General features: G+C 40.2%; 54 protein-coding genes (2 of these 54 cut by a window edge). 51 read left to right on the top strand and 3 right to left on the bottom strand.

Annotated features, from left to right (window positions below):
* The 3 genes from NFR44_RS08285 to NFR44_RS08275 all read right to left on the bottom strand — a co-directional run.
* Nucleotides 1–101, bottom strand: the 5' end (the start) of a protein-coding gene (locus tag NFR44_RS08285; RefSeq protein WP_251443598.1) for a DUF805 domain-containing protein. Its footprint begins 421 nt before the window's first position; only the first 101 of its 522 coding nucleotides appear in the window; it begins with the start codon at nucleotides 99–101; its stop codon lies beyond the left edge, outside the window.
* A 237-nt stretch (nucleotides 102–338) separates the two neighbouring features.
* Nucleotides 339–851 carry an ECF transporter S component gene (locus tag NFR44_RS08280; protein WP_251443595.1) on the bottom strand — a complete coding sequence of 171 codons (513 nt, stop codon included), beginning with the start codon at nucleotides 849–851 and terminating at the stop codon, nucleotides 339–341.
* 23 nt (nucleotides 852–874) lie between these two features.
* Nucleotides 875–1,714, bottom strand: coding sequence for a pyridoxamine kinase (locus NFR44_RS08275; RefSeq protein ID WP_251443592.1), 840 nt, complete (start codon nucleotides 1,712–1,714; stop codon nucleotides 875–877).
* A 259-nt stretch (nucleotides 1,715–1,973) separates the two neighbouring features.
* On the opposite strand from NFR44_RS08275, the gene NFR44_RS08270 reads away from it, so the two are divergent.
* The 51 genes from NFR44_RS08270 to lpxB form a co-directional block, all read left to right on the top strand.
* Entirely contained in the window at nucleotides 1,974–2,906 is a 933-nt protein-coding gene (locus NFR44_RS08270; RefSeq protein WP_251443993.1) for an ABC transporter permease, read from the top strand.
* A complete protein-coding gene (locus tag NFR44_RS08265; RefSeq protein WP_251443589.1) occupies nucleotides 2,903–3,808 on the top strand; it encodes an ABC transporter permease in 906 nt (301 codons plus the stop codon). Before NFR44_RS08270 ends, NFR44_RS08265 begins: the two co-directional genes overlap by 4 nt.
* Nucleotides 3,805–4,830: an ABC transporter ATP-binding protein gene (locus tag NFR44_RS08260; protein WP_251443586.1), complete on the top strand. Its 1,026-nt coding sequence runs from the start codon at nucleotides 3,805–3,807 to the stop codon at nucleotides 4,828–4,830. Before NFR44_RS08265 ends, NFR44_RS08260 begins: the two co-directional genes overlap by 4 nt.
* The gene (locus NFR44_RS08255; RefSeq protein WP_251443583.1) at nucleotides 4,827–5,786 is read left to right on the top strand and encodes an ABC transporter ATP-binding protein; all 960 of its coding nucleotides are present in this window, start codon (nucleotides 4,827–4,829) and stop codon (nucleotides 5,784–5,786) included. The genes NFR44_RS08260 and NFR44_RS08255 overlap by 4 nt, the downstream gene beginning before the upstream one ends.
* A 148-nt stretch (nucleotides 5,787–5,934) precedes the next feature.
* Entirely contained in the window at nucleotides 5,935–6,753 is an 819-nt protein-coding gene (locus tag NFR44_RS08250) for a serine hydrolase (protein ID WP_251443579.1), read from the top strand.
* A gap of 20 nt (nucleotides 6,754–6,773) precedes the next feature.
* Nucleotides 6,774–8,372: a peptide ABC transporter substrate-binding protein gene (locus NFR44_RS08245; protein ID WP_251443576.1), complete on the top strand. Its 1,599-nt coding sequence runs from the start codon at nucleotides 6,774–6,776 to the stop codon at nucleotides 8,370–8,372.
* A gap of 57 nt (nucleotides 8,373–8,429) precedes the next feature.
* Nucleotides 8,430–9,374: a S66 peptidase family protein gene (locus NFR44_RS08240; RefSeq protein WP_251443573.1), complete on the top strand. Its 945-nt coding sequence runs from the start codon at nucleotides 8,430–8,432 to the stop codon at nucleotides 9,372–9,374.
* A 148-nt stretch (nucleotides 9,375–9,522) separates the two neighbouring features.
* Nucleotides 9,523–10,800, top strand: coding sequence for an amidohydrolase (locus tag NFR44_RS08235; protein WP_251443569.1), 1,278 nt, complete (start codon nucleotides 9,523–9,525; stop codon nucleotides 10,798–10,800).
* A gap of 148 nt (nucleotides 10,801–10,948) precedes the next feature.
* Entirely contained in the window at nucleotides 10,949–12,505 is a 1,557-nt protein-coding gene (locus NFR44_RS08230) for an ABC-F family ATP-binding cassette domain-containing protein (RefSeq protein WP_251443566.1), read from the top strand.
* An 11-nt stretch (nucleotides 12,506–12,516) separates the two neighbouring features.
* Nucleotides 12,517–13,098 carry a GTP cyclohydrolase I gene (gene folE, locus NFR44_RS08225; protein ID WP_251443563.1) on the top strand — a complete coding sequence of 194 codons (582 nt, stop codon included), beginning with the start codon at nucleotides 12,517–12,519 and terminating at the stop codon, nucleotides 13,096–13,098.
* Nucleotides 13,076–13,912, top strand: a complete 837-nt coding sequence (gene folP / locus NFR44_RS08220; protein WP_251443560.1) for a dihydropteroate synthase — start codon at nucleotides 13,076–13,078, stop codon at nucleotides 13,910–13,912. Before folE ends, folP begins: the two co-directional genes overlap by 23 nt.
* Nucleotides 13,912–14,274: a dihydroneopterin aldolase gene (gene folB / locus NFR44_RS08215; protein ID WP_251443557.1), complete on the top strand. Its 363-nt coding sequence runs from the start codon at nucleotides 13,912–13,914 to the stop codon at nucleotides 14,272–14,274. Before folP ends, folB begins: the two co-directional genes overlap by 1 nt.
* Nucleotides 14,275–14,363: 89 nt before the next feature.
* Nucleotides 14,364–14,837: a 2-amino-4-hydroxy-6-hydroxymethyldihydropteridine diphosphokinase gene (folK, locus tag NFR44_RS08210; protein ID WP_251443554.1), complete on the top strand. Its 474-nt coding sequence runs from the start codon at nucleotides 14,364–14,366 to the stop codon at nucleotides 14,835–14,837.
* Between the two features lie 97 nt (nucleotides 14,838–14,934).
* A complete protein-coding gene (ftsL, locus tag NFR44_RS08205) occupies nucleotides 14,935–15,243 on the top strand; it encodes a cell division protein FtsL (protein ID WP_251443551.1) in 309 nt (102 codons plus the stop codon).
* A gap of 131 nt (nucleotides 15,244–15,374) precedes the next feature.
* Nucleotides 15,375–15,860 (top strand): S1 domain-containing RNA-binding protein, encoded by a 486-nt coding sequence (locus tag NFR44_RS08200; RefSeq protein WP_251443548.1) that lies wholly within the window; start codon nucleotides 15,375–15,377, stop codon nucleotides 15,858–15,860.
* Nucleotides 15,861–15,921: 61 nt separating this feature from the next.
* Nucleotides 15,922–16,818 (top strand): Ppx/GppA phosphatase family protein, encoded by an 897-nt coding sequence (locus NFR44_RS08195; protein WP_251443545.1) that lies wholly within the window; start codon nucleotides 15,922–15,924, stop codon nucleotides 16,816–16,818.
* An 18-nt stretch (nucleotides 16,819–16,836) separates the two neighbouring features.
* Nucleotides 16,837–18,219: a tRNA lysidine(34) synthetase TilS gene (tilS, locus tag NFR44_RS08190; protein WP_251443542.1), complete on the top strand. Its 1,383-nt coding sequence runs from the start codon at nucleotides 16,837–16,839 to the stop codon at nucleotides 18,217–18,219.
* Nucleotides 18,220–18,762 (top strand): hypoxanthine phosphoribosyltransferase, encoded by a 543-nt coding sequence (hpt, locus tag NFR44_RS08185; RefSeq protein ID WP_251443539.1) that lies wholly within the window; start codon nucleotides 18,220–18,222, stop codon nucleotides 18,760–18,762.
* A 125-nt stretch (nucleotides 18,763–18,887) separates the two neighbouring features.
* The gene (gene ftsH / locus NFR44_RS08180; protein ID WP_251443537.1) at nucleotides 18,888–20,810 is read left to right on the top strand and encodes an ATP-dependent zinc metalloprotease FtsH; all 1,923 of its coding nucleotides are present in this window, start codon (nucleotides 18,888–18,890) and stop codon (nucleotides 20,808–20,810) included.
* 89 nt (nucleotides 20,811–20,899) lie between these two features.
* Entirely contained in the window at nucleotides 20,900–21,886 is a 987-nt protein-coding gene (locus NFR44_RS08175) for a biotin--[acetyl-CoA-carboxylase] ligase (RefSeq protein ID WP_251443534.1), read from the top strand.
* Between the two features lie 5 nt (nucleotides 21,887–21,891).
* Nucleotides 21,892–22,659: a type III pantothenate kinase gene (locus NFR44_RS08170; RefSeq protein WP_251443530.1), complete on the top strand. Its 768-nt coding sequence runs from the start codon at nucleotides 21,892–21,894 to the stop codon at nucleotides 22,657–22,659.
* Nucleotides 22,643–23,641, top strand: a complete 999-nt coding sequence (gene dusB / locus NFR44_RS08165; RefSeq protein WP_251443527.1) for a tRNA dihydrouridine synthase DusB — start codon at nucleotides 22,643–22,645, stop codon at nucleotides 23,639–23,641. Before NFR44_RS08170 ends, dusB begins: the two co-directional genes overlap by 17 nt.
* 117 nt (nucleotides 23,642–23,758) lie before the next feature.
* Nucleotides 23,759–24,232 carry a transcription elongation factor GreA gene (gene greA, locus NFR44_RS08160; RefSeq protein ID WP_251443524.1) on the top strand — a complete coding sequence of 158 codons (474 nt, stop codon included), beginning with the start codon at nucleotides 23,759–23,761 and terminating at the stop codon, nucleotides 24,230–24,232.
* 47 nt (nucleotides 24,233–24,279) lie between these two features.
* A complete protein-coding gene (lysS, locus tag NFR44_RS08155) occupies nucleotides 24,280–25,821 on the top strand; it encodes a lysine--tRNA ligase (protein ID WP_251443521.1) in 1,542 nt (513 codons plus the stop codon).
* Between the two features lie 267 nt (nucleotides 25,822–26,088).
* Nucleotides 26,089–27,369 carry a serine--tRNA ligase gene (gene serS / locus NFR44_RS08150; protein WP_251443518.1) on the top strand — a complete coding sequence of 427 codons (1,281 nt, stop codon included), beginning with the start codon at nucleotides 26,089–26,091 and terminating at the stop codon, nucleotides 27,367–27,369.
* 168 nt (nucleotides 27,370–27,537) lie between these two features.
* Nucleotides 27,538–28,182: a fructose-6-phosphate aldolase gene (gene fsa, locus NFR44_RS08145; RefSeq protein WP_251443515.1), complete on the top strand. Its 645-nt coding sequence runs from the start codon at nucleotides 27,538–27,540 to the stop codon at nucleotides 28,180–28,182.
* A 57-nt stretch (nucleotides 28,183–28,239) separates the two neighbouring features.
* Nucleotides 28,240–29,205 (top strand): class II fructose-bisphosphatase, encoded by a 966-nt coding sequence (glpX, locus tag NFR44_RS08140; protein ID WP_251443511.1) that lies wholly within the window; start codon nucleotides 28,240–28,242, stop codon nucleotides 29,203–29,205.
* Between the two features lie 171 nt (nucleotides 29,206–29,376).
* Nucleotides 29,377–30,639 (top strand): UDP-N-acetylglucosamine 1-carboxyvinyltransferase, encoded by a 1,263-nt coding sequence (gene murA, locus NFR44_RS08135; RefSeq protein WP_251443509.1) that lies wholly within the window; start codon nucleotides 29,377–29,379, stop codon nucleotides 30,637–30,639.
* Entirely contained in the window at nucleotides 30,611–31,789 is a 1,179-nt protein-coding gene (locus NFR44_RS08130; RefSeq protein ID WP_277612540.1) for a rod shape-determining protein, read from the top strand. The genes murA and NFR44_RS08130 overlap by 29 nt, the downstream gene beginning before the upstream one ends.
* A 240-nt stretch (nucleotides 31,790–32,029) precedes the next feature.
* The gene (locus NFR44_RS08125) at nucleotides 32,030–33,433 is read left to right on the top strand and encodes a phosphodiester glycosidase family protein (RefSeq protein WP_251443506.1); all 1,404 of its coding nucleotides are present in this window, start codon (nucleotides 32,030–32,032) and stop codon (nucleotides 33,431–33,433) included.
* A gap of 54 nt (nucleotides 33,434–33,487) precedes the next feature.
* Nucleotides 33,488–33,790, top strand: coding sequence for a biotin/lipoyl attachment domain-containing protein (locus NFR44_RS08120; RefSeq protein ID WP_251443503.1), 303 nt, complete (start codon nucleotides 33,488–33,490; stop codon nucleotides 33,788–33,790).
* 18 nt (nucleotides 33,791–33,808) lie between these two features.
* A complete protein-coding gene (locus tag NFR44_RS08115) occupies nucleotides 33,809–35,854 on the top strand; it encodes a SpoIVB peptidase S55 domain-containing protein (protein ID WP_251443500.1) in 2,046 nt (681 codons plus the stop codon).
* A 311-nt stretch (nucleotides 35,855–36,165) separates the two neighbouring features.
* Complete coding sequence (locus tag NFR44_RS08110) at nucleotides 36,166–36,927, top strand: MlaE family ABC transporter permease (protein ID WP_251443498.1); 762 nt, start codon at nucleotides 36,166–36,168, stop codon at nucleotides 36,925–36,927.
* A 26-nt stretch (nucleotides 36,928–36,953) separates the two neighbouring features.
* The gene (locus tag NFR44_RS08105; RefSeq protein WP_251443495.1) at nucleotides 36,954–37,709 is read left to right on the top strand and encodes an ABC transporter ATP-binding protein; all 756 of its coding nucleotides are present in this window, start codon (nucleotides 36,954–36,956) and stop codon (nucleotides 37,707–37,709) included.
* The gene (locus NFR44_RS08100) at nucleotides 37,710–39,017 is read left to right on the top strand and encodes an MlaD family protein (protein WP_251443492.1); all 1,308 of its coding nucleotides are present in this window, start codon (nucleotides 37,710–37,712) and stop codon (nucleotides 39,015–39,017) included. It abuts the gene before it with no gap.
* Between the two features lie 18 nt (nucleotides 39,018–39,035).
* Nucleotides 39,036–40,523: a TolC family protein gene (locus NFR44_RS08095; protein WP_251443489.1), complete on the top strand. Its 1,488-nt coding sequence runs from the start codon at nucleotides 39,036–39,038 to the stop codon at nucleotides 40,521–40,523.
* Nucleotides 40,524–40,638: 115 nt separating this feature from the next.
* Nucleotides 40,639–44,949, top strand: coding sequence for a translocation/assembly module TamB domain-containing protein (locus tag NFR44_RS08090; RefSeq protein WP_251443486.1), 4,311 nt, complete (start codon nucleotides 40,639–40,641; stop codon nucleotides 44,947–44,949).
* A gap of 19 nt (nucleotides 44,950–44,968) precedes the next feature.
* Complete coding sequence (locus NFR44_RS08085) at nucleotides 44,969–45,601, top strand: sigma-70 family RNA polymerase sigma factor (RefSeq protein WP_251443483.1); 633 nt, start codon at nucleotides 44,969–44,971, stop codon at nucleotides 45,599–45,601.
* 300 nt (nucleotides 45,602–45,901) lie between these two features.
* Nucleotides 45,902–46,558, top strand: coding sequence for a hypothetical protein (locus tag NFR44_RS08080; protein ID WP_251443480.1), 657 nt, complete (start codon nucleotides 45,902–45,904; stop codon nucleotides 46,556–46,558).
* 73 nt (nucleotides 46,559–46,631) lie between these two features.
* On the top strand, nucleotides 46,632–48,758 hold the full coding sequence (locus NFR44_RS08075) for a BamA/OMP85 family outer membrane protein (protein WP_251443477.1): 2,127 nt from the start codon (nucleotides 46,632–46,634) through the stop codon (nucleotides 48,756–48,758).
* Between the two features lie 2 nt (nucleotides 48,759–48,760).
* Nucleotides 48,761–50,035, top strand: coding sequence for a hypothetical protein (locus NFR44_RS08070; protein WP_251443474.1), 1,275 nt, complete (start codon nucleotides 48,761–48,763; stop codon nucleotides 50,033–50,035).
* A 53-nt stretch (nucleotides 50,036–50,088) separates the two neighbouring features.
* Nucleotides 50,089–50,598, top strand: coding sequence for an OmpH/Skp family outer membrane protein (locus NFR44_RS08065; protein WP_251443471.1), 510 nt, complete (start codon nucleotides 50,089–50,091; stop codon nucleotides 50,596–50,598).
* A 51-nt stretch (nucleotides 50,599–50,649) separates the two neighbouring features.
* Complete coding sequence (locus tag NFR44_RS08060) at nucleotides 50,650–51,636, top strand: hypothetical protein (protein ID WP_251443468.1); 987 nt, start codon at nucleotides 50,650–50,652, stop codon at nucleotides 51,634–51,636.
* Between the two features lie 14 nt (nucleotides 51,637–51,650).
* Nucleotides 51,651–52,130, top strand: a complete 480-nt coding sequence (locus NFR44_RS08055; protein WP_251443465.1) for an OmpH/Skp family outer membrane protein — start codon at nucleotides 51,651–51,653, stop codon at nucleotides 52,128–52,130.
* A gap of 39 nt (nucleotides 52,131–52,169) precedes the next feature.
* Nucleotides 52,170–53,201, top strand: a complete 1,032-nt coding sequence (lpxD, locus tag NFR44_RS08050; protein WP_251443462.1) for a UDP-3-O-(3-hydroxymyristoyl)glucosamine N-acyltransferase — start codon at nucleotides 52,170–52,172, stop codon at nucleotides 53,199–53,201.
* A gap of 9 nt (nucleotides 53,202–53,210) precedes the next feature.
* Nucleotides 53,211–54,116, top strand: coding sequence for a lysophospholipid acyltransferase family protein (locus NFR44_RS08045; RefSeq protein WP_251443459.1), 906 nt, complete (start codon nucleotides 53,211–53,213; stop codon nucleotides 54,114–54,116).
* A 129-nt stretch (nucleotides 54,117–54,245) separates the two neighbouring features.
* Complete coding sequence (lpxC, locus tag NFR44_RS08040) at nucleotides 54,246–55,082, top strand: UDP-3-O-acyl-N-acetylglucosamine deacetylase (RefSeq protein WP_251443456.1); 837 nt, start codon at nucleotides 54,246–54,248, stop codon at nucleotides 55,080–55,082.
* Nucleotide 55,083: 1 nt separating this feature from the next.
* Nucleotides 55,084–55,509, top strand: a complete 426-nt coding sequence (gene fabZ / locus NFR44_RS08035; protein WP_251443453.1) for a 3-hydroxyacyl-ACP dehydratase FabZ — start codon at nucleotides 55,084–55,086, stop codon at nucleotides 55,507–55,509.
* A 198-nt stretch (nucleotides 55,510–55,707) separates the two neighbouring features.
* Complete coding sequence (gene lpxA, locus NFR44_RS08030; protein ID WP_251443450.1) at nucleotides 55,708–56,520, top strand: acyl-ACP--UDP-N-acetylglucosamine O-acyltransferase; 813 nt, start codon at nucleotides 55,708–55,710, stop codon at nucleotides 56,518–56,520.
* Nucleotides 56,521–56,663: 143 nt separating this feature from the next.
* Nucleotides 56,664–57,485: an LpxI family protein gene (locus tag NFR44_RS08025; RefSeq protein ID WP_251443447.1), complete on the top strand. Its 822-nt coding sequence runs from the start codon at nucleotides 56,664–56,666 to the stop codon at nucleotides 57,483–57,485.
* A gap of 13 nt (nucleotides 57,486–57,498) precedes the next feature.
* Nucleotides 57,499–57,671, top strand: the 5' portion of a protein-coding gene (lpxB, locus tag NFR44_RS08020; RefSeq protein ID WP_251443444.1) for a lipid-A-disaccharide synthase. 991 nt of this gene lie beyond the right edge of the window; 173 of the gene's 1,164 nt are visible here — the first part of the coding sequence; the start codon lies at nucleotides 57,499–57,501; its stop codon lies beyond the right edge, outside the window.

Raw genomic sequence — 57,671 nt, 5'->3', positions numbered from 1 at the left:
AGATATAATATTTGTATATTGTTGACATAGCCCCAGCGTGTAATGGCGAAGGCAATTAGGCCCATTAGAAATGCTTGACCTATATTAAATAAAACATCCATGAAATCTTCCTTTTCTAGTTCTTCAATTTTATTATTATATCATGAGATAGTAGTTGGTGACTAGAAAAAATAAGTAGTAGGTGAAGTTACACGTTAATAAGCATAAGAACGGCTACAATAAAAGATAGAAAAAAGATAGAATAAAAGATAAATTAAAAGTTATAATAAAAGTCAGAATAAAAGAGGCTATCATCAAATGTAGCATAGAATACACATTTGATGACAGCCTTTTTATATCTACTTATGAATGACATTCCGTAGGGCTCTTACTAAGAAGAAGGCCACTAAGATACCTACACCACTAGTTAAGAATGTGGCAGGTAAGCGACTAACTGCAGCGGCAAAACTATTAAGTACATAGTGCCAAGCTACAAAATAGCCCAGTGCAGTCCAAACACTGCCAATTAACATAGCAGCTAGGAGGCGGAGCCAATTAGACTCACGCGCTTTACGAGGATTGGGTCTAAAGCCAACTACTAGATAGCCTACTAATAGCCCTGAAATCCCTTTAATAACAATTGAAAATAGGGTATACGCAGAATGGCCCATAACAAGGTCGAAAAGGCCAGAGCCGATAGCGCCCGCAAGACCACCATAGAGACCGCCAAATAAGGCGGAAATAGTGAAGAGGGCGGCTGAGCCAAGATGAACCATAGCACCCGTAGGTAACGGAATTAATAGAGTGGTAGCTAAGGCACAAAGGGCAGATAGCATACCGATATAAATAACATCACGAATAGAAAATTTCAATGGTTAGACCTCCTTTAGTCTTTTTATTTAATTAAATTGCTTAAACGTCCTAGGAGGCGTTCAAATAATAAACCATCATGCATAGAACCAATAGTTTCATGTGTATATTTTACTGCATCAGTAGTGAAATTAGCGGCAATATTAGCACTTTCTAATGTATCATACCCTTGCATTAAAGCACCCGTTAAGGTGGCTGTAAAGATATCGCCTGTTCCATGTGCTTTGACTGGGACTAAGGTAGTACTCACAAGCTGTAAATCATCTGTTTCTCCATCATATACAGCAACGATAGCTTCTGAGGTATGAGGGACACCTGACATAATAACATGACGTGGTCCTAATTTATGAAGTTCTTTACATAGTTGACGAATTTTTGCTTCATCTACACTTTCTGGCTCATAAGGTTGTCCTAAGAGGAAACTTGCCTCCGTATAGTTTGGCTTAATGATATGAGCATGGGCAATGAGTTTACTCATTTCTTGTACCATGGTGTCATTATATACAGAATATAGTTTGCCATCATCGGCCATGGCAGGATCAACGATGATGAGTTTATCTTTGCCAAAGCGCTTAATCGCTTCAATAACAATATGAATTTGTTCTGGTGAAGCTAAAAAGCCACTTTGGATAGCATCGAAAGTAATATTATTTTTTTCCCAGCAATCCATGAAAGGACGAAGGTGTTCAGAGAAATCGACCATTTCATAATTGGGATATTCCAGATGATTACATAAAAGTGCTGTTGGAAATGGCACTGCTTGAGAACCGAAGGCACTTAAAATTGGCATAGCAACTGTTAAAGAACAACGGCCAATAGAACTCATATCTTGGATTGATAGTACAACTGGAACTGGATTTTGCATATAATAACCCTCTTTTCTTTTGATAGTTTTGCCGGATATGGCGCTTGTTAGTTGATACTTCTCTTTTATGAAATACATTGTAGGAAATTATGTGTCATATGTAAATATACAGAATTTTTATTTATCATAGGACAGATGGAGCTTTGTGTAATAATGTATACAGAACACATGAGCTAGATTTGATATTCAATCATAGGAAATGAGGCAGACTCGTGTATAATAGATATATAAATATTATCAACTAAGGAGAGTGATTGCAGTGGGGACCTATTTACTAAAACGGTTAGTCGGCGCTGTAGTAGTTATGTGGGCCATAATTACTATTACTTTTATGCTTATGCATGCTATACCTGGAGGCCCTTTTACCGAAGAGAAAAAATTGCCACCACAGATTAAGGCCTCGATTGAAGCGACCTATCATCTTAATGACCCAGTGTGGCAACAGTACATCGATTACATGAAACATGTAGTACAGCTTGATTTAGGACCATCGTATAAATATTTAGGCCGCTCAGTTAATGATATTATAGGGGAATCCTTCCCTGTATCGGCTCAACTTGGTTTGGGGGCATTGTTATTTGCTGTAATTGGTGGTGTTACAGCGGGTATTGGCAGTGCGCTGAAACCAAATACTTGGCTAGATTATGTAATCACCTTTGGCTCTACTTTGGGGCTATCAGTACCAACGTTTATCATTGGTGCCTTATTAGTTTATTGGCTAGGGTTTGTATGGCCGATTTTCCCTGTAGCGCTTTGGAAGGGACCAGCTTATACGGTGTTGCCTATTATGACCTTAGGAGCACAGCCTATGGCGTTTATAGCCCGTTTAACTAGAGCAACAATGTTAGATGTATTACAACAAGAATATATTAAAACAGCCCGCGCCAAAGGGTTGTCTAATGGGACTATCATTATAAAACATGCGTTAGGCAATGCTATTTTACCAGTGCTTACTTATTTAGGACCTTTAGCAGCGGCTTTATTAACAGGGAGTTTTATTGTAGAAACAATTTTTGCAATTCCTGGTCTTGGAAAGTATTTTGTAACATCAATTTACAATCGAGATTATACCGTTATCTTAGGGGTCACCATATTTTATAGTGCTCTTGTAGTTGCTTTTAACTTATTAGTCGATTTAGTGTATCCTTTAGTGGATCCACGGGTAACAATGGAAGAGGAGGATACGCCATGAGAGCTGTTGATGATTTTTTACCATTAGCACCGGAAGCGGTGGTGGCTGAAACGACGTATCGTCCACGGCCAAATGGGTGGCAACGTTTAAAAGAAAATAAGTTAGCTTTAGTGGGGCTAGCTATTATTGTATGTATGCTTTGCTTAGCTATTGTAGGGCCTTGGTTATCCCCGTATACATATGCAGATCAAAATTTAGCTCATGCAAATCAGGGTCCATCTAGTGAGCACTGGTTTGGCACAGATACACTAGGCCGTGATTTATATGTACGGGTTGTATATGGCGCGCGCATTTCACTATCTGTTGGCTTTGTGGCGGCCGCTATTAATCTTGTCATTGGTGTAATTTATGGTAGCGTAGCTGGTTTCTTTGGTGGTAAAGTAGACCGTCTGATGATGGGCTTTGTGGATATTTTATATGGCATTCCTCTATTGCTATATGTAATTTTACTGATGGTAGTATTATCGCCAGGGTTAACCTCGATCTTTATTGCATTAGGGATTGCTTACTGGCTCACGATGGCTCGTATTGTACGTAGCCAAATTGTGACCTTAAAGAATGAAGAGTATGTATTAGCGGCTCGCTCTATGGGCGTGCCTGCATGGCGCATTTTATTCCGCCATATGTTGCCAAATTGCGTGGGGCCTATTATTATTACCATGACTTTAGCTATTCCTGAAGCTATTTTTACGGAAGCTTTTTTAAGCTTTATCGGGCTTGGGGTAAACGCACCGATGGCTAGTTGGGGTGTATTGGCCGCAGAAGGTATTAACTCTATGCGTTCATATCCGTTTCAACTCATTGCTCCTGCCGTTGCTATTGGTGTTACTATGTTAGGTTTTACCTTCTTTGGAGATGGCTTGCGTAATGCCTTAGATCCAAAAGGGGAGGTGAAACGATGAGTCAAAGTATGCATGTAACTGAAACTGGAAATGTAAGGGAAAAGAAAAAGGATCCATTAGTATCTTTAGAAAATTTACAAGTTACGTTTCAGACCTTTGCTGGTCCTGTACCCGCTGTTAGAGGCGTTTCCCTCAGCGTTCAGCCCGGTGAAGTAGTGGGCTTGGTGGGAGAGTCTGGTTGTGGAAAATCAGTAACTTTACAGGCTTTGATGGGTTTGTTGCCTAAAGATAGAGTTAATTTAACTGTAGATACTTTGGCGGTAGATGGTCAAGATTGTAAAAATTATAAAGAATCGCAATGGCGTCAATTACGTGGTACTACGGTGGCAATGGTATTTCAGGATCCGATGACAGCATTGAACCCTATTTTGTCAATTGGTACTCAGTTGAAAGAAGCGATTCGTTTAGGGGCAGAGCGGCATAAGCAAACAGTAGGCGATGAAACACAAGAAGCGTTACATTTATTACAAAAGGTAGGCATTGCTGATGCAGCTCGTCGTTTGACACAATATCCTCATGAATTGAGTGGTGGTATGCGCCAGCGTGTAGTGATTGCTATGGCACTAGCTGGTCGTCCTGCTTTATTATTGGCCGATGAGCCAACTACAGCACTTGATGTAACGACAGAGGCGCAAATTTTATTACTTGTAAAAGAATTAGTGAAAACAGAGCATATGGGTTTGCTGGTTATTTCTCATAACTTGCGTGTCATTGCTCAATTATGTGATCGCATGGCTGTTATGTATGCAGGTCAAATTGTGGAAACTGGGACTATAGAAGGACTGTTAAGTAATCCACAACATCCTTATTTACAAGGTTTATTAGGTTCTTTACCAACTAGTGCGACTACCACTTTACAAGCTATTGGGGGGCAACCACCTGATATGTTTAGTGTACCTGCTGGCTGTGCGTTTCACCCTCGGTGTAAGCAGGCCATGCGTATTTGTGCTCGTGAAATTCCAAGTCTTACGGATGGTGTACGTTGTTGGCTTCAAGAGGAGAAAAAGGCGGTGAACGTATGAATATTTGGGAAACAGAGAATTTAACCAAACACTTTATTTTACGGCGTGGCCTTTTGAAACAACAGCGACAAGTAGTGCGAGCTTTAGAAGGGGTGTCTTTGCAACAAGCCCCAGGTGAAACTTTAGGGCTTGTTGGTGAGTCTGGGTGTGGTAAATCCACATTTGGGCGAACGCTTATGGGGCTATATCCTAAGACAGCAGGCCGTTTGACCGTAGCAGGTCGTGAAATTGCCAGTTCTAATGACCAGGCACATGTGCTGAATCATATTCAAATGGTGTTTCAAGATCCGTATGCGTCTTTGAATCCCCGTATGACTGTGCGGCAAAGTTTAATGGAGCCCTTGAATGTGCGCACCGCTGTAGGAACTACTTTAAGTGATGGGGATAAACGAGCTAAGGTAGAGGCGGTGTTAGAGCAGGTGGGCCTTAGTAAGGCTCAGGGCGAACGGTATCCTCATGAATTTAGTGGCGGTCAACGGCAGCGTATTGGCATTGGACGGGCACTGATTAGTTCGCCACAATGTATCATTTGCGATGAGCCAATTTCCGCTTTAGATGTATCTATTCAAGTACAAATTGTATCTTTGTTAGAACGATTACAAGCGGAGCAAGGCATTAGTTATGTATTTATTTCCCATGATTTGAATATGGTGCGTTATGTGAGCCAGCGCATTGCCGTTATGTATTTAGGTAATGTGGTGGAAGAAGGCTCTACTGCGACTGTATATGAAACGCCGCTACATCCTTATACGCAAGCGTTGATTACATTGAATGCTCCGTTGGCGCCACATATGACAATAGGCCCAGTTCTTAGTGGTGAAGTGCCAAGTCCTTTAGCTGAGATTCAGGGCTGTCCATTTGCTTCCCGTTGCCCTGAAAAAATAGGACAATGTGAGGAAGCTAAACCACCATTAGTGGTTCGTGGCTCACAAAAGGTAGCTTGTTGGCGGCGATAGCTAATTGAGTGAAACGTAACATTAGATATTTGTACTAGGCATAGAGTACAATTGATAGTAAGTGTAAGTGTAAGTGTAAGTGTAAGTGTAAGTGTAAGTGTAAGTGTAGGCATGGTATGGTAGTAGCCAAGAAAGTAGGGCGCAGTAGATGGAAAAATTACTAGCTGGGAAAGGCTTAGAAATAGAATTAAATGATTTAATTAATCGCTTAGCACCTACTGGACAGGTGTCGTATTTAGTAGTTCGTTTAGATGACGAATTGCCCATGGTAGAGATTGCTAGCCGTAAGATGGAAGCTGTTCATGCCAGTGCTAGTATGATAAAAGTGTTGATTATGGCAACTCTTTTCAGTAAGGCGATAGCAGGGGCGATTAATATACAGGATACAGTTGGTCTTCGCGATGTAGCTCGTGTATTAGGTGGTGGCGCTTTGCAAGAGTTAGAGGGGCACCATCGTTTTACCTATTTAGAAATTTGTCGGCTCATGATGGTTTTGAGTGATAATTGGGCTACTAATTTATTAATTCACCATTTAGGCATGGATACTATCAATGAATTTGCCTTAACTTTAGGTTTAAAAGATACACGCCTTAATCGTTTTATGATGGATACGGTAGCTCGTGAAGCGGGTCAAGAGAATGTAATGACGGTATTGGATTTAATGGTTTTGTATGAATATATTTATCGTCAACGTGAAACGGGGCCTTTAGGCTATGAAATGTGGCAATTATTAGGACGTCAACAATTTCGTGATAAATTGCCCTTTTATTGGGGGGAAGATGTGGTGTTCTATCACAAAACAGGGGTGCTTGAAGAAGTAGAACATGATGGAGGTCTTTTGCCATTAGTGAAAGGCACTTTTGGTTTAATTGCTTTTATTTCACAGGTTCCTAATACGGAAGGTATCTTGCTTGGCGCTCAGATGGGGCGAAGTATGAAGGACTTTTTAGATAATAAACTGCCTTAAGGTGGCGTAAGGAGTTGTGTATGAGACGACTGGGAATAGTAAGTATAATTCTTATATTAATATTGAGCGTAACTGTATTGGCTGGATGTAGTCGCAGTGGTGAAACCATACCAGCAGATACATTGCGTTATGCATTAGAGCAAGAACCGTCTACTTTGGATCCAGCCAAATCATCGACGTTGCCTGAATCTACGGTAGAGTTGGCTATTTTTGAAGGGCTCACTCGTTTAAATGAAAAGGATATACCAGAACCAGGGATGGCGGAATCTTGGTCGATTTCAGCTGATGGCTTGGTGTATACTTTTCATATTCGCCCTAACGCACAATGGTCGGATGGCAAGTCTGTGACAGCTCATGACTTTGAATATGCTTGGAAAAGAGCGTTAAATCCTGCTGTAGCTGCTAACAATGCGTATATGCTCTATGTATTGAAAAATGGGGAAGCCTATAATACAGAAAAAGCAAGCGCAGATGAAGTAGGGGTAAAAGCTATCGATAATCATACGTTAGTCGTTACCTTGGCAGCACCGGCGCCTTACTTTTTAGGGCTGACAGCTTTTCATGCTTATTATCCAGTGCGAGCTGATATTGTAGAGGCTGCACCTGATACATGGGCTACTAATGCAGACACATTGATTGGCAATGGTCCATTTAAATTAGTAAAATGGCAACATAGCGCAGAGTTACAATTTGTAAAAAATGAACGCTATTGGGAAGCTGCTAAAGTACGCTTAAACGCTATGGAGTGGCCTATTAGCGAATCTCAAAGTACGCGTCTTACTTTGGTAGAAGGTGGGGCTGCGGATATTATGGTAGAACCGCCAGTAGCCGACCAAGAGCGGTTAAGTCAGTTAGGGCTTTTCAAAGTGGCGCCATCATTAGGGACCTACTACTATGTATTTAATGTTACTGCGCCACCATTTGATAATCCATTGGTGCGAAAAGCCTTTTCCATGGTAATTGACCGGAAAGTGATAGTTGATACCATTGTTCATGGGGGCAAAACACCAGCTTATGGTTTTGTGCCACCAGGGCTTACGGATGAAGGAACAGGGCAGGATTTTCGGCAAGAAGGCGGTGCTTTAGTTGCTTATAATGTGGCGGAGGCTAAACGTATGTTAGCAGAAGCTGGCTATGGGCCTAATAAACCACTACCACCAGTGACTATATTGTATAATACGAATGAAATGCATAAGGCTATTGCTGAAGCGGTGCAGGCAATTTGGCAAAATGAGCTAGGTGCTACGGTATCTTTGCAGAATCAAGAAACTAAGGTATTTATGGCTAATCGTGAAGAAGGCCACTATCAAGTGGCTCGTGCTTCGTGGATTGGTGACTATGCGGATCCACAGACTTTCTTAGATGTATTTTCTGATGAAGCTAATGATGCGCAGTATCATAGCACTGCTTATAATGCGTTAATGGAACGGGTTCATATGACGACGGATTTAACTGTGCGCAGTCAATTAATGCATGAAGCGGAAGCAATGCTTTTTGAAGATACGGTAATATTGCCGATTTATTTCACGACTACACCGTATGTAGTACGCGATACAATTGATGGTTTCTTCTGGTCCAGTTTGGGCACCGTAGATTTTAAAGAAGCCTATCGGAAATAATTCTGTTAAATTGTGTATGTAAGTGTATGAACACATGTTTTGAAGTAGGAGATTAGAATGGATTGGATATGGCCTAAACGAATAGAGCCTGGTATGACCTTAGGGTTTACGGCTCCTGCATCAGCGGCTAAAGAGGATTTAACTAAGCTTGAGGTTATAGCCAAGGAACGTGGTTATGATGTCTTGTTTGGGTCTAGTTGTTTTCGTGAAGGCCTATATGGTGGGTCCCCGGAAGAGCAGGCTCAAGAATTTAATGAATTAATGACTACAGCGTCTTGTGATGCGGTGATTGCTTTGCGTGGTGGCTATGGAACCGTACGGTATCTACATTTATTAGACTATGAAGGCATTCGCCACCATGGAAAACCTTTCGTTGGCTATAGTGATTGTACCGCGTTGCATTGTGCCATTGGGAAATATAGCCGTTTAATTACCTATCATGGGCCTATGGGGGTAGATTGGTTACAAGCAAATCGTGAAAGCGATATAGAACATCTATTTGATTTATTAGAAGGGCGTACTTCGGTTATTGAACCTTTATTGGCACCACCACGTGGATTTATTGGTGCTAATATGGAGGAAGGACGTTTATTAGGTGGTAATTTAGCCATGCTTTGTAGTTTAGGAGGGACTCCATATATGCCTGATTTAACTGATTGGCGTGATGCTGTTTTGCTCCTAGAAGATATTGGTGAACCGCCTTATAAAATTGACCGAATGTTACAGCAGCTTCGTTGGCAAGGTATATTGTCACAAGTGAAAGGTGTTGCTTTAGGCACTTTTACAGATTGTGAAGGGGATGCAGAGGATGAGGTCTATGAAATAGGGGCTCAAGTATTAGATCATATGATGGCTGAGCGATCGGACGAGAGTCCTGAACCCTTTGTGTGTTATGTTCCCGTTGGACATGGGGCGCCTCATTGGGCGCTTCCATTAGGGGCCTATGTAAGTTTTCGTGCTATTTCTAATACGTTATTGATATTGCCTCATGGTGATTCATAGGTTATGTTAGTACGTTGCAGGCAGAAGGTAGGCCTAGGACAGAGTTAGCAAAAATTTAGTAAGAAGTTAGAAAAAAGCTAGGAAATCTAAAGAAAACTAGAAAAAGCTAGAAAGAAGTTAGTAAGAAACTAGAAAGGAATGTGTATTCATGCATAATAAGGAAGACGTATTAGCGGTGAGTCAGTCGCTTGCAGTTCGTGAACAACGCCTTCGTCAGGCGATTCAAGAGGCAGACGGGTCACTAATTGAATTAGCTACCTATTTGCATGAAAATCCTGAACTTGGTTTGCAAGAACATAAAGCTGTAGCTGCTATCAGTCAGTTGTTAGAGCAATATGGGTTTGCAGTTACTGTGGATGTAAGTGAGGGGCGGATTCCTGAATTAGCAACGTCTTTACGTGCTGATAAAGGCGGTCTAGAAAGTGTTAGTGGAAGTGATAGCGACTGTACTAGCAAAAGCACTAAAGAAAGCACTAAAGAAAGCACTAAAGAAAATCCTAGAGAAAGTGACGTATATAAGATGGCTTTTCTTGGTGAATATGATGCATTACCAGGCTTAGGACATGGTTGTGGTCATAATTTAATTGCCGCTATGAGTGCAGGAGCTGCTATTGGCTTTGCCGCAGCTGTACCAGAAGCGCACACTACATTTTTTGGTTGTCCCGCTGAAGAAACTGTAGGTGGCAAAGTATTTATGGCTGAAGCTGGTGTGTTTAAAGGCTATGCAGGTGCTTTGTTAACACATCCAGCGGATGTAAATGAATTGGGCGGTTCATCATTAGCGAGTCATCCATTGGAAGTTACGTTTCATGGGCGAACCGCTCATGTGGCGAATTTGACCGATAAAGGTGTGAATGCACTCGATTGTGCTGTAGCTTTATATAGTGAAGTCAATCGCTTAAAAGCGCAATGGGGATCAGAGGTCGTCATAGGTCAGATATTTACTGAAGCTGGTGAAGCGCCTAATATGATTCCTCATACAGCTACCCTACATATGACTGTACGAGCTCATACAGTGGATTTTTTAGAAAATGTAGTGTTGCTTACGATAAAGCGTGCCGCTGATATGATTGCTAAAGCACAAGGGGCACAAGTTTCATACCAACACTATGAGCCACTTTTTAAAGATTTGCGTGAAGATAAAGGGTGGCAACAGTTGGCGGCGCAAGTCATGACTGAGTGGGGCGTGGCACCGACTATTCTGCCTGATGATGTAGCAGAGGGTAGCACTGACATGGGTAATGTGTCGCATGAGATACCAACGGTACAATTGACATTAGCGATTGGTGAGCATATGGGGTTACATACACCAGAATTTGCTGAAGCTACAGGCTCGCCAGCAGGGTTGGCGGCCATTCAAAAAGGCGCCCATATTATGGCTATTATGGCATTACGTCATTGGTGGCAACAACAAGGACAATCTTGATTACTAAAAGTGATAGTATGCATGAAAGTAATGGCTATAGGTGGCGTTTTTGACATCCCTATAAAATAAAGGTAAAATATAATATGGTTAATAAAGCCGTCTGTTTCAGGCGGCTTTTACATTAGATATACGTGTTGGGAGATGACTGATGAGTGTATTAACAGTATCCCATGTGACCCATGGATTTGGAGCACGTCAAATTTTAGATGATGCTTCTTTCCGCTTGTTAAAGGGTGAACATGTTGGATTGATTGGTGCTAATGGTGAAGGTAAGTCTACGTTCTTAAATATCATTACGGGTAAAATTTTACCTGATGAAGGAACGGTTACTTGGTCTAATAAAGGGACTGTAGGTTATTTGGATCAGCACAGTGTGTTGGCTGAAGGACAGACTATTCGTGATGTATTGCGCGATGCGTTTAGTGATTTATTTGAATTAGAAGGTCAGTTACAAGCCGCTTATAATGAAATGACAGATTGTGACGAAGATCGTATGAATGAATTGCTAGAGAAAACTGGTGAGTGGCAAGAAGAATTAGAGCAACGAGGGTTTTATGAAATTGATGCTACCATTGAACGGACTGCGCAAGGATTAGGTCTAGTGGATATTGGTTTAGACCGTTTAGTTAATGAGTTGAGTGGCGGTCAGCGCACCAAGGTATTGCTTACTAAATTATTACTTCAAAAGCCTACCATTTTATTATTAGACGAACCAACTAACTATTTAGATGTGGAGCATATTGCTTGGTTGCAAACTTATTTGCAGGCTTATGAAAATGCTTTTATTCTCATCTCTCATGATATGGAATTTTTAAATTCTGTAGTTAATGTAATTTATCATATTGAACAAGCTCAGCTAACGCGTTACACAGGCAATTATGAACAATTCTTAGCGGCCTATGAAGTACAGCGGGCGCAGGCGTTAAAAGCCTATGAGCGACAACAGCAAGAAATTGCTCGTATGGAAGACTTTATTCAGCGCAACAAGGCTCGCGTTGCTACGCGCGGTATGGCGAATTCCCGAGCTAAACGATTAGAAAAAATGGACTTATTAGAAAAACCTAAGGTGCATTTGGAAGTCTCCTTTGGCTTTAAGGAAGGGCGTACGCCAAGTCGTTTCATTGTGACGAGTGAAGATTTAGTACTGGGTTATAATGAAGCCTTAACAAAACCTGTTAAAGTGTCCTTAGAACGAGGTCAAAAGGTAGCCGTTCGAGGTGTTAATGGTTTAGGTAAGACAACCTTATTAAAAACACTGTTAGGTTTTATTAAACCATATGCAGGTACCGTTGAGCGAGGCGACTTTTTGCAGGTAGGTTATTTTGAGCAGGAAGACAGTGCTCATAATGATATGACTGCATTAGATTATATTTGGAATGCGTATCCGGCTATGACTAATGCGGAGGTGCGAGCGGCTTTAGCAAGATGCGGGTTAACTAATGAGCATATTACAAGTCAAATGCGTGTGTTGTCTGGTGGTGAAAACGCCAAAGTAAGGCTTTGCAAGTTGATGCAAGAGTCTTATAATGTGTTGGTTTTAGATGAGCCGACGAATCATTTAGATGTGGCAGCTAAGGAAGAATTAGCTGACGCCCTACGTCGTTTTAAAGGAACGGTTTTATTGGTAAGCCATGAACCAGAATTTTACCGCTCTTGGATTACTCATGAGTGGAATGTAGAGGATTGGACCACTAAAATCGTATAGGAGGTCTTGTTATGAAAGAACAGGCCAGTGAGGGTATTGCTCAATTTTTAAGAGCTTTGGGCATTGATTTACAGGCGGCTGGGATGGAAAAAACACCTCAGCGTGTAGCTACTTTATATGAAGATTTGTTCTCCGGTATGCATGTTAATAGTGCAGATATATGGGGTGAAATATTTCCTACGGAGTATAAAGGTTTGGTAGCGGTTACTGATATACCTTTTTATTCTGTATGTGAACATCATTTAATGCCTTTTTTTGGTCATGTAGATATTGTGTATCAACCAAAAGAAGGGCGTGTTGCAGGCCTTAGCAAATTGAGTGATCTGGTAAATGTTTTTGCAAAACGGCCTCAGTTGCAAGAACGGATGACACGAGAGCTAGCAACAGCTATTGAAACGGATTTACAAGCGGAAGGTGTTGTAGTTCGCATTAAGGCGACGCACTTATGTATGCTTATAAAAGGTGAATTACAGCAAGGTACGGCAGTGGTGACGATGGAATGTCGCGGCGTACTAAGTAAGACAGGTCAACTTCGAGAAGAAGCTATGGCTATATTAGGAGGTACGACGGATGTTCAAACGACGCAGTTATAAATGGAGTGACGGTAAAACCTTAGAGTTGAATAATAGCACTCTCATCATGGGTATTTTAAATGGCACCCCCGATTCTTTTTCTGATGGGGGGAAATATAATAATCCTAAGGCGGCGGTAGCGCATACTAAGGAAATGGTTGCTCAAGGGGCTGATGTGATTGATCTTGGTGTAGAATCTACACGACCAGGGCATACTCATATTTCCGTGGCAGAAGAAATTAGCCGTATGGAAGCTTTGTTAGGGCCTGTTTTAGAGGCGTCTAAGGTGCCCGTATCAATTGATACATACCGCGCTGAAACAGCTGATTATGCACTTTCTCAGGGGGCTCATATTTTAAACGATATTTGGGGGCTTCGGTATGACCCTGATATTGCTGCTGTAGCGGCTAAATATAAAGTACCGGTTATTATTATGCATAACCAAGATAATACAGAATATGGTGATATTATTGAAGATATGAAGGCTTTCTTTTTTGCTTCTGTAGATATTGCGTTAAAAGAAGGGGTTATGCCACAGAATATTTGGCTTGATCCGGGTATTGGCTTTGGTAAAACAGGCGAGCAAAATATTGAGGTTATGCAACGTTTAGGCGAGCTAACGGCCTATGAATATCCTGTATTGTTAGCCCCTAGCCGTAAACGTTTTATTGGTACTATGCTCAATGAGTGCCCCGCTGATCAACGGGATGAAGGTACTGTGGCAGCTTGTATTACCGGCTTAATTCAAGGTATTGATATGGTTCGCGTTCACAATGTGGACATGCATAAGAAAGCCTTAACAGTGGCGGATACCTTGTTGAGAGGAGAGTTTTAATGGATAAGATTGTCTTAAAGAACATGGGCTTTTTTGGTTATCATGGCCATTTAGATTCTGAAACAAGCCAAGGGCAACGTTTTTTTGTGGATGTAACTGTTGTGACAGATTTAACAAAAGCGGGACAGTCTGATTTGTTAGAAGACTCTATTAATTATGTAGAAATTTATAATACGGTAGAACGGATTGTTACAGGCGAACCACATAAGCTATTAGAAAAGGTAGGCACTTTAATTGCTGATGAATTGTGGAATAATTATCGCGGTATAGTTGGTTTGGCTGTCGCTGTACGAAAACCAGCAGTGCCTATTCCAGGTATGTTGGACTATGCAGAAATTACAATCACTCGTGGGCAGATGTAAAGGTTTGGGTGTCACCGTTTGATCGTATTTAATAATTGGTCGTATTTAATAATAGGATTAAATCACTGCATGTCAGATGAGGTTATAATATGAACTATGTGTATTATATTAGTTTAGGTTCGAATTTAGGGGATCGCCAAGCTTATTTAGATCAGGCTATTGCAGGGTTACGAGCTACTGATGGTATCATGGTAGTAGAACCGTCTACTTGGCTTGAAACGCCACCTTGGGGCAATACAGAACAAGGGCCATTTTTAAATGGAGTGGCGAAAGTGGTGACGTCCTTAGAACCAGTGGATATGTTACATACTATGCAGCAATTAGAACAGGCGGCAGGCCGTAAGCGTATTATTCATTGGGGGCCTAGGACTTTAGATTTGGATATTGTTTGGGCTGAAGCTGAGGATGGCGTGCCATTGTCTGTTACTACCGAAGAATTACAAATTCCTCATCCCTATATGTGGGAGCGAACTTTCGTATTGGTACCATTGCAGGAAGTGTATCCTGATTTTGCCTTTCATGGGCAATCAATAGCGTCGCGTATCGCAGAATTACAAGCATAATATCTTGTTAAAAAGCCATTAAAATGTAATTGAACCCCTTTGGTAATGATGTTATAATAGGTTCATTCACAAGGTTGATAGACAAAGAGGTACAGTTATGGCAGATGAGGCGAGAGAAAAAAATATAAAGCGCAAACGGCCACAACCTAGACGAAACACTGTAGTGTTTTGGTTACAGATTATTTTTGTTGTAGTTGGTGTGTTTATCATTTTTCGTACAGGCTATGAGATTTATATGATTAAGCAACAACAACAGCAATTAGAACTTCAAATTAAGGATTTAAAAGAACGTAATGAAGCCCTTGAACAAGAGCGTCAACGATTGCAAGATCCTAAGTCAATTGAAGAGGTGGCGCGCGAAGAATTGGGCCTCGTAAAACCAGGCGAGGTACCGTATGTAAAATAAACTGTAAAGTAAGCTAGGACATTCGTGAAATAGCAGTTGACAAGGTTTTTCATAGACCTATATAATGAACATAGTGTGCATAGATTAGGTGCAACAACAGTTTTTTGAATTTAGGAGGACATCGGGTTAGCATGGCCATTGAAGTTGGTAGTGTTCTTGAAGGCACAGTTACGGGTATCACGAAATTTGGCGCGTTTGTAGATTTAGGTGACAAACAAACTGGGTTAGTGCACATTTCAGAAGTAGCAAATGAATATGTGGAAAATATTTCAGATTTTATTAAAGAACAAGACAAGGTAAAAGTTAAAGTTCTTAGTGTAGATGAAAAAGGTAAAATTAGCTTATCTATTAAGCAAACACAGCCTAAGCCAGAAGTGGCAGCACGCGCTCCTAAAGGTGAAGGGCGTGAGCCAAAAGAGTTTCGTCCTTATCAACATGATGGACATAATCGTGCAGCTCATGAAGGGAATCGTCGTAATTCCTTTGACCGTAAAAGTGGTGGCATGTCCTTTGAAGATAAAATGAGTCGTTTCTTAAAAGATAGCGAAGAACGATTAACTGATTTAAAACGTAATACAGAATCCAAACGAGGCGGTCGAGGCGGTCGCAGAGATTAATGTATGAGATGATGCGGAGCTCCGCATCATCTTTTTTATATCCATATATTGAGGTGACGATATGAGTGAAAATATAAAGAAAATTGGCATTGTTGACTTAGGATCCAATTCATTTCGACTTTTGTTAGGAACCTATGAAGCTAGCCAATGGCAGTGGGAGCCTAAACGTTTGTGGAGTACTCGGTTAGGTAAGCGAAGCACTGATGGAAATTTAACAGCTGAAGCGATAGAACGTAGTCTTGACGCTCTTGTAGAGATTCAAGAGGCCATTAAAGCTTATGGAGCAACTCAGGTGGTAGGAGTGGCTACTAGTGCTATACGAGAAGCGAGCAATGGGGCTGACTTTATGGCGAAGGCTATGGAGGTTTGCCCTATGGAGTCACACATTATTAGTGGTGAAGAAGAAGCGACTCTTGGTTTTGAAGGGGCTGTAACAACTTTTCCTGCAGATAGTCGTCACTATGGGCTTATTGATATTGGCGGTGGCAGTACGGAAATAGCTTTAGGGACTCATGAGCGGACTTATTGGCAACGGTCATATCCTATTGGGGCGGTGCGTTTGAAAGAGCGTTCGGATGAAGGTCCACAAGAAGTGTGGCAAGAGACGAGACCTTGGTTTGAGCCATTACCTATAGAAGGGCCTTTTGGTGAGTTTATAGCTGTTGGCGGCACCGCGACTACCTTAGCGGCTATGCATTTGAAGCTGGAGGTTTATAATCCAGGTGTGATTCAAGGCCATCAGTTAAGCCGTGAGGTTATCGAAGCGATGCTATTAGAATTGCGTTATATGACGCCAGAAGAGCGTTTGGCAGTGCCAGGGCTTCCTAGTAATAGGGCTGATATTATTGTAGCCGGTGGCGAAATTCTAACATCCTTTATGGATTGGTATGAAATCCCTTATGTAATTGTTAGTGAACGAGATGGCATGGAGGGAATGGCCGCTAGATTAGTTAAATAAGAGTAAGAGGAAGGAACAATGAATAGTATTCAGCGTTTTGAATCTCAAGTTTTGGCGTATGAACGAACTCATGGAACGGTACCAAAGGGAAGTCGTGTTTTGGTAGCTTGTTCAGGTGGTCCTGATTCAGTAGCTTTACTTCATTGGTTAGTTACTTGCAAAGGGGCGAACACAGAAGCAAATTTACAATTAGGCGTAGCTTGTGTAGATCATTCTTTGCGTTCTGAGAGCAGAGATGAATTACTGTTGGTGAAGGCATATGCTAGTCAATATGGGGTACCATTTTATGAATTCACCATTGAGGCAGCGAAGGTGGCTAAAGAACGTAAACAATCGATAGAAACGGTGAGTCGTGATTTGCGGTATGCGTTTTTTAGAGACATAATGAAGAAAGAAGCTTATGCGTATATTGCCACAGCGCATCATCAAGATGACCAAGGGGAAACTATATTGGCTCATTTACTGCGTGGGGCTGGTACTAAAGGACTTCAGGGGATGCATTGTGTGGAACAGGATTTATGGCGTCCTTTTTTAGGAGTAACTAAGGAAGTAATCTTAACATATTTAAAAGAGTTGGGGCTTACATATGCTCATGACATGACAAATGATGAACCCTTATATTTGCGTAATCGTTTACGCTTAGAGTTGTTGCCTCTATTGAAGACTTACAATCCTAATATAGTGGCTACATTAGCTCGTTTAGGGGAGAATATGGTAGCTGATGAAACGTATTTGCAGGGTGCAACCGACGAAGTATGGGAGCGGGTCTGTTGCTCTATTGATGAAACAAAGCCCGAAATTATCTTACAACGAGCAGCTGTAGCGGCGTTGCCTGAGGCTTTATTCTATCGTTTGTGGCAGCGAATTATGGCTTTCTTCCAGGATACAGGCACCTTTTCACAAGCACAATTACAAGAACTTCGAGCTGTGGTTAAGGGAAAAAAAAGGAAATATTTTATTCGTTCTCAGATGAAGGTTACGGCACAATATGATATAATACAAGTTGGACGTTTAAACGTTACACCGAAGGCAAACATAAGATATCGCTTGAAAGGACAGCGATTGGTTACTTGGTTAGGACCGCATGAAGAGGCACCGCCGTTGCAGGCTGGTGAGACCATACTTGTGCCACAACACTTAGCCAAGGAAGGTCCTAACTTGCGCCATCGTCAAACCGGTGATCGCATAGCGTTACGTCGTAAAGATGGATACATTTGGGGTCATAATAAGCTAAAAGATTGGCTCATTGATCAAAAGATTCCACAAGCCGAGCGAGATTCGTTATGGTTTTTATGTGGTGATGCGGTAGTGTTTGCTTTAGTTAAGCCTAAGGCGCTCACAATTGTATGGGACGAACAGGCAACTACGTATTGGGCTTGTTCTATCGAGGAGGAAGATTAAATGTTAGATTCCATTAAGGAAGTATTGATTTTACAAGAAGCATTACAGGAACGCGTTGCTGAATTAGGTAAACAAATTTCTGCTGACTATAAAGGTGAAGACGTTGTACTTGTGTGCGTCCTTAAAGGGGCGGTTATGTTTTTTGCCGATTTAGCACGTGCTATTGAGGGAAATGTGACACTTGATTTTATTTCCTGCTCTAGTTATGGTAATAGCACTGAAAGTAGTGGGGTTGTACGTATTTTAAAAGACCTTGATAAACCAGTGGATGGCAAGCATGTCATCGTGGTTGAAGATATTGTTGATACGGGTAATACACTACATTATTTATTGGAAAATTTAAAAGCGCGTAATGCTAAAAGTGTGCGTTTAGTAGCTTTACTTAATAAGCCAGATCGTCGTACTGTTGAAGTTCATGTAGATTATCAAGGCTTTGTTGTACCTGACTATTTCGTAGTGGGGTATGGCCTAGATTATGCCGAACAATACCGCAATTTACCGTATATTGGTATATTGAAAGAAGAAGTGTATCAATCGAAGTAATCGAATGTATACAATGAAATGCATTGTATGTACGATGAAAATATGTTAATATGTTTGTCAGAGTATATTTTTCGATATAGAAATGGCAGATTCCATGTTGAGAACTTTGTGAAAGGGGTAATAGATTGGGTCGTTTTATGAAAAATGCACTGCTTTACATTTTAATTATTGTAGCGGCTGCTACAGTGATTAATTCGTTTTCCAGTACAAATACGGCAAAGTCAGAGATTAGCTATACGAGCTTCTTACAGCAAGTAGCTCAGAAAAAGGTAGAAAAGATTACCATTACTGATAATCACTCCATTGTAGGTACATTAAAGAATGGTACTGAGTTTAGTACATATGCACCAACAGATCCTACCTTAATGAATCAACTGACTCAAAATGAAGTTGAAATTACAGCAAAACCACCAGAACAACCATCTTGGTGGATGGGGCTTCTTAGCTCTGTATTACCAATTTTCTTGTTAATTGGTGTTTGGTTCTTCATTATGCAACAAACTCAAGGTAGTGGTGGGCGCGTAATGAATTTTGGCAAAAGCCGTGCGAAAATGCAGGGTGAAGGCAAAGTAAATGTAACATTCAAGGATGTAGCTGGTGCTGATGAAGCTAAGCAAGAACTTGAAGAAGTAGTAGAGTTTTTACGTAATCCAGGTAAATTTAATGCGATTGGCGCTAAAATTCCTAAAGGGGTACTATTGTTTGGCCCTCCAGGGACTGGTAAAACTTTATTAGCTCGTGCTGTAGCTGGTGAAGCGGGCGTTCCATTTTTTAGCATCAGTGGCTCCGACTTTGTAGAAATGTTCGTTGGTGTTGGTGCTTCTCGTGTGCGTGACCTCTTTAGCCAAGCTAAGAAAAATGCGCCTTGTATTATCTTTATTGACGAAATTGATGCAGTAGGTCGTCAACGTGGTGCTGGTCTTGGTGGCGGTCATGATGAACGTGAACAGACCTTGAATCAGTTGCTTGTAGAAATGGATGGCTTTGGTGCTAATGAAGGGATCATTACCATTGCGGCAACTAACCGCCCAGATATTTTGGATCCAGCATTACTTCGTCCAGGTCGTTTTGACCGTCAAGTAACAGTAGATAAACCAGACCTCCGTGGTCGTGAAGCTATTTTGAAAGTGCATGCTCGCAATAAACCATTAGATGAAGATGTTAACTTGCAAACTATTGCGAAGAAAACACCTGGGTTTACTGGTGCTGATTTAAGTAATTTACTTAATGAAGCAGCTTTGTTAGCCGCTCGTCAAAACCGCAAAAAGGTATCCATGGCTGATTTAGAAGAAGCTAGTGAAAAAGTAAGCTATGGTCCAGAACGTCGTAGTCATGTTGTAAGTGATAAAGAACGTCGTTTAACAGCTTACCATGAATCAGGGCATGCGATTGTGGCTCATTTATTGCCAGAAGCAGACCCAGTTCATAAGGTAACGATTATTCCTCGTGGCCGTGCTGGTGGTTACACTATGATGTTACCAGTAGAAGAGCAAAACTATATGACAAAATCACAAATGTTAGCACGCATCCGTGTAGCTTTAGGCGGTCGTTGTGCAGAAGCATTAGTGTTGAAGGAAATCAGTAGTGGTGCTTCTGGTGACTTACAGCAAGTGACAAACATTGTTCGTCATATGATTACTCGTCTTGGCATGAGTGATGAATTAGGACCACTTGTATTTGGGGAACATCAAGAACAAGTATTCTTAGGGCGTAGCCTTGGTCATGAACGTAACTATGGTGAAGCAGTAGCTGAGAAAATTGATGCAGAAATGCATAAAATAGTATCTGAAGCATACAATGATGTAATGCAATTGTTATCGGATAATATTGAGTTTTTACATAATATGGCCAATGTGTTATTAGAAGAAGAAACCATTGATCATGAACAAATTGAAAACTTGTATAAGTACGGTACCATTACAGACCCTAATAAGGTAGAAGTAAATGAAGCAAAAAGTGCGTTAGAAGCAGCTGGTATTATTGTGCCAGATGCGATTGCAACAGAATCTACAGCAACGACTGAAGAATCAACTGCAAAAGATAACTAGCCTTATACAAGCGAATAATAATCGGTATACACCGATTGGCATAGGGCCGCCGGTAGGCGGCCCTTTTTCATAAAGGAGGCACCGGCGTTATGAGAGATGCAATTTTAGAATTGTTACGTGAGAATAAAGGGAATTTTGTGTCAGGTCAGCGTATGTCAGAACATTGTGATGTATCCCGCACAGCTATTTGGAAACATATAGAAGCACTGCGCAAAAAAGGCTATGTTATTGAATCATTTACTAAAAAGGGGTATCGACTCATGGAAGAGCCTGATGTAATGAGCTGGCTTGAAATGGAATCCGTATTAACCACTAAGACATTTGGACGCAATTATCAGTATTTAGAGAGTGTAGAGTCTACAAATCGGATTGGTCGCGATTTAGCTAATGAGGGTGCTCCGGAAGGCACTGTAGTTGTGGCTGAAGAGCAAGTGGCTGGTCGAGGTCGCTTGGATCGTGGCTGGTATTCTCCCTATGGTAAAGGTTTATGGTTCAGTATAATTTTGCGTCCTAAATTTTTACCTATAGAGGCTCCTAAATGTACTCTTATGGCTGCTGTAGCGTTAATCAAAGCCTTTCGTCGGTTAGGCTTACAGACTGCTGGCATTAAATGGCCTAATGATATTCTTGTCAATGGTCGTAAATTAGTGGGCATTTTAACTGAAATGAACGGTTCTATGGAAGAAATTTCTTACATTGTCATGGGGATCGGAATTAATACGAGTAGCACTTTAGAGGAAATTCCTGACTTTTTAAAAGACATTGCTACCTCCTTTGCTATGGAAGGTGTTGAGGTAGACCGGCGTGAAGCATTAAATACTATTTTAGAAGAATTAGAAATGCAGTATAATAAAGTATTGGCTGAAGGATTTAATAGTACTTTGGCAGAATGGAAAGAACTAAGTATTACCCTAGGCAAGCAAGTAGAAGTGCGGGCTCCAGGTAGTACCTATGAAGGTAAGGCCATCGACCTTGATCAAGATGGCAATCTTATGATAGAACGTGCTGATGGCTCCGTAGAACGAGTGGTGGCCGGTGACGTATCCATACGACCAGCACATAAAGTAGGAGGCTAATTTACATGTTATTAGTGATTGATGTAGGAAATACCAACATTGTTCTAGGCGTATATGATAAAAAGGAATTGGTAGGTCATTGGCGCATTTCTACGGATCGAGTACGCACTACTGATGAGTATGGCGTTATTATTATGAATTTATTTTTCCATGACCGTCAGGTTAATGTGAATGATATTGAGGCAATTATCATTTCGTCCGTAGTACCACCATTGATGCCAACCTTAGAACGGGTATGTTTACGTTATTTTAATGTAAAGCCGATTATTGTAGGACCTGGAACTAAAACGGGGATGGCCATTAAATATGACAATCCTCGCGAAGTGGGGGCTGACCGCATCGTAAATGCTGTAGCGGCTTATGAAAAATATGGTGGCCCATTAATCGTCATTGATTTTGGGACAGCCACTACATATTGTGCCATTTTAGAAAATGGTGATTATATTGGTGGGGCTATTGCACCAGGGGTACAAATTTCAGCAGAAGCATTATTCCAACGAGCTGCTAAATTACCTCGTATTGAGGTGCGTAATCCAGGGCAAGTTATTTGTCGCAATACGGTGACATCCATGCAATCAGGCGTACTCTTTGGATATGTAGGCCAAGTAGAAGGTATTGTAGGGCGTATGAAAAAAGAAATGCCGCCGAATGTTAAAGTAATTGCTACTGGTGGGTTAGCTCATTTAATCAATGCGGAAACAAATGTAATTAATCATATTGAACCTATGTTAACACTAGAAGGATTACGATTATTGTATGAAAGAAATAAATAATGACATTTGGCATATTGGTTCAGTGGCTATTTCTGGACGCGCTATACTAGCACCTATGGCTGGGGTTAGCGATATTGCGTATCGTTTACTGGCTGAAGAACAGGGCGCAGCGTTAGTATGCACGGAAATGGTAAGTGCTATGGGCATTAAATATGAAAATGAGCATACAAAAGACTTACTGTTTATGGAAGACGTAGAACATCCTGTGTCTATGCAGATTTTTGGTTCTGATCCTGAAGCTATTGCCTTAGCGGCTAAGGTGGTAGAGCGCGCGGGCGCTGACATAGTAGATATTAATATGGGCTGTCCTGTGAAAAAGGTAGTTTCATCTGGTGATGGCTCTGCGCTTATGAAAACACCAGATTTAGCAGCGCGTGTGGCAGAAGCGGCCGTGCAAGCCGTGAAGATACCAGTAACGGTGAAAATGCGGCTAGGTTGGGATGAGACGTCTAAAAATGTGCTTGATTTTGCTCAGCGGATTGAGTCTGTTGGTGTAGCAGCTATAGCTGTTCATGGCCGTACTCGAGAGCAGATGTATATGGGTAAGGCTGATTGGACGTATATTAAAGCTGTTAAAGAGGCTTTGTCGATTCCTGTTTTGGGGAATGGTGATGTAGTGGATGCCATATCTGCTAAGGCGATGCTAGAGGAGACAGGCTGTGATGCCGTACTTATAGGGCGTGGTGCACAAGGGAATCCGTGGGTGTTTAATGAGGTGAATCACTACTTGCAAACTGGTGAAATATTACCTAAGCCAACGGCAGTAGAGCGCCTTCATATGTTGCGTCGCCATTTTGAGTTACTATGTAAATATAAAGGTGTGCCGCTAGGAGTTCGAGAAATTAGGACCCATGCGGGCTGGTATATTAAAGGATTACCAGAAGCGGCCAAGTGGCGCAATCGGATTAACACATTACATACGATGGAGTCTTTTAAAGAGGCCTTAGCCACTTATGAAGCAGAATTGACAACGGCAATGTAATATTGATATAATGTTACGAGTAAATTACGTAAATATATGTGATGATAAAGTAAAGGTGTCAGTATATTGACACTTTTTCTTTATAGCTAAATGAAATATAGAAAGAGGAGTTCTATTATGGCAGAAGTAAAAGAAACGCTGTTAACCGCAGAAGGTCTTAAAAAACTAGAAGAAGAATTAGCGCATTTCAAATCTGTACGTCGTATTGAAGTAGCTCAGCGTATTAAAACAGCTATTGAATATGGTGATATTAGTGAAAACTCAGAATATGATGATGCAAAAAATGAACAAGCATTCATTGAAGGCCATATTATCGAATTAGAAAACAAAATTAATACGGCTAAAATTATTGATGAAAGCACTCGTAAGAATGTTGTATCCGTAGGTAGTAAAGTTAAACTATTTGACGAAGAATACAATGAAGAATTAGAGTATGTAATTGTAGGGTCTTCTGAAGCAGATCCTTTCAATAATCGTATTTCCAATGAATCCCCTGTAGGTAGTGCTATTTTAGGCAAGAAAAAAGGTGCTAAAGTAGAAGTAAACACACCTGATGGAGTAGCAACATTTAAAATTTTAGCAATTAGCTAAGTAGAAGTATTCAATACGATGACGTATGAAGTTAGGAGGCCATGTAAGTGAGCGAAGAAAAAGCGACTACCGTACAAGAACAACAACAAGAATTAAATGATCAAATGTTAATTCGTCGCGAAAAGCTTGCACAATACGAGGCAGACGGAGTGTATCCTTTTGGCCAGCGTTTTGTAGTACAGCAGCATGCGGCAACAATAAAAGACAACTTCCGTGATTTTGAGGACCAACCAGTAACTGTGGCAGGTCGTGTTATGACAATTCGATCCCACGGTAAAACTGCCTTTGCCAATATTCGTGATTTATCGGGAGATATTCAGATTTATTTGCGTAAAGATATGCTTGGTGAAGAGGCATATAAGCATGTTAAAATGCTTGATATGGGCGATATCGTAGGTGTAGAAGGTCATGTATTCCGCACTCATATGGGTGAAATCACGATTAAAGTTGATAAATTAACATTGCTTTCTAAATCCTTGCGTCCATTACCTGAAAAATGGCATGGTTTAAAAGATACAGAACTTCGTTACCGTCAACGTTATGTAGATTTAATTGTAAATCCAGAAGTGCGCGATACGTTTGTGAAACGTACACAAATCGTAGCTAAAATGCGTCAATATATGAATGCTCATAACTTCATGGAAGTAGAAACACCAATGCTTCATGCGATTCCTGGTGGTGCGGCAGCGCGTCCGTTCATTACCCACCACAATGCTTTGGACATTGACATTTATATGCGTATTTCTCCAGAATTACATTTGAAACGCCTAATTGTAGGTGGTTTAGAGCGAGTATTTGAAATCAACCGTTCTTTCCGTAATGAAGGGATTGACAATCGTCATAATCCAGAATTTACAATGATGGAATCCTATCAGGCATATGGTAATTTTGAAGATGCTATTGAATTGACTGAAAATATCGTAGCTTATTGTGCTCAAGAAGTATTAGGTACAACTAAGATTAATTATCAAGGCACTGAAATTGATTTAACGCCACCTTGGAATCGTATTACGATGCAAGAAGGGATTAAAAAATATACCGGCGAAGATTTCGATGCGGTAGAAACTTTAGAAGAAGCTCGTGCTATTGCGGATCGTTTGAATGTAGAATATAGCGAACGCGATGGTATTGGTAAAATCATTAATCTTTGCTTTGAAGATTATGTAGAAGAAAACTTAATTGAACCAACTATCGTATATGGTCATCCAATGGAAATTTCCCCATTGGCTAAACAAAACCGTGAGAAACCATTGACTACAGAACGCTTTGAAGCCTTTGTTTATGGTCGTGAATTAGCAAATGGTTATTCCGAGTTAAATGACCCAATTGACCAACGTCAGCGTTTCGAAAAACAATTACAAGAACGTGCTGCTGGTGATGATGAAGCTCATCGCATGGACGAAGATTTCGTAGCCGCTCTTGAATATGGTTTACCTCCAACTGCTGGTCTTGGTATTGGTATTGACCGTTTAGTTATGTTCTTAACTGATTCAGCTTCTATTCGTGATGTCTTATTATTCCCACTCATGAAACCTGAGTTGGATGTAAAACCAACTGATACAGAAGACAGCGAAGGTGCTGATAAATAAAAAAGCTAAGAGGCTAGTAACGGAGTTGCCGTTGCTAGCCTTTTTGTATAGGCGAACGGTCATTTGTAATGCAAAATGAGCTTTATTGTAATGCAAAATGAGCTTTACTGCAATGCAAAATGGGCTTTATTGTAATGCAAAACTATCTTTTTTGCATTGCAAAAAAGTCCTTTTCCGTGGTAAAAATTAACTAGATGTGGTATGATTAAGTGTAATTAATAATACATGGGTCCTAAGGGGACACTTTTTTAGTAAGAGGTTATGGATATGTTAGATTTACGTTTTGTTCGAGAAAACCTAGAAGCAGTACAACAAAATTTAGATAATCGCCACACCACTGGTGATTTAGAAAACTTTGCAAAACTCTATGATTTGCGCAAAGAGTTGATTCAAGAAGTAGAACAGTTAAAAGCACAACGTAATGCAGTAACTGCTGAAATTAGTGCATTAAAGCGTAATAAAGAAAACGCTGATGATAAAATTGCTGAAATGCAAAAAGTAGGGGATACCATTTCAGAGTTAGATGGTAAAATTCGTGAAACTGAAGCAGCCCTTCAAGATATTGCACTTATGTTGCCAAATATGTGTGATAGCTCTGTTCCTGTTGGGGAAGATGAAAATGACAATCCTGAAATGCGTCGCTGGGGCAATCCGCGTGAATTTGATTTTCCAATTCAAGCTCATTGGGATTTAGGCGAAAGCTTAGATATTTTAGATTGGGAGCGCGCTGCTAAAGAAAGTGGTGCTCGTTTCACATTCTATAAAGGCTTAGGTGCTCGTTTAGAACGTGCGTTAATCAACTTTATGTTAGATCTTCATACAGAACAGCAAGGCTATACAGAAATGATGACACCATATATGGTAACTCGTCAGACCTTGACTAATACAGGGCAATTACCTAAATTTGCTGAAGATATGTATAAAGTAGAAAATACAGAATATTTCTTAATTCCAACCGCGGAAGTTACCTTGACTAATTTCCACAGTGGTGAAATCTTGAGTGTTGATGAATTGCCTAAATATTATACAGCTTTTACAGCATGTTTCCGTGCTGAAGCAGGTTCGGCTGGTCGTGATACACGTGGTCTTATTCGTCAACATCAATTTAACAAAGTTGAAATGGTTAAATTTGCAACACCAGATACTTCCTATCAAGAATTAGAATCCTTGACTGATAATGCAGAAGAAGTGCTTCGCTTATTAGAATTGCCACATCGTGTAATTACACTTTGTACTGGTGATATTGGCTTTGGCTCCGCTAAGACATATGATGTAGAAGTTTGGATGCCAGCGCAAGGTTGTTATCGTGAAATTTCCTCTTGCTCTAACATGACTGATTTCCAAGCTCGTCGTGGTAATATTAAGTTCCGTCGTGATACTAAGAGCAAACCAGAATTTGTACATACTTTGAATGGTTCTGGCTTAGCAGTAGGTCGTACGGTCGCTGCTATTTTAGAAAACAATCAAGAAGCTGATGGATCTGTACGTATTCCTAAAGCATTGCAACCATATATGGGTGGCGTAGAAGTTATTAAACCAGTAAAATAAAGTGTTGTTTACGCTAAGTATGTGGTTTAAGATAAGTGATTTAAGTATCGTAAGTAATGGCGAGTGTAACATTGTTTAACGTAATCTAAGTAATTGCGAACGTAACATTTGTTGCGCAAGCCTAATAGAATGTAATATATTGTATCGTTGTAATAAAAAGGAGCTCTTATGAAAATCTTTATTGATACGGCCAACTTTGATGAAATTAAAGCAGCCTATGAAATGGGTTTTATCGCAGGGGTAACTACCAATCCATCCTTAATTGTTAAGGAAAAACGTGATTTAAAAGAAGTAATTAAACAAATTGCTGATTTAGTAGAAGGTCCTGTTAGTGCAGAAGTTATTGCTACAACAGCGCCTGAAATGGTGAAAGAAGCTCATGAACTTGTAAAATTAGGTAGTAATGTAGTGATTAAAGTACCTATGACAGAAGAAGGGCTAAAAGCAGTATCTATTCTTAGCAAAGAAGGCATTAAAACAAATGTTACTTTGATATTCTCCGTTAACCAAGCTTTATTAGCAGCACGAGCAGGAGCTACTTTTGTTAGTCCTTTTGTAGGTCGTATTGATGATATGAGCATGGACGGTATTACTTTGATTGAAGATATTGCTGAAGTATTTATGGTGCATGACATTAAAGCAGAAATTATTGCTGCTAGTGTACGTACACCAATGCATATGACACAATGTGCTAAAGCGGGTGCTCATATTGCTACAGTGCCATATAAAGTGTTAACTGCCTCTATGAAGCATCCGTTAACGGATGCAGGCCTTGCTAGATTCTTAGCCGATTGGGAAGCAGCCAATAAATAATGGGAACAGGTGTGGCCCTGCCTATGTAAAACGGGCATTTTAAGGAGGTAACGAACTGTGGATAGAACATTAGCTTTGGAATTCGTACGTGTAACAGAAGCTGCAGCGCTTCGTAGTGGTCGTTTATTAGGTCGTGGTGAAAAAGACGGCGCTGATCAACTCGCTGTAGATGCTATGCGCCAGACCTTTGATACTGTGCCAATTTCTGGTACTGTTGTTATTGGTGAAGGGGAAATTGATGAAGCACCAATGTTGTATATTGGTGAAGAAGTAGGTGCTGGTGGTGAAGCTGTAGATATTGCGGTGGATCCTATTGAAGGGACCAACCTAATTGCAAAAGGGCAAAATGGTTCTATTGCTGTATTAGCTATAGCACCTAAAGGTGGCCTTCTTCATGCACCAGATATGTACATGCAAAAATTGTGTGTAGGTCCTCGTGCTAAAGGGGTTATCGACTTAAATGCTAGTGTTACTGAAAATCTACGTCGTGTAGCTGAAAAAATGGAACGTGGTATTGATGATTTAACCGTTGTTATGTTAGATCGTCCACGTCATGAAGAAATTATGCGTGAATGCCGGCAAGCTGGTGCTCGTATTCGTTTGATTACTGACGGTGATGTAAATCCAGCTATGGAATGTGGTCTTGAAGGTTCTGGTATCCATATGGTTATCGGTACTGGCGGTGCTCCAGAAGGCGTGTTGGCAGCAGCTGCTTTGAAATGTACTGGTGGGGATATGCAAGCTCGTTTGTTACCAGAAAATGAAGAAGAAGTTCGTCGTTGCCATGCTATGGGGATTACGGATTTAAATAAAGTATTAACAATTGATGATTTAGTACATGGAGAAGATGTTATTTTCTCTGCTACAGCTATTACTGAAGGTAATATTTTAGCTGGTATTAAATATTTTGCTGGTGGTGCTCGTACTGAATCTGTAGTAATGCGTTATAAAACAGGTACAGTTCGTTTTGTAGATACTATTCATCGTTTAGATCGCAAATTAAAATCCATGAAAGCTCGTTAATTGTTAAAAATTCAGTGATTATAAGGGGGAGCCTTCGTAAGAAGGTTCCTCTTTTTACGTCTATAGGGTACTTGCTGAACAAGCTGATTTAAAGTATACTATAAGGTAGAATTTATGGATAAAACTATCTTGACTATAGATGAATAGATTGCATTATGGGAGGAAGTATTGTTGGAAAAGCTCATCATTAACGGAGGTAAACCGTTGAATGGTCGCGTACGTGTAAGTAGCGCTAAAAATGCGGTGTTGCCGATTATTGCGGCCACTATGTTAGCATCGACACCAAGTCGATTAGTAGAAGTGCCTCATTTAGAGGATGTACATACAATTTGCGAAGTAATCGCCTCTTTAGGGGTTAAAGTTACTAGAGATGAAGCTAAGGAAGAAATTAGATTTGATGCCGCTAACATTACGGCTACAGAAGCTCCCTATGAATTAGTACGCCGCATGCGGGCGTCCTTTTTAGTGATGGGGCCTTTATTGGCGCGTCGTGGGGAAGCGCGTATTTCTTTACCTGGCGGCTGTGCTATCGGTAGTCGCCCGATTGATTTACATTTAAAAGCCTTTGAAGCTTTAGGTGCTACTATTGAAATGGGTGATGGTTATGTATTAGCTACTGCACCAGAAGGTCTAAAAGGCAATCAGATTTATTTAGACTTCCCAAGTGTAGGCGCTACAGAAAATGTGATTATGGCAGCGTCTATGGCAGAAGGTAAGACTATTATTGAAAATGCTGCTGAAGAACCGGAAATTGTTGATTTAGTAACCTATTTGAATAGTATGGGTGCTGATATTCGCGGTGCTGGTACTAATGTAATTCGTATTCAAGGTGTTAAAGAGTTAAAAGGAGCTACTCATACAGTAATTCCTGACCGTATTGAAGCGGGTACATATTTAATTGCAGCGGCTATGGCTGGCGGCGATGTATATGTAGAGAATGCCTTGTCAGAGCATTTGAAACCAGTTGTAGCTAAGCTTAAAGAAGCAGGCGTGCGTGTTGAAGAAGACGTAGACGGCATTCGCGTTGTTTCTGATGGACATGTGAAGGCTGTGGATATTAAAACATTGCCATATCCAGGATTTCCAACTGATATGCAAGCACAGTTTATGGCCTTTACTACTATTGCGGAAGGTACAAGTACAGTAATGGAAACGGTATTTGAAAACCGTTTTATGCATGTAGATGAGTTGAAAAAAATGGGTGCTCAGATTCGTATTGAAGAGCGTCGTGCTATTGTTGATGGGGTGTCTAAATTAAAGGGCACTGAAGTACGGGCCACTGATTTACGAGCTGGGGCTGCCTTAGTTTGTGCTGGTTTAGCAGCTGAAGGGGTTACCAAAGTAACACAGTTATCTCATATTGACCGTGGCTATGATAACCTAGTAGGCAAATTAAAAGGGCTAGGTGCTGACATTGTTCGGGTGGACGAGTAAGAAGAAAGTAAGTCGTGCTGACGTTTTGCAGAAGCGGGCGGAGCGACGCAAACGAAGCACGCAACCTATTGCTACGACAACGCCTAAGAATCAGAGTCGTAAGAATCGCACTAGCATTTCACCGTTTGAACGCTTAGCTTTGTGGTGGGCCTACGATATCGGCATTGACTTGGGTACAACTAATGTTTTGATTTTCATAAAAGGTAAAGGCGTTGTTCTTGATGAACCTGCTTATGTAGCTTGGAATATTCATACTCATGAAGTAGTGGCTGTCGGTGAAGATGCACGGATTATGTTAGGGCGAACACCAGCTGATATTGAAGTTATTCGACCGCTTCAAGATGGGGTTATCAATAATTATGACATGACGGAGTTTATGCTTCGTTATTATATTAAAAGTGTATTGCCTGCCTCAACATTATTTAAACCTCGTGTAGTAATTTGTGTTCCTTCTGGCATTACACCAGTGGAAAAACGTGCTGTTATTGAAGCCGTACTACAAACAGGGGCGCGTAAAACGGTGCTTATTGAAGAACCGTTGGCCGCTGCATTAGGCACGGGTTTAGATAAAGCCGCCTCAGCAGGGGCGATTGTTGTGGATGTAGGTGGTGGCACTACGGACGTAGCCGTTCTTTGCACTACTGGTGTAGTAGTGAGTAAGTCCCTTCGGATGGGGGGCGATAAGTTTGATGAAGCCATTATTGACTATATTAAACGTCGCCGCAAATTACTGATTGGCCGTCGCACTGCTGAAGAAGTTAAGATTGCTATTGGTACTGTAGACCGAAAAGCGCCTATTGAGGAAATTACCGTACGAGGACGCGACATCGTTAGTGGTTTGCCACAGGCGATTACAGTAACATCTAAAGAAGTACAAAAGGCTCTTGAACGGCCAGTAAATACTATTTTGGAAGGGATTAAGGATATCTTAGAGAAAACCCCGCCAGAATTAGTAGCAGAAATTTGTGATCATGGTATTATTTTGACCGGTGGCGGTGCGCTTATCAGTGGTTTTGACCGTTTGATTACACGTGCTATTGGCGTGGCTGCTTATTTAGTAGATAATCCAAGATATTCTGTTATTGTAGGGACGGGACGGGCCCTTCGTGAAATGGATCGCTTCCAAGATAGTTTGGAAGAATTACAATAAAATATTAGCTATACATTATGAGTGAGCTCTTTAAGAGCTCACTTTTTATATGGGGATATTTCATCATTTCAACGAGTGGATATGATATAATAAAAAATAAGGCTCTTTATTTTTGCCGTTTTAAGGCGTGTGTATATAATAAAATATATATATTTTGAATATATGAATTTGTATTTGTGAAGGCTGTTAGTGTATTGCAGTCTGTAAGGGATAGAGTAGGTAATCATTTTAGGAGGGACTATGAACGCATATAAGCAAAAGCTCAAAATAGCTGTGTTAGCAGGTCTTATGGGAGCGGGCGCTTTATTTCATTGTACTGCTGCAGATTTGACAGCCGTTCGTGCAACCAATGAAATGGGGCAGACGAGAGTCGTTTTAGATATGCAGGGTCTTCCTGATGGCTGGAGCTCCATTTATAATGAAAAAGCACAGCAGTTAAAAGTACATTTGCGAGATACTACTAATAAGACTACTGGTCCCGTTCAATATAATAATCGCACTACTGGGGTGTTAAAAGGTGTGAGTTTAAGCACTACTGACGATGGACTTGATATGAGTCTGACAGTGAATCAAAATGTGCGACACCATATTTTTACATTAAATCAACCAGATCGTGTTGTTCTTGATTTGTTTAATACATATGAGCAACGGACAATGAAGACTTTGAAATCTGGTGTAACCTATACTCAGTGGGATACGAATACTGATACAGGTCGAGTGAAGGTTGATGTATTAGAATTTGTTCCTTCAGAAGGGGGTAAGCGAATAGAGGCTGCGGGCGATGGCGAAGTGTTACAAGATGTGGCGCCTGCAGGTGCTATTGCTGTAGGGTTAGTAAATGTAGACACAGTTAGAGATAAGTTTAGTGCTGAAGACATAAACGGTAAAATTGAACCTGAAAGAGGTCAAGCTGATGGCGTAAATATTTTAAAAGCTTCAGCGATTACGCCTACTGCAATGATTCAGTATATACCAAGTCAAGGTTATGTATTTTCATTAGAGACGCCAACCTTGCAATTAACTGAAGGTGAAACATCATATATTGTAAATGGTGTTAATAAACCTCGTGGTGAAAATGAATTAATTGCTTATAATACGGATTATGGGACGTATACCCATACCAATGTATACGGTCAAGAAGTGACGATTCGAAAGAATGTAGTAGTGGCTAAAACAAAAGCTAATTCACCTATTACGACTGGGGATATTGTATTATCTGCTCATGGCACAATGATACCAGTATTGGATAAACTCATGATTGGTGATGTGGTAGATTTACAAATTATAAAACCTGTAGTTTCTATTAGTAGAGCCGGTACACTAGTTGCTGAAGGACAGGCTATTGTTTTACGTGATTCAGTAGTAACTGGCCATGATGATGGTCAATTTCGTGGACGGACTTTACTAGGGGTAAACCCTGACGGCACATTAATTGTCCTTGCAGCAACCGGTAATTATCGGGCGTATACAGGTATTACTTTGCCGCAAGGTGGTCGTTTGCTTAAAAACTTAGGCGCTATTAATGGCTTAGATATAGGGGGGCAAACTGATACTGATATATGGGTTAATGGCACCTATTTACACCGTGATCAAACGGCGAATGGCCCCGCTCAATATACGCACTTTCTAATCTTTCCCCAATAAATTTGCTATTTCGTGTTATAATATATATAGACGTTAGTCAAAGGAGGAATTTATATGAAAAAATATATGAAATTTTTTGTAATGGCTGCTATTGGCTTAAGCGTAGCAACCGGCTTTGTTTTCAATGCCTCCGCAGCCAATGTCAACCAAGAGTCAGTGTTAACTGGACAAGTAGTGTCGGTAGTACCAGTAGGTACTGCTGTTAAAGAAGGGGATGTACTTGTTACTGTTCAATCTTTAACGGGTCCAATGCCAGCTGCTCGTTCTACGGTTAACGGTGTAGTTACCAATGTATCCGTAAAGAATGGCGATCAAGTAACACGTGCTCAGGTTGTAGCCGTGGTTGATGGTAAATAGTATAGAGAGGAGATATGAATGAAGTTCATTCGTTCATCACGCCGGTATATGAAAGGTGTACTGGCGCTTTTCTTTTATTGTACAGTAGCATCTTCAGCGCAGGCTGTTGATTTCTTGCCTGTGTCAGATGTGCGTACGGGAATGGAAGGGCATGTTGATACCGTTGTGACTGGTGACGATATATCCAGTTTTAATTTAAAAGTATTAGGTGTTATGAAAGATCGTGGCCCTTCAGGTGATTTGATTTTAGCTAAGTTTTCAGGCCCTATTATGGATCAGACCGGCGGGATTGTTCATGGCATGAGTGGTAGCCCTGCTTATATAAATGGCAAATTAGTCGGTGCTGTTGCTTATGGTTGGGGCTTTGCTGATGGCACGATTGGTATGATTACACCGATTGAAGATATGGTTAAGATGTGGAATATTCCTTATGAGAAAAATCTAGCGAATCCTTGGCGTGATAGTCAGTTGATTCCTTTGGGAACTCCACTTATGGCATATGGATTTGATCCAGAGTCCTTAACATATATGAAAAATAAATTGCCAGATTATCAATATAGTACCTATGATACGGCGGCTGCTGATGGTGATGAGGTAGCTAAACCCTTGAAGGCTGGCGGTTCAGTGGCAGCGTTGTTAGTCGATGGGGATTTAAAATTAGGTGCCATTGGTACTGTTACATATGTAGATAATGATAAAGTAGTTGCTTTTGGACATCCCTTTTTGAAACGTGGATCTGTAGGTTACTTTATGCATAATGCCTCTATTTTCACCGTTGTAAAAAGTGTGGATTCTGGATTTAAGTTGGGCTCAATGGGTGCAGAAGTTGGGGCCATTACAGAAGACCGAGGGGCCGGGATTGCTGGTACTTCAGGAAAAATTATCAGTGGGATTCCGATGGGCATCACTATTCGCGATTTAGACATGAATCATACTCGTGAAGCAGGTGTAAAAGTGGTAGAAGCCGATGAGTTGACACCAACTTTAGGAGCCACTGCTATGTATAGCTTTTTAAGTAAGACCCTTGATCGCAGCGGTGAAGGTACTTCTACTGTAACGGTGAAGATTCAACCAAGAGATAATAAAATACCTATCTTAGAGAGAACTAACATGTTCTATTCGTCTGAATCCATTGGCGTAAAAAGTGTAGATGAATTTTATAATATTTTAGATGCGCTTATGAATAATCGTTTCATTAATTATGAAATTGCAGGCATTCAAGTAGATGCAGCGGTTACTAAAGATACGAAGACGGCTATGATTGCAGATGCGACTTTGTCACCGGCTGTAGCATCTCCTGGTGATACGATTGTTATTAATGTTAATTTACAGCCGTTTCGTGGTGAACCGGTAACTAAGGAAATTTTCTTCACAGTGCCAAAGGATCAACCACTAGGTGAAGTGACCTTAGAAGTTCGTGGTGGTGGCGTTATACCATTGCCGTATCTGTTAGAAAAGCAAAAATACAATTTAACAGATGAAATCATTCGCCGTTTGAAAACGTATAAAGATTTTGACGAGTTCTACAAGGAATTACGCAATACTGATACGAATAATCAGATTGTGGTTGAAATTTTAGAAGATGGCGTAAGTATGGTTGAAGACGGTGATAGTACAACGACTAAGAGTGCTAAAATTGATGGTGTAGAAGATACTCCAATTCCTGGGGCTGTACCAAAGGCTAAAGCTAAGGAAAATATTCCAGGTATTGATGATAAAAATGACAAAGAGCCATATAAAGCTAAAATCGATACAGAGTATGTTATTCGTGGTGACGGTCAGTTTGTCTTAACGATTATGTCACCAGCTGATCGAGATAAAGCCAAAGCAAAACTGGCGAAAGAACATGCTAAAAAGTTAAAAGAAGAATCAAAGAAGGAAGAGGCTAATAAGGACGCAGCTACAAAAGAGGATTCTAAAAAAGCTGCTTCTGAGCCAGCCACGGCAAAAGATAGTGTTAGCACTGAAAAGGTAGAGGACAGCCATAAAGAGGACGTAAAACCAACAGAATCTGAAAATGAAAGTAGTGACTCTACTGTTTCTGATGAAACAAATACTAATTAGGCTAAAGATTTGGCCTCCGCATACAAAAAGCTATATGACTAATCTGACTTGATTGGTCATATAGCTTTTTCTTTATTTTGGCATATTCTTAAACAAGAATAAGGGGAGTATGAATGATACATGACCCAAATTGTAAAAGAAGTGAAAATTTTTAAAAATAATCGAAAAAAATAGGCAGTTTCCTCGTTGGTACTGATGACAATGCGTCTAGTTTTGTGCTAAAATGAGGGGTAGTAATCATGTTCAGTAAAATTTTTGCTAACATGGAAATTGAAAGCTGAATAGGCTTAGTTGTAAGAGGAGGAATATCCTTGCATTGGATAGAAGCGATTGGCCGAGAAGTACTGCTGTGGTTAACGCGTTGTGGCGAAGCAGTTATTTTAATTGGACAAACAATAAAACAATTACGACAGGCTAACTGGCGGCATGTTATATATCAAATGGCTCATTTGGGTGTCGATTCGCTACCTATTATTAGTTTGACATTATTATTTGCTGGGGCTGTTATGACCTTGCAAATTACAGATATTTTGATTCGCTATGGCGCTCAAGGTACTGTTGGTGGCATTATGGCCATTGCTATGGGGCGTGAACTGGGGCCTGTTTTAGTAGGCGTCGTGCTAGCCGGGCGTGTAGGGGCTGCTATTACTGCTGAATTAGGGACTATGAAAGTAACCGAACAGATTGATGCGCTTAAAGTGATGGCTGTTAATCCTATTGGTTATTTAGTGGTACCCCGTGTAATTGCTTGTATGATTATGGTGCCTATTTTGGCCTTTTATGGCGTGCTTATTGGCATTGGTGGCGGTTATGTAGTGGCTACTGTGTTCAAAGGCATGGCGGGTATGACCTATACAGATTCCATTCAATTATTTGCCGTAACTAGTGATTTAACCTATGGTTTAATTAAGGCCAGTGTATTTGGGGCCGTTATAGCCTTAGTGGGGTCCTACAAAGGTATGTATACTAAGATGGGAGCCGCTGCGGTTGGTAATTCGACAACTAGTTCGGTAGTGACAAGTATTATTTTGGTATTTGTACTCAATTACTTTTTATCGTTGTTGTTATATTAAATTAAATAGAAGTTGAGGATAGATTCATGATTGAACTGCAAGATGTGGTAGTGGCCTATGAAGACCGAGTCATTCTTGATCATGTGAATTTAAAAATAGAAGATGGTGAAACCTTGGTTGTTCTGGGTGGTAGTGGGGCCGGTAAAAGTACAATTTTACGTCTCGTTATTGGTTTACAACAACCAAATAGTGGCCGAATTCTTGTAGATGGAACGAATGTAGTTGGTTTAGCTGAAGATGAGTTCAATAAGGTACGTGAAAAAATGGGCATGGTATTTCAATATTCTGCCTTATTTGACTCTATGACTGTCTCAGAAAATGTAGCCTTTGGTTTGCGGCAACATACAGAAATGAAAAATGCTGATATTAAAGATATTGTGCAAGAAAAGTTAGATTTAGTTGGTTTGCCAGATACAGGCGATTATATGCCCAGCGAATTATCTGGTGGTATGAAAAAGCGAATTAGCTTGGCTAGGGCCATTGCCTTAAACCCAAGTATTATCTTATATGATGAACCTACGTCAGGGCTTGACCCTATTACGTCAGGGACCATTAGCCAATTGATTCGAGGTATGCAAAAACATTTTCACTGTACCTCTATTGTAGTTACGCATGATATGCAATCGGCTTTTTATGTGGCGGATCGCATCGCTTTATTGGATAATGGTAAATTTATTGAAGTTTCGAGTCCAGCGGAGTTTAAAAAATCTAAGAATCCGTTGGTACAACAGTTTATACATGGCGGTGATATGCTTGAAACCGCAGATAGGGGGATCGAATAAATGAAGTGGAGCACGGAGGCTAAGGTAGGCTTGTTTACCGTAATTGGCCTTTGCTTATTTGCGGCTTGTGTCATATTCCTAGGTCGATTAGAATTATTTCAACCGCCGCAAATGCAGATTATTGGGGAATTTCAGTCTGTAACAGGCTTAAAGACAGGCAATCAGATTAAGTATTCTGGTGTCGCTGTAGGGCGTGTAACGGATATGGAAGTAACCGCCAAAGGGGTTACTTTGACGATGGAAATTAAAGAGGATACGGAGATTCCGGTAGATTCTGAATTTATTTTAGCTAATGATGGAATTTTAGGTGATAAGTTCATCCAGATTACACCAGGTCATTCAAAATCGTATTTAAAAGACGGTGATAAGATTCGTGGTGATGGTCAAAGTGACATTGATAAGACCATGAAACAAGCTACGGTATTGATGGAAGAAATCAATAAAACGGTAGGTTCCATTAATAATATTATTGGTGATGTGCAAACTCAGACGTCTTTGCGTAATGCTTTGCGGACTACAGAATCCATCGCTAATAATACAGCTGAACTTACAGCTCGAATGAATCAGATGGTAGCAGCTAATGAAGGTAATTTAAATGAAATTACTGCTAATATGGCGAATATTACTCGTAATATGACTGATGTAACGCAACAATTAGATACCTCGTTAACGGAATTAAATGGTGATGGTCAAGCGGCTAGTGATATGCGAGCAATTTTAAGTAATTTAAAAACGACTACCACTAGTTTAAATAATATGGCTGCCTCTATGGAAGGGGTCGTAACAGATCCACAAAGTAGTAAGGATATTAAAGAAACGTTGCATAATACAGCTCAATTGACAACGAAGTTAAATCGTCTAACTGGTGGAGATGTAGATAGCCGTGATGATTCTGGAAAAAAGTACCCTTTTAAGGCTAGCGCCAATATGGAGCTGTTATATAACACTACTTTAAATAAATATAATCCAAATGCAGATTTTCGTTTGCAGTTTGGCAAGAGTATGTTTACTTTAGGGGCGACTAATATTGGTGACGATAGTCATTTAGAACTTACTTATGGTAAGTTTGTAGCTGATGATTTATTATTCCGTGGCGGACTCTTTGATGGTGATGTGGGCATCGGTTTAGATTATGGTTTAAATGGCCCCTTTGTTATCTCAGCAGCTGTTATGGATTTAAACGATACACGTTACCGTATTCGCAGTGAGATTCGTTTATTTGAAGACACCTATGCGGTGGCGCAATTTATTCGACCTTTTAGTGCTGAAAACGGTGGTAATTTCTATGGCATTCGACATGTCTTTTAATACTTGGAGGTAATAAGGATGGTAAATAAAAAAGCACTCTCTTTGGCTGTTATGTTAGCGTTAACAGCTACTAGCGTATGGGCAGCAGATACTACAACAGGTGATAGTACAGTAACAGATAGTAAACTTAAAAAATATCAGCAAGCGGCCTTAGTTACAACACAACAAACAGTAGCGAATAAAATAGCTACCGATGAAGTTATTGGCGATAAAGTATCGTTAACATTGCCTCATACAGTAGCATTAGCTTTAAATAATAATCGTGATGTACGTCAAGCTGGTTGGGCTTATGAAGCAGCTAAAGCACAAGTAAGTGCAACGGCAGCAGCTAAAAACCCTACAATTAGTTATGGCTATAGTGGTGGTCGTGGTAGTAGTACCAGTCAAGTAACTGGTGCTACCGTAGTAGGTGAATCTGCTAGTAATACATTTACCTTAGCTGTACCTATTTATACTGGTGGCAAGACAGAAGCAGCTATTGAATCAGCACGATATTCTCGTGAAGGTTATAATGCAGCCTTAGAAGCTGAGCGCCAAACGGCTAAATTAACGGCGGCTACTAACTATTTTACGCTCATTCAGGCTCGCAATAAGGTAGATATTGCACAGCAAGCTGTAAAAGATTATGATGGGCATTTAACGAATGTTAATCAACAATATAATGTAGGGATTGTTGCGAAGTCCGATGTATTAGCATCGCAGACTTCCTTGGCTAATGCGCAGACTTCTTTAGTAGAAGCTAAAAATGCTGCTGATTTAGCAGAAGCAACACTTAATAATTCCATCGGTTTACCTGTAAATACTAGTGTTGAAACAGCGGATAGTACCCTTGGGTATAAACCTTATAATGTAGGTCTTGATGAAGCTCAGGCTTATGCAATGCTTCATCGTGCAGAACTTGTTCAGAGTACGATGGCTGTAAAAGCAGCAGAAGAAGCTATTAAGTCGGCTAAATCAGGTTATTTACCAACCTTAAGTGCTACTGCAAAGCAGGCTTGGTCTGGCAGTGACTGGGGTGGTACCGATAATGACAACTGGACAATTGGGGCAGCTGTATCCTGGAGTCTATGGGACGGTGGCGCTACTAAAGAAACCATTAAAGTGCAAGAAGCAAATTTAGAAAAAGCAAAAGAAGCTAATTATCAAACTATGGATAGCATTAATCTTGCAGTTCGTAAGGCCTACTTAAATATGAAGTCTGCAGAACAGACCATTCAAAGCACTAAAGTGGCGGTAGAACAAGGGCAAGAAAACTTCCGTATTGCATCCTTGCGTTATCGTGCTGGCGTAGGTACTAACCTTGATGTACTAGATGCAGAAACAGAGTTAGAAACAGCTCGTAATAATTATGTAGATGCTTTATTTAATTACAATATTGCGGTAGCTTCTTTAGAAACAGCTATGGGCGTTCCTTTAGAAACACCAATTGGTGGTGCGGAAATGTTAGTTAATGAAGCTAAGGCAAGTCAAATGTTATCTGCTTTAGTAGCTGACGCTAGCAAATAAAGTGTATTTTAGTGTGGGGATTGCTGTATAATAATAGTGATATAACCATAACCAATAAAGCGTTATTGACGTTTACTATATTTAGATTGTATTAGCTATGTGCGAGGAGTTTTAAATGAAAAAGGGACAGCGAAGATGGCTGGCAGCAGCTGTTGCGCTTGCTGTAGTATTTGGTGGCGCACAATTAATGCGGCCAGTCGGCGAGCAAATAGTAGGACCTATCGTACAAGAACAATTAAATACAGCAATTAATGGTACTGCTTCGTATAAAAGCTTTAAAATTGGCTGGGATGGGACAGTTCATATTGATGATTTGCAGATCAAGGATCAGCATGGTGCGTTAGTTGCCGATGTGCCTAATACAGAAGTATCATTAGACATATTAGAAGCCGCTAAATTACCATTTACACAATCGTCAGCGCTGCGACTGATTCATTCAGTTACATTAACGGATCCCACTGTATATGCCGTAGAAACGACTAACAATACTTGGAATATTACGTCCTTGGTAAAACAAAGTGACAGCGATAAGCCTATGGAATTTCGGGGCAATATTATTCTAAATAATGGGCTTGCTAAACTAGCTTGGCTCAATGGTCGTAAGACGGAGGTCGCGGCCATCAATGGGGCTGTTAAATTAGGGGACTATCCGATTATTGATGGAGCTTTGTCTGCTAATGTAGATGCGCAGCCTGTTACGGTAAAGGCGTCGTATAGTAATGATGAGTCAGCAGATTTTTCTTTATTTGTTAAAGCGCCATCCTTAACATTAGATTACTTGAATGATTTAATTCCAGCTGATGTGAGTGCGCAAGTTTTGGCGGGGACTGTTGAAAATGTAGCATTGACAATAAAACGTGAAGCGGGTGCTTTAACTTATGAAGGCGGCGTTGACATTAAGAATATGGCCGTTGATTATAGCAATCCTGATTTAGGGCCAATGCCATATGAACTCCGCCAAGGGGCAGGCCATGTTAATTTTAATGGCACGATGATTACTGTTACGGATGGTCGGGTAGCTATTAATGGGCAACAATTTTTTGCTCATGGTAATGTAGACGTGGCTGATTCGGATTCGCCAACGCTTAATTTGACCTTACGGGGACAAGAAATTCAAGTTGAAACTTTATTAGACAAAGGCATTACAGGTTCTGTGAGTGCAGTGTCCCATGTATATGGTACCTTCACAGATCCTATTGTAAATGCTAATTTGGAAGCTAATAATATTGCCTATGCAGGCTATAATTTACAAAAAGGTATTGCTACGTTAGCTTATAGCAAAGATGTATTAGATATATCTGACATACAATTAGCCTTAAATGGTGGCGAGGCAAGTGGACGTGGGCAATTTAATCTAAAATCGCAAGACTATGAAGTGTCGCTGGAAGGGACAGATATTCCATTAGGGCTTGTGGGTCAAGCTATTGGTGAGCCATTACATGGTGCTGTTCGTGGTAAAGCCTATGTGAAGGGAAATATAGAGTCTGCGGCACCAACGGTGGCTGCTACGTTTGAAGGGAATGGCATTGGCTATGAGTCTATTGTAACTGATACATTATCTGGTCAGATTGATGGTGCTGATGGACAATATCGCATTAATTACTTAAATGGTACCATTGGCGAAGGTAGCTTTACCGCTTATGGCACAGCGACTACAGAGAATATAGTACTTAATTTTAATGCTAAAGATGTTCCTTTAAGTATGTTTAGTGATTATGCACAACAGCCTATGGAAGGGACCGGCACGCTTACGGGTACGATAGAAGGTGCTTTTAATAACCCTACGGTAACGGCTAAATTTGCCTCTGAAGGCGGTCGTGTAGCAGGTGTTCGTTTTGATAATGCATATGCTGATTTGTCCATGCAAAATAAGTTAGTTACTATTACGAATGGTTTTGTGCAAGATGGTCATGGCTATTATAATCTAGTTGGGACAGCTGATTTAGGGGCTTCTCAGGCTTTAGATTTAGAGGCTAGTGCATACTCTGTGCGTATTGAAAATGTAGCGCAAAGCATTGTACCAGAATTGCCAGTTACGGGTTGGCTTAATGTGCGTACTGAAATTAAGGGGACATTGGCTAATCCACAAGCTCGTGGCTTTGTCCATGCTTGGGATGGGTCAGTGCAAGGAAAGCTATTTAGTGATGTCCGATTTGCGTTCCGTTATGGTGATAACTCATTTGGTATTCGTGATTTAATAGCACAAGCGTATGGGGCGACTATTCGAGGCCATGGTCGCTATAAAGATGGGCAGCTTAATTTTAACTTTTTAGGCGATACAATTTATTTACGACCTTGGCTTAAAGATTATGCAGATGTGGAAGGCTATATTACGGTAGAAGGAACTGTTACTGGTACGCTTGATAAGCCTGTGGTACAAGGTACCTTAGGTTCTAGTGAAATCGGTATTAATGGTATGACCTTACGCAATGTTGCTGGTGGCATTTATGCAGATCCTACGGTAGTTCATTTAGATAAAGTTTCCTTTGAAGAAGGAGAACAAGGCAAATTCCTCATTGATGGAGGGATGTCCTTAGATGATAATCATCGTCTATTTGGCTATGCGACTATGACAAATGGTGAGCTAGCTAATTTCTTGCGGGTTGCTAATATTAATGCACCAGATACAAGTGGTTTCATTAATGGTCGTGTTGATGTAGGTGGTACGCTAAAGAATCCAGATATAACACTTACAGGGACTATTGATGATATTGTAGTAGGTGGCAATCCTTGGGGCACGGCTAATTTAGAAGTAACTCTACAAGATAAAAAAGTAACAATTAGAAAAGGTCAGTTGCCTATTGGTAGCGGTATGTTAGCTGCCGTAGGGACGGCCGATTTAGATGGAGATAGTGATATTCAAATTGCGGCTAATAATGTGGCTATTGAAGCGCTTATGCCGTTGATGAAAGAACCGATTCCTGCGTCTGGCAATATCCATTTTATTGCTAATATAACTGGTAAGACCTTAAATCCTCATGTGGAATTATCTTCGGAAATAACAGGTGCTAGTTATAATGGGGTAGGCCTTGATCGTGTATATGCTATGGCGACTATGGAAGATAAAGTCATTCACTTACAACAATTAGTAGGTCAACGAGGTGAGTATAAAGCGAAACTTCGTGGTACTGTGCCATTAGCTGCGTTCTATACATCAGGTTATTTACCGCCAGGGGATACATCGGCTATGGATGTGACCTTAGATGTGAATGAAGCTGATTTAGCTGTATTGCCACTTATGTTCCCGACTATTACAAAAGGCGAAGGGCCACTAAAAGGGGCCCTCCATATTACTGGTAATTATGATCAACCATTGGTTAACGGTACCATTAGTGTGGAAAATGGGTTAATTCATTTTGATGGAGTGAAAAAAGATTTAGCGGACGTGTCTGCGCAGTTAATTTTCAAAAATCAGAAAGCTGAATTAATTGGCGGCGCTACTATGGGTAAAGGGAATGCAGGTTTATCTGGTGAAGTAAGTTGGCAAGGGACTAGCTTAACCAATTATGCTGGTGTTGTGCAGTTGAATAATTTAGAAGTAGAACATGAATATTTTTCAGGGCCATTAAATGGTGAAGTGGGGATTATGCTCAAAGACGGCTTGCCAACGGTAGTCGGACATCTTGATTTAGAAAAAGATAGAATTACGGTTCCTTTATCCTTTACAACTACTGAAGGGGGCGACCCAATCGGTTTAGATTTTACGATTAATGTGGGCAAAAAAGTTCGTTTATATAGTAGTGGTCTTTATGACTTTGTTCTTGGTGGTGGTGCTCATATTGGTGGCACTACAGAGTTCCCTCATGTAGAAGGCTCCTTCCATGTAAAAGAAGGTACTTTGAAGTATTTGAACAATACCTTTAAGATTACGGAAGGTAAAGCTGACTTTATGCAAGGCTCATTCTTACCATGGTTACATGTAAAGGCAGAATCGCGAGTTCGTTCATATCGTGTATATATGGAAGTGAATGGCTCTGTAGAGCAAATGGATTTAAAATTAACCTCAGATCCTCATTTAGAGCATCGTCAAATCGTATCTTTACTTACTTTTGGTTATAGCTCTGGCAATGATAGTAGCGTATCCTCTGATGATGCCAATGCGTTATTAGCGGCTGGGGTGCGTTCAGCTTTAATGGGCTATGTAGAAGGTGCTTTAAAAGATACTTTTGGCCTTGATCATATTAATATCACAACTGGTTCGTTAGATCCGAATGAACCGGTAAATGATGATACAAATGGTTACTATAATATTGAAATTGGTAAGTATTTATTGCCTAATTTAATGGTAACTATAAGTAAAGGGATTAATAATGATTTGACGTCCTATGGTGTTCAATACGATATTAATAATAACTTTAGTATTAATGGTTGGATGAACAGCAATGATCACTCGTATATTGGTGGTCAATGGCGTTATGAGTTTTAATTAAGAAAGGAGGGTCGTTATGCTATCGTCATATTTAGCTGAATTAGAAAAAATTAAATTATTAGCCCCAGAAGAAGAACGAGCTTTATGGCAAGCGTATCGCAATGGGGATGATGAAACGGCACGAACGGCCCTCATTGAACATTACCAGCCCTTGGTATTCCGCGAAGCTATGGCACATCGTCAAGTAGTGGATGATGTGATGGACTGTGTGCAAGAAGGTACGGTAGGCTTAATTGAAGCGGTGGAACGTTTTGATTATACGAAAGGTGTTGCTTTCTCATTGTATGCGGTTCACCGTGTACGGGGGCGTATCCTTGATTACTTACGAAAAGAGGGCAAGGGTGGCACTGTATTAAGTGTTGCTAATGAAGATGACGAATATTGGTGGGAACAATTACCTGATGAAGGGCCTTCCATAGAAATGGCTGTGGAATCAAAAGCCTTTCAACAGGTGGTAGTGGAGGCTTTAGAGCGTTTACCTGGCAATGAGCGCCATGTAATGGAACAGGTGTATTTAGCTGATCGTTCCATTGCTTCGGTAGCCGGTGAATTATCTACTAGTAATAGCTATATTCATCGTTTACATCGTCAAGGCATAAAACGTTTGCGTGGTATGTTAAGTCGCACTCGCAAGATATGGAATGATTAACCTTATTTTGTAATAGCTAAAGAGTTTGTTTTTGAATGAAAATAAATGTAAAAATAAATATAGAAATTAAGATGAACTGCTCGGTTAAGTTAAAACTTTCAGGGCAGTTTATTTTATTTTTAGATTAAAAAAGGCTGAAAAGTTAAACTTTTTAAAAAATTATTATAAACTAGTCGTGAAGTTGCAAGGAATTCTTAATAAAATATCGTATCTGTGCTATAATAAAACAGATTAATGTGATATAAGTAGTTCACAAAATCATCCTTTCTTACGAGTATGTAAGTATGAAAGGAGGCCGTTATGAATAAGACAAGTGACAACATGGAGAAGCGCATTCGCTCAGTTAAGACTTGGCTTGATAAAGCTGAACAAGCGTATGCTGATGATTCGACTACTAAAGGACAGCTACAATTAATGCTAGCTAAGGCGGAATTGCAACATTTAGACGAAAAACATACGCCGACCTTGTGGCAACGAATTGGGTATTGGCCAGTTGTAATTGGTATTATAATAGTATTAAGTGGTACCTATTATGTATGGCAGCAGTCAGCAGTGCCAAAGACGCCTGCTACGAATTCAGTAGAGTTGTTGCAAGAGTCAGAGCAAAAATCTAATGGTACTACGGGTACAACTACCTTATCAGCACCGGAGACCACTGTTGGTAAAACTACTAATTCAGAAGCTATGAATGCTCCTAGTAGGACAACTGAGACGTCTAAAGGTGAGGCCAGTACTGACTCAAAGATTATTGTTGAAACTAATGCAACTACAGATAGTCAGAATCAGGAAGCTAATGCAACTTCAGGAACTGTTGGCAATACTTATGAAGATTCAACATCAACGGCCACGAATACAACACAAACAAACGAAACAGTTACAACACCAGTAATTAGTACAACTCAGATTCAAGAGGCTGTACGTGAAGGGGGACGAAGTCTGAGAGGACAAGAACAATAGGGATATATTCATTTATATGTAATAACAATATGTTTAAAATAAGAAGGCATTATTTTTTAGGAGGATGTAGTAAATGATGAATAAGAGAGCCTATAAGAACATGTTGGCTGTAGCTGTAGTCGCAGCATTAAGTGGCACTACGGTTTGGGCAGCAGATGAAACAACTGCCACAAACACACAGAATACAACAACAGTAGCTAGTACAGTAGCAGCTAGCGATGCAGCAGCACAAGATGCCATTAGCGCGGCTCGTGGTGGTATTGAAGAGGCACAGGAGTCCGATGCAAAAGAAGCAAAGCGTCAGGAACTAGACAACTCCTCTTTGGCCACACAAGATAAAGGTGTATTAACGGTCGCTAAAGGGGAAGGGGCCAAATTAGAAGAACAGCAAGCTGCCGGTGTACAAACTGAAATTACTACACCAGATGCTCGTTATTTTTCGAGTGTAACTGATGAAGACTTACAACCATATGTTGGTAAAGTTATGACTGGTTTCTCTGTAGATGGGTTGCCAGCAGAAGTACAAGATGAATATGTAGCTTTATTAAAAAATCATATTGGTGATACTTTAACTGTTGAGGCTATTAAAGCTGATATTGCGGCACTTGGTGCAAGTGGTTATTTATCTGAAATCAACCCTGTTATTACTGTTGTGCCAGAAGGTGTTAAAGTCGCTTATAAAGTTACCGTGAATCCGATTGTAAAAACTGTACAATTTGAAGGTAATACTGTATACAGCAATGAAATGCTAGTTAATTACTTGAATGTACAGCCTAATACAGTGCTTAATACAGTGCAAGTGGGCGAACGTATTCAAGGGATTAATGCGGCGTATAATCGTGACGGCTATATTTTAGCGCGTGTTAATGATTTAGCTGTAGATGAAAATGGTGTTCTTCATATTTCCATTACAGAAGGTATTGTTGAAGATATCATACCTCATGGTAATAAAAAGACTAAAGATTATGTAATTCTTCGTGAATTTAACCAAAAGAAAGGTCAACCTTTCAATAAATTCTTAGTTCGTCGTTCTGTTGAAAAAGTATATAACTTAGGTTATTTTGACGATGTTAACGTTCGTTTGTTAGAAGGTTCTACACCAGATAAAGTAGTTCTTGAAATTGACGTTTTAGAACATAAAACTGGGACGATTACTTTAGGTGCTGGTTATTCTGATTCCGATGGCTTCGTAGGTATCGTTGAAGTTGGGGAAGACAACTTACGTGGTACTGGTGATAAAATTAAAGTTCACTGGGAATTCGGTGGTACAGCTGGTTATAGAAACTATTCTGTATCCTACTTGCGTCCTTGGATTGATGATAAAGGGACATCTCTTGGCTTAACTATTTTTGACCGTGAAGATACTTATACAGACTACAACTCTGACGGGGAAGATATTTCTGAATATGTAAAAACGCAAAAGGGGATTAGTATTTCCTTAGGTCGTCAGACTGGCGAATATACACGAGATTACTTGACTCTTGAAACTCGTAAAGATGGCTGGAAATTTGACGAAGATGAAAACAGTGGCTATAACTATGCCGCTGGTCCTGGGACAGGAACGCCAGAGGAACGAGCAAGATTTTCTGGTTATTCTTGGAACAATGAAGAACATGACTTTGCAGGTGAAAAGTATATTAAGAACAACTTCGGTCGTACTAATAGTATTACTTGGCAGAAAGTATATGATTCCCGCGATAACATCTATGATCCAAAACGTGGTCAACGTTTATCTGGTACCGTTCAATGGGCGGGTCATGGTTTAGGCGGTGACTTCGATTACTATAAATTCACTGGCGAATATCGTAGTTACAAACAGATTGGTAAAGATCAAGTAATTGCATTCCGTGGCCGTATTGGTTGGGCTCAAGGGGATGTACCTTATAGCGCACTTTATACATTAGGTGGTGCTGATACACTTCGTGGTTTTGAAGATGATCAGTTCCGCGGTAAGAAAATGTACAATGCTACTTTAGAATACCGTGTACCACTCTTTAAGAAAGTAACGGGCGTACTCTTTACTGATATGGGTGATGCTTGGGATGCACCACACGTAACTTGGTATGATGATGATAAATCCTTCAACATTTCAGTAGGTGCTGGTGTTCGTATTACTACACCTATCGGACCAATTCGTCTTGATTATGGTGTAAGTAAAGACGATAAAAAATTCCACTTCAGCTTTGGTGGACAATTCTAATTATGAAGCGTTGGGGCTTACGGGTGGGAGCGGCCATATATATGGCCGCTACTGCTACATCTGTTGCTTATGCAGAGCCGATTGAGGCTGTGACAGTGAGTTTAGAAGGAGCCAGGCAACCACTGCCCGCCGTATTGGCAAAACGCATGACCGCTGCGGTGCAGACGGCAGCTGATAAATTATATATTGGTGTTGACACAGAGACTGTACGAGCTGGTGAAGCTACATACCATAAAGTGACAAGTGATATTATTGATCGCATTCTGTATGGGTATACGGTAGAGTCTTTGGAGATTACGCCAGGTATAACGAGTCAATTAGAGGTTCGTTTACGACCTTATGGACAGACAATTCAAACCGTAGAGGTGTCAGTTGAATATGGTAATTTAACACCTTTAGCTCAGCAATTAGTAGCTCAAGATGTGGCATTTGTAAAGCCACGGATTGAACAAATTTTGCTAGGGGCACCGTTAGATTCCTTAGATTGGGCTAGTGCTGTTACCAGTCAATTGGTTCGTAATGAATTAGAAGGGGCCTTACCAGAATTTATTCCACAAGTAGAAATTACACCTGGCACTGATACAAAAGTGCGGGTGTATTTAATTCCACAAGGCGCTATGGTGCGGCATAGTAGCACGGAGATTTCTTCTAATACATTGCCGTCTAGTTTGTTTTTTGCTACCAAGAGTTATTATGACTCCTATTTAGTGAGTTTTGAAGGTGTTCCCGTAGCTTTTATTGCTCGCCATGAAAGTGATATTTTAAAGGATATTCAACAAGGCTTAAATACTAGTCGGGCTAGTGAACGCTTTGGTATATCTATGACACCACAATTGCAATTAGGCACTGATTTATTGCTTAAGATACAGGTGGATTCGTCACGCTATATTGTGCGCGGTGAAGCGTATTTGGACATGGGATCGGAAGCGGAGCATAATGTAGGTTTTAAGCTTTTTACCGGGGTAAAACAGGGGCGGGGCGATTGGTATTTAGAAACCAATTTCTTCCCTGATACGTATAAGTGGTCGTTTTATCCATCCTATGCGTATCATATTACGCCAGATACAACGATTGCTTATCAGTACAATCTATCTGATAAATATAGCCGTGTATGGCTTAGTCAGACTATCGGCGAACGTTGGCATGTGAGAGCGCAAAGGGATTTTGAAATTCACCGCAATGAATTTGGTTTAGGCTATGATTTGAATAATTACTTGACCTTAGAATATGTGGTGACAGAAGATAATAAATGGTTACGTTTAATCGGTTATATTTAAGAATATAGGTTATAATGTAATTAGATGTTAGAAAGAAAGAAGGTATATTGCCTATGATGCGGTTAATTAATAACCAAAAAAATAAGAAATTTGTATCTTTGTTTGTTGCTGTTATTTTCTTGCTAGGTATTGGGGCTATCGCGTATACACAGATGGCAACTCCAAGCATGGCAGCAGATACTAACAGTAATATTGGTGTGATTGATACGACTAAAGTATTGAGTGCTACTTCCCCAGCGGTTGTGGCAGCTAACAAAGAGTTAGATGAATACAAGAAACAGCTTAGCGATGAATTTAATAATCAAACCGCTAATATGGATGACAATCAAAAAGCTGAATTAGCGGCTCAGTACCAAGGCAAAGTACAAGATAAGATGATGGAAATCCAGAAGAAAATTCAGGACCAAGTAGGTGAAGCATCTAAAGCAGTTGCTGATGCGAAAGGTTTATCCATTGTAATGGATAAACGTACTGTTTTATATGGTGGCGTAGATATTACAGATCAAGTACAGAAAAAATTAAACAGTGGTGCTGAAACAACGGATGCAAATACTCAGAAATAATATATGGATTAAGGATGAGCAAAGTCTGATAGGTAGAAAGGAGGCGTTACAATGAAGCTAACCTATCGTTGGATTTTGGTAGCTGTCGTTGTGATTGTCGCCTTATTACTGGGGCTTTTTATTCACAGTCGCTTAGATTCATCAAAATCTACAGGAGTCGCTACTTTGCCTAAAGTGGGACTTGTAAAAATGGAGAAAGTAATTTCATTTAATCCTGCTTATGAAGACTATACAAAAGCTAAAAAAGAATTAGAAGATTTGCAAGCTAAGTATAAAAGTGAGCAACAAACCTTAACGTTGAAATCTCAAGAACAGTCCTTAGCATTACAATCTTTAGGTTCTGATAAAGAAATTACCGACCTGTTAAATACAGAATTGATGAGTAAAGTAAAAGCGAAAGAACAAGAATTAAATATTGCGTATCAAAAGCAACGTATTGCACTCATTGCTAAATATCGCAGTGAATTAAAAACTGACATGACAGAAGCTGATTTACGAATTGTTAATTTGCAATTAGAATTAAGTAGTAATACGCAGCCTTTAGCTTTTACAGACGAACAAAAGGCAAGACTTGAGGCTGAACGAGCGGCTAAAGAGGAAGAATTAAAAGCTCTTTTAGCACAGCGTAGTCAGTCTATTGAAAGCAATGATATACAAGTATTAGAGCAAAAAGTTGATGGCGAGTTGTCGTCTTTGCGTGCAGCGGGACAAAAAGAGCTAGATGAGTATGCTGCTAATTTACAAAAAGAATTATTAACTCGTCGCGATGAGATGATGAAAGCGAAAGCAGATTCTATTTTAGCTACCAATAATTTGCCAAATCCTGTAGATTGGAACTCCGCTTGGGATGGTCGTTTGAAGGCTAAACAAAGTGAAGTGGATGCATTGCATGATGCCATATTAGAAGATGTACGCATGCGAGCTATGGTGGTAGCAAAAGAACGAAATTTAGATTTAATCGTAATTAATGAAGTTTCAAATGTAAATGCTGTAGATGTAACTGATGCTATTATTGCATCGTATAGCGCAGCACAATAAAGGAGTTTTCAGGAATGAATAAAAATGTAAAACGTGTATTGGCTGGATTGACTATGATGGTATCCGTTGGTTTAGTAGCTGGTTGTGGCACGACTGAACAAGTGGGCTATGTAGATATGCAAAAAATTATGACAGAAAGCCAAAAAGGCCAAGATACGCGTTCTAAATTAGAAGCTAAATTCAATGAAATTAATATACGCTTAGCGCAGGAACAAAGTGCAGGGCAAGATGCTAATGCTATGATGCAGAGCAAACAAAAAGCAGAACAGGAAATGCAAGTATATCAACAAGCTATGATTAATGAGTTCCGCAATGCTGTTGATACTAATGTACAAGCCATTGCTAAAGAAAAAAGTATTACTGCTGTTGTTGAAAAAAATGCACTCGTTAGTGGTGGCGTTGATTTGACAGAAGAAGTATTGACTAAAATGGGCAAGGTTGAAAATAAAGACCAAGCAGCTGCTAATGGCGAACAGCAGGCAGAGAATAAATAAGTTAACCATTTATTAATGGATTGAGAGGAGACTTTCACAGTGACGTATACAGTTGAGGAACTAGCTAACAGTGTACAGGGTAAAGTAATAGGTGATGGAACAGTTGAGATTGCTGAAACTAGGAGTCTTGACCAAGCAGCGCCACAGGCAATTTCCTTTGCCGTGGGCGAATATTGTGAATTTGTTGGACAAAGTAAAGCAGGTGCTGTCATAGTAGAGGCACCCCTAGCAGATGTGAGTATTCCTCAAATTGTAGTGCCCAATGCGAAAGTCGCTTTTGCACAAATCTTACAGAAATTCCATCCGCCAGTTGTATTTCCTACAGGCATTCATGAGACAGCTATTATTGGTAATAATGTAACCTTTGGTAAGAATGTTACAGTAGGCCCATATTGTGTTATTTATGATAATGCGGTTATTGGTGACAATGTAGTATTACATCCGTATGTGTATATTGGCCATAATGCAAAAATCGGTGAAGATACAGTTATTTATAGTGGTGCTATTGTCCATGAAAATTGTATTTTAGGGAAACGTGTTGTTTTACGGGCTAAAGCTGTTATCGGTGGCGAAGGTTTTGGTTTTGCTACTGAAAATGGTGTACATACTCACATTCCTCAAGTGGGCAATGTAATTTTGGAAGATGATGTAGAAATTGGTTCTTGTTCCTGTGTAGATAATGCTACCATGAGTTCTACCTTAGTTCGTCGTGGTACGAAGATTGATAATCTTGTACATTTAGGCCACAATGTTGAAATTGGGGAAGACTGTTTCCTCATTGCTCAGGTTGGTATTGCAGGTAGTACTAAATGCGGTAATCATGTAATTTTTGCAGGGCAAACTGGTTGTACTGGTCATATTACGATTGGTGATAATGTTACCTTTGCAGGCAAGACTGGGATTATTGGCAATGTGCCATCGAATGGTACCTATGCAGGTTTCCCACAACGGCCTCATAAGGAATGGCTTAAGTTATCGGCCTATGAGAATCGTTTACCTGAAATGGCTAAGACAATTAAACAATTAGAAAAAGAGTTAGCTGCTTTAAAAGAGCAATTAGCAGCAAAGTAGGGAGCGTCTATGTATAGATTTATGAAACTGTTTAGCGCCGTAATCTGTGCGTTACCTCATAGCTTACAGTATGCCATTGGGCATCTGCTGGGGGAATTGTGTTGGCTTTGTTTGCCACCGAAGCGCCGTAAATTGGCCATTGGACAGATTTTGTTTTGCAATATAACAGATGATCCAGCCGAAGCTAGGCGCATTGCGAAGAAAAGCACGACTCGCTTTGGTCGTATGATTATCGATGTATTGCGCTATCCAGAAATTAAAGATGGTAAATATAAAGAGATGTTTGAGTGGGTTGACCGAGAATATCTTGATGATGCTCAGGAAGGTGGCAAAGGAGCTGTTTTAATGGCGATTCACAGTAGTAACTGGGAATTACTAGGCGGCATCTTAGCGTCTGAAGGGTATCCGCTTATTTCTGTGGCTATGAAGCAAAATGGTGATGCAGATAAGTTTATTAATGAATATAGAGCTATTATGCATCAACATGTTACCTATAAAACGGGTGTTCGTGAAATGGTTAAAGAACTTCATGGCGGGGCTATGATTGGTTTAATCATGGACCAAGACCCGGGTGATAAAGGTCAATTAGTACCATTTTTTGGCTATGAAACATTAACACCTGTAGGACCAGCTGTTATGGGACGTATGCGAGATGTACCTATTATTCCTGTCACAATTCGTTATGATGAGTATAAAGGAAAATATATTGTGACTGCCTATAAACCATTTTATGCAGAGCATACAGAGGATAAAAGACGTGACACCGCTGTTACATTGACTCAACTCAATGAATGGATTGAAGATTATATTCGTCGTTATCCAGAAGATTGGTTCTGGATTCATAATCGTTGGAAGTGGACTCGTCGCTATTATGGCGGCAAGATTGAAGTGCCACCAGATCCAATGAAAGACTAGGCAATAGCTTGCCTTGTTTTTAGAGAATAGTATATAATGAATAACAGTGTCATTTAAGACTATAGACATCAGAAGTGATGTATGTGTATTGCAAGAGTTGAATCGTCAATAGAGGAAAGGAGGAGGCGTATGGTATTAAAGCAAAAGACGCTTGTTAAGGAGATTACCTATGAAGGAACAGGACTCCATAGTGGCTTGCCGGTGACCATGACGTTGCGTCCCGCAGAGGCTAATACAGGCATCATCTTTGTACGTACTGATTTACCAGGACATCCTTCAGTAAAAGCAAGCCCTGAAAATGTGACTAACACTAATCGTGCGACTACATTGGAAGCTGGCGAAGCTAAAGTATTTACTGTAGAACATTTATTAGCTGCCTTTTATGGTTTAGGTATTGATAACTGCTATGTAGAATTAAATTCACCAGAACCACCTGTTGGTGATGGGAGTGCCGCTGTATTCGTTGATTTGATGAAAAAAGCAGGCATTAAAGAATTAGATACTAAACGAGCTATGTATGCGGTGAAACAATCTCATGCCATTTATGATGGCGACCGCTATATTTTGATTGTTCCTTATGATGGATTGCGCGTAACCTTTACGTCTATTAATAATCATCCTTTGTTAGGAACACAGCAGGTGGATATTCATTTAGATTCCGAAGCTGTTTTTGAAAAGGAAATTTCACCAGCTCGCACAATTGGCTTTATGAATGAGCTCGAGCAGTTACAGGCTATGGGGCTAGCTAAAGGTGGTAACACGGATAATGTGTTAGTCTATGATGATACCTCTTGTTTGTCCGTACCGCGTTATGATGATGAATTAGTTCGTCATAAAATACTTGATATTTTAGGGGACTTGTTTCTCCTCGGCCCTATTAAAGGGCATATTATTGGGTTAAAATCGAGTCATGAATTAAATTCTCGTTTAGCCCGTCAAATTTTGCAAGAAATGAAGGAGGATTAACATGATTCTTAATATTGAAGAAATTATGGAGATTTTACCACATCGTTATCCATTTTTATTAGTGGATCGCATTATTGAATTGGAACCAATGAAACGTGCCGTAGGCATTAAAAATGCTACTATGAATGAATTATTCTTCCAAGGCCATTTTCCTGGAAATCCTGTAATGCCAGGCGTTTTACTTACTGAAGCAATGGCGCAAGTAGGGGGCATTGCTCTCTTATATCCAGAAGAAAATCGTGGACTTACACCAATGTTTACAGGGATTGATAAAGTTCGTTTCCGTCATCCTGTAAAACCAGGCGATCAAGTACGCATGGAAGTAGAAGTTGTAAAAATCAAGGGTAAAATGGGTAAAGTAGAAGGTAAAGCTTACGTAGGTGATAAATTAGCTGTTACTGGAGAATACATGTTTGCGCTTGTATAAGTGAAAAATGTTGAAATATTAAGAGAAAGTGTGTTAAGCGTATATTTTCTCCATGTTATTAGATAAAATTCTCTGTTTTAGAGTGAAAAGTTCTGTAAAATAGCAGTTCAATATTTTTGTTTTACTACGATTATGTAATTAATAAGGAAAGTATGTGAAACAAAAGTCGCAATCTCAACAGAGCAAGGAGTGACATAGATGATAGTAGTAGGCATGGAAAATGCTACCTCCAATATACATAGCACAGCTGTTGTACATCCAGATGCCAAAATTGGCAAAGGTGTTGTTATTGGTCCTGGTGCCGTAATTGGGGAAAACGTAACCATTGGTGACGGTACTCAAATTGGTGCGAATGTAGTAGTTGGTGGATGGACTACCATAGGACAGCGTTGTGAAATTTACCCTGGTGCAGCTGTAGGTTTAGAACCACAGGATTTAAAGTTCAAAGGGGAAAAAAGTTTTTGTAATATTGGTGATGAAACAGTAATTCGTGAGTGTGTTACCATTAGTCGTGCCACTGGCGAAGGTGAAGAAACAAGAGTTGGCAATAATTGCCTATTCCAAGCATGTACACACATTGCTCATAATTGTATTGTTGGTAATAATGTAATCATGAGTAATTGCGCTGGTCTAGCTGGTCACGTAGTAGTAGAAGATCGTGTTGTTATTGGTGGTATTGCTGGTGTGCATCAATTTGTAAAAATTGGTCGTAATGCAATGGTAGGTGGTATGGCTAAAGTAGTTCAAGATATTCCGCCATATGTAATTGCTGATGGGCAACCAGCACGTGTTATTGGTTTGAATTCAGTAGGGTTATCCCGCGCTGGTATTTCAGAAGATGTGCGTCATGATTTAAAACAAGCGTTTCGTATTATTTATCGGTCTGGTTATAGCTTATCGCGAGCTATTGAAGAAATGGAATTACAATTGAATTCCTCCGTCGAAATTGAAAATTTATTGCGTTTCTTGCGCAATGCAGACCGCGGTATTATGCGAACTCGCCGTGATTAAAATGTAAGAGTCTTGCCTTAACGGGTCAAAGGAGTAGTTTGACCTTGAAAGGGAAGGCTCTTTTTATTCAAAAAAAGGGCGAAATTTGATATAATATAGTGTAGTGTGTCTTTAAGTAGCGCATAAAACACTAGGAGGAAATAATGGCAAAAGTCGGATTATTAGCTGGCGTAGGCAAATTGCCGTTGGAATTTTTACGAGCTGCACAATCAGAAGGCTATGAAGTCGTTGTTATTGCAGTGATTCCTGATACGGAGCCTGCTTTAGCAGAGGAAGCTAACGCATTCTATGAAATTAATGTAGCTAAAATCGATAAAATATTTAAAACCCTTCACAAAGAAGGCATTACTGAAGTAACTATGCTTGGTAAGGTGACCAAGGAAATTTTATTTAAGGGTTTAGTTATGCCCGATTTACGAACGATTCGTTTGCTTACCAAATTGCGTAATCGCAAAGATGATACCATTATGCTTACGATTGTTGAAGAGTTGGCAAAAGAAGGTATTAATGTAGTGGATCAAACGATTTATATGAAACCATTAATGCCTAAAGCAGGCGTACTAACAAAGTCAAAACCGTCTAAAGAGCAGATGGCTGATATTTTATTTGGCTTTGATGTGGCCAAGCAAATGGGTGGCCTTGATATAGGACAAACTGTAGTTGTTAAGGATTTAGCCGTTATGGCTATTGAAGCGATTGAAGGTACGGATGCTTGTATTAAGCGAGGTGGCGCCTTAGGGCGCGGTGATGCAGTCGTTGTTAAGACCGCTAAGCCACGTCAGGATGTGCGTTTTGATGTGCCTGCGGTGGGTTTACAAACGATTCACTCCATGTTGGAAGGAAATTGTAAAGTGTTGGCCATGGAAGCGGAGCGCACTATTTTTGTAGAGCAGGCGGACGTACTGCAATTAGCCAATGAAAAGGGGTTAATTATTTGTGCCGTAGAAGGGCCGGAAGAAGAATAGTCTGGAGGTTCGGATGAAAGTCATGTTTTCTGCTGGCGAAGCATCAGGTGATACTCATGCTGCTAGCGTAGCGAAAGCGTTAAAAAACGTATATCCTGAGGTTACCATGTTTGGCATGGGCGGTTCGCGCATGGCTGAAGCTGGCGTTCAGATTGTATATGATATTAAACAATTAGGCTACATAGG

It is taken from the genome of Veillonella intestinalis, assembly GCF_943193155.1.
Taxonomy (GTDB): Bacteria; Bacillota; Negativicutes; order Veillonellales; family Veillonellaceae; genus Veillonella_A; species Veillonella_A intestinalis.
Note: the sequence above shows the minus strand (reverse complement) of the source record. Positions and strands in the feature narration are given on the sequence as shown.

Coding starts and splice junctions, on each gene's coding strand:
- NFR44_RS08275 (WP_251443592.1), bottom strand. CDS start 1,714: ATGCAAAATCCAGTTCCAGTTGTACTATCAATCCAAGATATGAGTTCT.
- NFR44_RS08265 (WP_251443589.1), top strand. CDS start 2,903: ATGAGAGCTGTTGATGATTTTTTACCATTAGCACCGGAAGCGGTGGTG.
- NFR44_RS08260 (WP_251443586.1), top strand. CDS start 3,805: ATGAGTCAAAGTATGCATGTAACTGAAACTGGAAATGTAAGGGAAAAG.
- NFR44_RS08255 (WP_251443583.1), top strand. CDS start 4,827: ATGAATATTTGGGAAACAGAGAATTTAACCAAACACTTTATTTTACGG.
- NFR44_RS08250 (WP_251443579.1), top strand. CDS start 5,935: ATGGAAAAATTACTAGCTGGGAAAGGCTTAGAAATAGAATTAAATGAT.
- NFR44_RS08245 (WP_251443576.1), top strand. CDS start 6,774: ATGAGACGACTGGGAATAGTAAGTATAATTCTTATATTAATATTGAGC.
- NFR44_RS08240 (WP_251443573.1), top strand. CDS start 8,430: ATGGATTGGATATGGCCTAAACGAATAGAGCCTGGTATGACCTTAGGG.
- NFR44_RS08235 (WP_251443569.1), top strand. CDS start 9,523: ATGCATAATAAGGAAGACGTATTAGCGGTGAGTCAGTCGCTTGCAGTT.
- NFR44_RS08230 (WP_251443566.1), top strand. CDS start 10,949: ATGAGTGTATTAACAGTATCCCATGTGACCCATGGATTTGGAGCACGT.
- folE (WP_251443563.1), top strand. CDS start 12,517: ATGAAAGAACAGGCCAGTGAGGGTATTGCTCAATTTTTAAGAGCTTTG.
- folP (WP_251443560.1), top strand. CDS start 13,076: ATGTTCAAACGACGCAGTTATAAATGGAGTGACGGTAAAACCTTAGAG.
- folB (WP_251443557.1), top strand. CDS start 13,912: ATGGATAAGATTGTCTTAAAGAACATGGGCTTTTTTGGTTATCATGGC.
- folK (WP_251443554.1), top strand. CDS start 14,364: ATGAACTATGTGTATTATATTAGTTTAGGTTCGAATTTAGGGGATCGC.
- ftsL (WP_251443551.1), top strand. CDS start 14,935: ATGGCAGATGAGGCGAGAGAAAAAAATATAAAGCGCAAACGGCCACAA.
- NFR44_RS08200 (WP_251443548.1), top strand. CDS start 15,375: ATGGCCATTGAAGTTGGTAGTGTTCTTGAAGGCACAGTTACGGGTATC.
- NFR44_RS08195 (WP_251443545.1), top strand. CDS start 15,922: ATGAGTGAAAATATAAAGAAAATTGGCATTGTTGACTTAGGATCCAAT.
- tilS (WP_251443542.1), top strand. CDS start 16,837: ATGAATAGTATTCAGCGTTTTGAATCTCAAGTTTTGGCGTATGAACGA.
- hpt (WP_251443539.1), top strand. CDS start 18,220: ATGTTAGATTCCATTAAGGAAGTATTGATTTTACAAGAAGCATTACAG.
- NFR44_RS08175 (WP_251443534.1), top strand. CDS start 20,900: ATGAGAGATGCAATTTTAGAATTGTTACGTGAGAATAAAGGGAATTTT.
- NFR44_RS08170 (WP_251443530.1), top strand. CDS start 21,892: ATGTTATTAGTGATTGATGTAGGAAATACCAACATTGTTCTAGGCGTA.
- dusB (WP_251443527.1), top strand. CDS start 22,643: ATGAAAGAAATAAATAATGACATTTGGCATATTGGTTCAGTGGCTATT.
- greA (WP_251443524.1), top strand. CDS start 23,759: ATGGCAGAAGTAAAAGAAACGCTGTTAACCGCAGAAGGTCTTAAAAAA.
- serS (WP_251443518.1), top strand. CDS start 26,089: ATGTTAGATTTACGTTTTGTTCGAGAAAACCTAGAAGCAGTACAACAA.
- fsa (WP_251443515.1), top strand. CDS start 27,538: ATGAAAATCTTTATTGATACGGCCAACTTTGATGAAATTAAAGCAGCC.
- NFR44_RS08125 (WP_251443506.1), top strand. CDS start 32,030: ATGAACGCATATAAGCAAAAGCTCAAAATAGCTGTGTTAGCAGGTCTT.
- NFR44_RS08120 (WP_251443503.1), top strand. CDS start 33,488: ATGAAAAAATATATGAAATTTTTTGTAATGGCTGCTATTGGCTTAAGC.
- NFR44_RS08115 (WP_251443500.1), top strand. CDS start 33,809: ATGAAGTTCATTCGTTCATCACGCCGGTATATGAAAGGTGTACTGGCG.
- NFR44_RS08105 (WP_251443495.1), top strand. CDS start 36,954: ATGATTGAACTGCAAGATGTGGTAGTGGCCTATGAAGACCGAGTCATT.
- NFR44_RS08100 (WP_251443492.1), top strand. CDS start 37,710: ATGAAGTGGAGCACGGAGGCTAAGGTAGGCTTGTTTACCGTAATTGGC.
- NFR44_RS08095 (WP_251443489.1), top strand. CDS start 39,036: ATGGTAAATAAAAAAGCACTCTCTTTGGCTGTTATGTTAGCGTTAACA.
- NFR44_RS08090 (WP_251443486.1), top strand. CDS start 40,639: ATGAAAAAGGGACAGCGAAGATGGCTGGCAGCAGCTGTTGCGCTTGCT.
- NFR44_RS08085 (WP_251443483.1), top strand. CDS start 44,969: ATGCTATCGTCATATTTAGCTGAATTAGAAAAAATTAAATTATTAGCC.
- NFR44_RS08080 (WP_251443480.1), top strand. CDS start 45,902: ATGAATAAGACAAGTGACAACATGGAGAAGCGCATTCGCTCAGTTAAG.
- NFR44_RS08075 (WP_251443477.1), top strand. CDS start 46,632: ATGATGAATAAGAGAGCCTATAAGAACATGTTGGCTGTAGCTGTAGTC.
- NFR44_RS08070 (WP_251443474.1), top strand. CDS start 48,761: ATGAAGCGTTGGGGCTTACGGGTGGGAGCGGCCATATATATGGCCGCT.
- NFR44_RS08065 (WP_251443471.1), top strand. CDS start 50,089: ATGATGCGGTTAATTAATAACCAAAAAAATAAGAAATTTGTATCTTTG.
- NFR44_RS08060 (WP_251443468.1), top strand. CDS start 50,650: ATGAAGCTAACCTATCGTTGGATTTTGGTAGCTGTCGTTGTGATTGTC.
- NFR44_RS08055 (WP_251443465.1), top strand. CDS start 51,651: ATGAATAAAAATGTAAAACGTGTATTGGCTGGATTGACTATGATGGTA.
- NFR44_RS08045 (WP_251443459.1), top strand. CDS start 53,211: ATGTATAGATTTATGAAACTGTTTAGCGCCGTAATCTGTGCGTTACCT.
- lpxC (WP_251443456.1), top strand. CDS start 54,246: ATGGTATTAAAGCAAAAGACGCTTGTTAAGGAGATTACCTATGAAGGA.
- fabZ (WP_251443453.1), top strand. CDS start 55,084: ATGATTCTTAATATTGAAGAAATTATGGAGATTTTACCACATCGTTAT.
- lpxA (WP_251443450.1), top strand. CDS start 55,708: ATGATAGTAGTAGGCATGGAAAATGCTACCTCCAATATACATAGCACA.
- NFR44_RS08025 (WP_251443447.1), top strand. CDS start 56,664: ATGGCAAAAGTCGGATTATTAGCTGGCGTAGGCAAATTGCCGTTGGAA.